A 57671-nucleotide genomic window follows, 5' to 3' on the forward strand; every position below is an offset into this window, starting at 1 on the left:
CACATCGCTGGTCTGGTAAACCACCCCATTACCCGCCAGATAGTCCGGGACCGCAATCTGTTCAACCCACAGCAGACGGTTACCCTGGTTAGCTGAGCTCTGTACGCCCCCTTGCGCGATAGGAAGCTGGTAATAGCTTTTATTTTCTCCGCTGGAGCTGCATGACGTCAGCCAGACCGCCATCATCGCCACTAGCCACTTTTTCATTGTTTCGCCCTCTTCGGCTCTGGATCTTTTTTGTCCTTCGCTTCAAATACCAGCGCATTGCTCTTATCGTTCAACGTTTTCAGTACCGGTTGCAGTTCTCGCAGCACCTGATCAAGACGCTGCATATCCGCCACCATCTTGTTGTAGGCGGCGGAACCCGGCTGGAAGCCCTGCATACTACGGTTCAGTTCGCGCAGCGTGTTCTGCATATCCGCCGGAAGATCCTGCATCGACTGACTGGACGTGATCTTATTCATGTTGTCCAGCGTGGTTTGCAGATGCTTCATCGTACGCTGGCTTTCCGACAACGTATTGGTCGCCTGCTCAATCATCGGGTTCAACGGCAGATTGTTAATCTTATCCAGCGCTTCCATCAGTCGCTGCTGGATCTGCGCCAGACCACCGCTCACGGTCGGAATAATTTGATAACCGTTAAATTCGCGCACACCGGTAATCGGCGGTTCTTTCGGGTAGAAGTCGAGATCGACATACAGAGCGCCAGTCACCAGGTTCCCGGTTTTCAGCGATGCCCGTAAGCCGCGTTTAAGCAATTCTGCCAGATGAGCGCCAACATCAGTATCTTCTCCCAGCTGTGCCTTCAGACGTTCTGGTTCGATACGTACCAGCACCGGAATGCGGTAATCATTGTTGAAGACCTGACGCATATTCGGTGAGAAGAAAGGTACTTTACTTACCGTACCCAAACGGATGCCACGGAATTCCAGTGGCGCGCCGGGCTGCAGGCCACGAATTGAATCTTTAAAGAACATCAGGTAATCAATATGATCGGTATACAGTGAATCCTGAATACTTTTTTGGTCGTCATAAAGATTAAACGCAGACTGCTGTGCGACCGGTTCGCCTTGTTCCAGCCCTTCTGGCACATCAAAACTTACGCCACCGCCAAACAGCGTGGAGAGAGAGCCCATTTCCACGCGCATACCTGCCGAAGTAAGATCCACGGCGATCCCACTGTCCTTCCAGAAACGCACATTGCTGGTCACCAGACGATCGTTAGGCGCATTGATAAATAGCTGGTAGCTAATCGTACGCTTTTGCGCATCAAATGTGCTGGTTTCAACCGAACCTACACGATAACCACGGAACAGAACCGGGTCGCCCGGGCTCAACTGACCGGCTTTTTTGCTGTCCAGAATCACACGGATCCCTTTCGCATCTGGCGGCGCCAGCGGCGGTGAATCCAGCAGTTGGTAATTTTCCAGCTTGCTGCCTTTATTGCCAGGCTGCAGTTCAATATAAGCCCCGGACAATAGCGTGCCGAGCCCACTGATACCTTCACGTCCAACCTGCGGCTTCACCACCCAAAAGACAGAATCTTTATGCAGCAGCTTTTCCATTCCGGAGTTAAGACGAGCTTTAATTTCCACATGGGTCAAATCATCAGTCAGGGTTGCGCTCTCGACGATACCGACATCCACGCTGCGGCTCTTAATCGTCGTTTTGCCCCCTTCAATACCTTCGGCATTGGTGGTAATCAGCGTGACTTGTGGCCCCTGATGACTGTAGTGATAAAACAGGACCCACGCGCCAATGAGGGCAGTGACTATAGGGAATATCCACACGGGCGACCAGTTTTTTACCTTTTGCACTTTGGCTTCCCCACTTTTAGATTCCATGCTGTCAGGACTCCTCATGATCTGGTTCACGGTCCCACGACAGACGGGGATCAAATGTCATCGCAGAAAACATTGTCATAATGACGACTAAAGCAAACATCAAAGCACCCATTGCAGGATAAATGTTCATTAACCCTCCCATGCGCACCAGCGCAGAGAGTACGGCAATTACAAAAACGTCGATCATTGACCAGCGACCGACAAATTCTACAACCTCGTAAATTAAATGCATTCGTTCACTGTCGCGTTTGCCGTGCCCTTTGGCATCCCAACACAGCCAGGCAATGGCGATCATTTTCAACGTCGGCACCATAATACTGGCGATAAAGATAACCGCAGCCACCGGGTAAGAGCCTTCGCTCCAGATTAAAACCACGCCCTCGAGTATCGTTGAAGGCAGCTTTGACCCGAGCAGATCGGTGATCATGATCGGCAGAATATTGGCAGGAAGATAAAGCATGATCGACGTAAACAGTAATGCCAATGTCCATTGCAGACTGTTTTTACGCCGCACATAACCTTTCGTCTGACAGCGTGGGCATACCAGCTCGTCTGCCGGAAGAATAGCGGTGCAGCAGGAACAGGAACGCAATCCTTGTCGGATGCCGGGCACACCAGGCTTTAATTCCTGCTTAATGGCTGGCATAGGGGCAATATCATCCCACAGCCAACGGCGATCCACACACTGAAAAGCCCGCAACTGGAGCATACAAAACATGCACCACGGGATGAAGCTGCTGCCCACACCGATATCGCCGTAGGCCATCAGCTTAACAAAGCTCACCAGCACGCCCGCGAGGAAAATTTCTGCCATTCCCCAGCTTTTTAACTGAAACAAAATACGCGCCAGCCATGTTTTAAGCCGCTCAGGCATATGAACCCGATTCACCAACAGCAAAATGGTCAACAAGCAAAAAGCGGGAACCAACTGAACGAATAAGATAAAGAAGGTACCGAGGCTGGCGTAATCTTCCGAAAAGAGAACGCTGGGAATTTGCAGCAGCGTCACTTCGCTGCTCACCCCCGCAACATTCATATTCACAAAGGGAAAGAGGTTTGACAAAAGCAGCATAAATAATGCTGCTAACACATAGGCGGTAGGACGCTGCCGTGGCGCGTCCCACTCAACCGTTAACGTAGTGCCACATCGTGGACATGCCGCTTTCTGACCATGCTCAAGGCGAGGTAACGCCACCAGCATGTCACACTGCGAGCACAGAATATGCTTCGCGGCATGGTGATGTTCGCACATATGTGCTCCTTTAAATTATGCGCCGTTCTTCAAAGACTCAAGATACTCCCAGCGCTCAAAGGCTTGCTCAAGTTCTTGTTCAGCTTCGTTCAGATTAGCTAATACCTGTTGCGTTTGCTCATGCGGCTGACTGAAAAAAGCGGCGTCAGCTACCTGAGCTTGTAATGCTTCCAGTTTAGCTTCCAGTTCTTCAAGCAGCGCGGGGAGCAGCTCCAGTTCGCGCTGCAGTTTATAGCTTAGTTTGCTCGTGCTGCGTTTGACAATTTCTGCTTTAGGAGCAACGGTTTCCTCTGTTTTTTTCGCAACTGGCTGTTTAAACGCCACATACTGCGATTGCTGGCTGCGGGCATCATGATAACCGCCGACATAACGACCAATTTTACCGCCGCCTTCGAAGATCCAGCATTCGGTTACGGTATTATCCACAAACTGACGGTCGTGGCTCACCAGCAGCACGGTGCCCTGGTAGCTATCAATCAGCTCTTCAAGCAGTTCCAGCGTTTCGACGTCCAGATCGTTCGTTGGTTCATCGAGAATCAAAAGATTACTGGGTTTGAGAAAAAGACGCGCCAGCAGTAGGCGATTGCGTTCCCCACCAGAGAGCGCACGTACTGGCGTCATCGCCCGTTTCGGATGGAACAGGAAATCCTGGAGGTAGCCCAGCACATGGCGAGGTTTACCGTTAACCAGCACCTCTTGCTTACCCTCAGCAAGGTTGTCCATCACAGTTTTATCCGGATCCAGTTCGGCGCGGTGCTGATCGAAATACGCCACTTCCAGCTTCGTGCCGACGTGAATGCGTCCGCTGTCAGCCTGAAGCTGACCTAACATCAGCTTCAGCAGCGTTGTTTTACCGCAGCCGTTAGGTCCAATTAGCGCAATCTTGTCGCTACGTTGCACCTGCGCGGAGAAATCTTTTACCAGTTGCTTTCCATCAACCTGGTAATCAACATCCTCCATTTCGAAGACAATCTTGCCAGAACGGCTCGCCTCTTCGACCTGCATCTTCGCCGTGCCCATCACTTCGCGACGTTCGCCACGCTCGCGACGCATGGCTTTCAGCGCCCGCACGCGGCCTTCATTACGGGTACGACGCGCTTTGATGCCCTGACGGATCCAGACTTCTTCCTGCGCCAGCTTGCGATCAAATTCCGCATTTTGGAGATCTTCCACCCGCAGCGCTTCTTCTTTATCCAGCAGATACTGATCGTAGTTCCCCGGATAGGTCACCAGCTTGCCGCGGTCGAGATCGACAATACGCGTCGCCATATTGCGAATAAATGAACGGTCGTGGGAAATGAAAATAATTGTCCCATTGAAGGATTTCAGGAACCCTTCCAGCCAGTCGATAGTTTCAATATCCAGGTGGTTAGTTGGTTCATCCAGCAGCAGTACGCGCGGGTTGCTCACTAACGCGCGGCCCAGCGCCGCCTTACGCAGCCAGCCGCCCGAAAGCGAAGAAAGCGCGGCGTTAGGATCCAGTCCCAGTTGCGCCAGCACTTCATTAATGCGGCTTTCGAGCTGCCACAGATTATGGTGATCGAGCATTTCCTGAACCCGCGCCATTTCATTCAGGTTTCTGTCGCTGGGATCGGTCATCACCAGGCGCGAAATATCGTGATAACGCTTCAGATATTCAGCCTGTTCCTCAATACCTTCGGCAACGAAGTCATAGACGCTGCCCTCAACATTACGCGGCGGATCCTGCTGCAGACGCGCCACAACCAGGTCCTGCTCATAAATAATACGCCCGTCGTCAAGACCCTGTTCACGGTTGAGGATCTTCATCAGCGTCGACTTACCTGCGCCATTACGGCCAACCAGACAGACGCGTTCGTTATCTTCGATATGCAGTTCTGCATTATCAAGAAGCGGCGCATCGCTGAACGACAGCCATGCACCATGCATACTGATCAATGACATTTATTTATCCTTTCAGGCTGCGGTAATCAGCCAGCAATTGTGGATCTGGCGGTTACGGGCAAAATCCTGGGAAAGCGTTTTTTGGGTGATTTCTTGTGCTTTTAATCCCAGTTCAGCCAGACCGTCGAGATCCATACGGAACCCACGCTTGTTGTTGGAGAACATGATCGTGCCGTCTTTACGCAGCAGACGTTTCAGATCTTTCATCAGCGCCAGATGATCGCGCTGTACATCAAAAGAGTCTTCCATACGTTTTGAGTTAGAGAACGTCGGCGGATCGATGAAAATCAGATCAAACTGTTCATTGGCATCGCGCAGCCAGCCCAGGCAATCAGCCTGAATTAAACGGTGAGCGCGACCACTCAGGCCGTTCAGGCGCAGGTTACGCTCAGCCCACTCCAGGTAGGTACGCGACATATCAACCGTCGTGGTGCTACGCGCACCGCCCAGTCCGGCATGAACGCTGGCACTGCCGGTGTAGGAGAACAGGTTAAGGAAATCCTTACCTTTACTCATCTGGCCCAGCATACGGCGCGCAATACGGTGATCGAGGAACAAACCGGTATCAAGATAGTCTGTCAGGTTGACCCACAGGCGCGCGTTGTACTCGCTTACCTCAATGAATTCACCCTTCTCATTCATCTTCTGATACTGGTTCTTCCCTTTCTGGCGCTCACGGGTTTTCAGCACCAGTTTATTTGGCGCGATTTCCAGGACCGACAGCGTTGCGGCAATGATATCGAACAGACGTTGACGTGCTTTTTGCGCATCGACCGTCTTCGGCGGAGCGTATTCCTGAACCACGACCCACTCACCGTAACGGTCCACTGCAACGTTGTATTCCGGCAGGTCAGCATCATACAGGCGATAGCATTCAATTCCTTCCTGACGCGCCCATTTTTCCAGCTTCTTGATATTCTTGCGCAGGCGGTTGGCATAATCTTCCGCGACCGTGGCTGGCTTGCTGTCCGCAGTGGTCTCTGCAACGTGATAGTTTTTCTGTACGCAATCCAGCGGACCGTTTTTCGCTTTGAACTGCTTGTCAGCACGCAATTGCAGGCTGCTGAGCAAATCCGGAGATGCGCTGAACAGCGACAAATTCCAGCCGCCAAATTGGTTTTTCATCGTACGGCCCAGCAAGCTATGCAGGGCAATCAGCGCCGGTTCGCTATCCAGACGTTCGCCGTAGGGCGGGTTACTGATCACCGTACCATACGGTCCCTTCGGCAGTGGATTACTCAGTTTGGCGACATCTTTAACGTCAAATGTCATCAGATCGGCAATACCTGCGCGGCGGGCGTTACTACGCGCTTTTTCAATCACCCGCGCATCGCTGTCGGAGCCATAGAAGTGCGAAGTATAGTCAGCAAGCCCCTTACGCGCACGCACCTGAGCTTCGGCTTTAACCTCTTGCCAGACGGCTTCATCGTGCTGTGCCCAACCGCTAAAGCCCCAGTACCCGCGATGCAGGCCCGGCGCGCGATCGGTTGCCCACATCGCCGCTTCAATCAGCAGCGTGCCGGAGCCGCACATCGGATCGAGTAACGGTGTGCCCGGCTGCCAGCCAGAACGCATAACAATAGCGGCGGCCAGCGTCTCTTTAATCGGCGCCTGACCCGCGCGATCGCGATAACCGCGCTGATGCAAACCGTCACCGCTCAGATCGAGCGCAATGCTGGCGGTATCTTTGTTCAACCAGACATTGATTCGCAGATCCGGAGATTCACGATCCACATTCGGACGCGGCAGATTTTTGCGGGTAAAGGCATCGACAATCGCATCCTTGACCTTCAGCGCGCCGTACTGGCTGTTACGAATGGTCTCGTTCAGGCCGCTAAAATGGACGGCAAACGTAGCACCAGGATTAAATATCTCTGTCCAGTCGATTGCCTGAACGCCGAGGTACAGATCAAGATCGCTGTAGACCTTGCACTCTCCCATCGGCAGGATAATGCGCGAGGCCAGGCGGCTCCACATCAGGCTCTGGTAAACAAGCCGCGTGTCGCCCTTAAAATGGACCCCACCCTGAACGACCTGACACTCCAGCGCGCCGAGGTTTTCCAGTTCAGTTTTTAACAGCTCTTCCAGCCCGCGGGCCGTACTGGCAAACAGAGAATTCATAATGTCACTTTTACTCCTAGAAAATTGCTGCGCATTATAGCTAATATGGGCTGTATGTCATAAAGTTGAAGGCTTATTTTCGTTCAAGGGGCTGTGCAGTGGTAACGTTGACCCGACTTTTTATTCATCCGGTTAAATCAATGCGTGGAATTGGACTCACGCACGCCCTGGCAGACGTGAGCGGTCTCGCCCTGGATCGTATATTTATGATTACCGAACCCGACGGGACGTTCATTACCGCCCGACAGTTCCCGCAAATGGTCCGCTTTACCCCTTCCCCTTTCCACGATGGACTTCATCTCACGGCTCCAGACGGCAGCAGCGCGCTCGTGCGATTCGCAGACTTCGCCACCCAGGATGCGCCGACTGAAGTGTGGGGAAACCATTTTACCGCGCGTATTGCGCCAGCGGCTATCAACCTGTGGCTGAGCGGCTTTTTCTCCCGTGACGTGCAGTTGCGCTGGGTGGGTCCGCAACTGACACGCCGGGTGAAGCGCCACGCTGATGTTCCTTTGTCCTTCGCCGATGGTTATCCCTACCTGCTGGCCAACGAAGCATCTCTGCGCGATGTGCAACAGCGCTGTCCGGCAAGCGTCAAAATGGAACAGTTTCGCCCCAATCTGGTAGTTTCGGGGGCTGACGCCTGGGCAGAAGACACCTGGAAAGTGATTCGCATTGGCGACGTCATTTTTGATGTGGCAAAACCCTGTAGCCGCTGCATTTTCACTACCGTTAGTCCAGAAAAAGGCCAGAAACATCCGTCTGGCGAGCCGCTCGCCACGCTGCAAACCTTCCGGACAGCGGTGGATAACGGCGACGTTGATTTCGGCCAGAATCTTATCGCACGCAACAGTGGCGTTATTCGCGTCGGCGATGAGGTAGAGATTTTGGCAACCGGTCCCGCCAGAGCTTACGGTGCGACGGAGTCAGACGATACAGCACTGGAACAACAGCCCGATGCCACGGTACTTATTGACTGGCAGGGACAGACCTTTCGCGGAAATAATCAGCAGGTATTGCTTGAACAGCTGGAAAACCAGGGTATCAGGGTGCCCTATTCATGCCGGGCAGGAATTTGCGGATGCTGTCGAATTCGACTGTTGGAAGGCGAAGTTAGTCCGCTGAAAAAATCAGCGATTGGGGATGACGGGACGATTCTGTGCTGCAGTTGCGTTCCCAAAACGACAATCAGGCTGGAGAGTTAAACCGCCTGTTCAAGGCTGAAACTGTCGGCAATAACCTGCGGTTTCAGTCGGTCATTCATTATTTTAATCGCGTCGCCAAGTTGCATTGTTCGCCCGGCAATAACCACACCAGGTTGTGCAAGCAGACAAAGCGCGGCATTTTCACCCGGTTCAACCACTAACAGGTTTACCTGTTCATCGGTATCGCTTAAATCCACACAAGCAGCATCCCCCACGACTGGCGACCAGTTAATACCGTGTGCGACAAAGTGCCAGCTTTTTGGCATTTGCGGTTTAAGGTAACGAATCGCTACCAGCGCATTAAGCACCAGTTCCGCCTTTTGCTCTTTGGCTAAATCCAGGTAGCGACATTTTTCTTCAAAGGAAAAATAAAGCGCGGCGTCATCAACACAAAAACCCGACGGAGAAAAAGCATCCGGAGTGAGCATTTTACGAGCAAAACGCGAACGGAATAACATGCCATTGGCTAAATCGAGCATCATACGATCGTGCTCTTCATCATAATACCAGCGCCAGTTATCGTCGGGTTTAATTCGCATCAGTTTCTCTCCTTTCCTTAATCATCACCATTACGACAGTATCCTTTTGCCGCTTCGTTTATTGCCTTAATAATAAAAGCTCAGAATGTTTAAATAAGCAACAGTAAAGGAATATAAAACAACCAGGGCCAGAAATAAAGCCCTGGATTGTGATTAAGGTAGCATTCAGATATTGGTGACGATTTCTTTAATCAACGGTGGGCCTTTAAAAATAAAGCCCGAATAAATCTGTACCAGGGAAGCACCGGCAGCTATTTTCTCACGCGCCGCGATTACTGAGTCGATACCACCAACCCCAATAATCGGCAACTGACCTTTTAATTCCTGAGACAACTGGCGAATAATTTCTGTACTTTTTAATTGTAACGGTCGACCGCTGAGGCCGCCCATTTGATCGCAATTTTTCATTCCCTGAACGAGAGAACGATCGAGAGTGGTGTTAGTCGCAATTACGCCATCAATATTATGACGAACTAAACTGTCAGCAACCTGGATCAGTTCTTCCACAGAAAGATCCGGGGCGATCTTAACCGCCACTGGAACATATTTATGGTGGATCGCTTGCAGATCATTTTGCTTATTTTTAATTGCCGTCAGAAGATCATCCAGCGCCTCACCATATTGCAGCGTACGTAATCCCGGCGTATTCGGTGAAGAGATATTAATCGCGATATAACCAGCATAAGCATAGACTTTTTCCATACAAATCAGATAGTCATCTTTGCCGTTCTCTACCGGAGTATCTTTATTCTTACCAATATTAATCCCCAGAATACCGTCAAAATGCGATTTTTTGACGTTCTCAACCAGGTTATCAACCCCCAGGTTATTAAACCCCATGCGGTTGATCAAACCTTCTGCATCGACCAGACGAAACAGACGTGGTTTATCATTACCCGGCTGAGGACGCGGCGTCACGGTACCAATCTCAATGGAACCAAATCCCATCGCGCCGAGCGCATCAATGCACTCCCCGTCTTTATCCAGTCCGGCAGCAAGCCCGAGTGGATTTTTAAACGTCAGCCCCATACAGGTAACCGGTTTTGCGGGTACTTTCTGGCGGACAAGCGCTTCGAGCGGCGTGCCGGTAATGCGACGTAATTGCTGGAATGTCAATTCATGAGCGCGCTCTGGATCGAGCTGGAAAAGGGCTTTACGAACGAAGGGGTAGTACATGAACTCTCCTGGATTCCCGGTGTGCAAACCGGGGGCGTATTATGTGCGATCGCGAGCAAAAAGGGAATTGACCTGCGGCAATAAATAGCAATCGTTTTCCTGCTTCCTCCTTTTTATTCATTTTTCAACTTTTCTATCCCGTATAAATCATTTCGATAAACAAAGTCTCTCTGCCAGACTGCACAAATTGTTATCAATGTTAATCAAAAGCAAACAATTGGTTATAAGGGGAGAATGAAATTATGCGCGTCATCACTCTGGCGGGAAGCCCACGCTTTCCCTCTCGCTCCAGCGCGTTACTGGAATATGCCCGAGAAAAATTGAACGGCCAGGATGTCGAAGTCTTTCACTGGAACCTGCACAACTTTGCCCCGGAAGACCTGATCTATGCCCGTTTTGACAGTCCGGCACTGAAAACATTTATCGAACAACTGCAGGATGCTGACGGGCTGATTGTCGCAACGCCGGTCTACAAAGCCGCTTACTCTGGCGCACTGAAAACGCTGCTCGATCTGCTCCCCGAGCGGGCGCTGGAAGGAAAAGTGGTTTTGCCGCTGGCGACCGGCGGCAGCGTGGCGCATTTACTGGCCGTCGATTACGCGCTGAAACCGGTGCTGAGCGCGTTAAAGGCTCAGGAGATCCTGCACGGCGTGTTTGCCGATGATTCGCAGGTCATCGATTATCAGCATAAACCGCAGTTTACGCCCAACCTGCAGCAGCGCCTGGACAGTGCGCTCGACACTTTCTGGCTGGCGTTGCATCGTCGCGATGTCCAACTCCCGCAACTGAACGCCCTGCGAGGTGCCGCCCATGCTTAATCTGCTCAAGCGTCACACCCCATGGCTGGCATTAACCGGGCTGCTGTCCCTGTCATCCTTGGCGCATGCCGCAGAATCGGCTCCGGATGCCCTGCGCATTGGCTACCAGAAAGGAAGCGTCAGCATGGTGCTGGCAAAAAGTCATCAGCTACTGGAGAAACGCTACCCACAGACCAAAATCTCGTGGATTGAGTTCCCGGCTGGACCGCAAATGCTGGAAGCCCTCAATATCGGCAGTATCGATCTCGGCAGTACCGGTGACATTCCGCCAATTTTCGCCCAGGCCGCCGGAGCCGATCTGGTTTATGTGGGCGTCGAACCCCCCAAACCGAAAGCCGAAGTGATTCTGGTGCCGAAAAATAGCCCGATCCAGAGCGTTGCGCAGCTCAAAGGACATAAAGTCGCCTTCCAGAAAGGTTCCAGCGCCCACAATTTACTGCTCCGGGCGCTGCAACAGGCAGGGTTGAAATTTACCGATATTCAACCGACTTATCTGACCCCCGCCGATGCGCGAGCGGCCTTCCAGCAAGGAAACGTCGATGCGTGGGCTATCTGGGATCCTTACTATTCGGCCGCATTACTGCAAGGTGATGTGCGCGTGCTGAAAGACGGCTCAGACCTCAAGCAGACCGGTTCGTTTTATCTCGCTGCACGTCCTTATGCCGAAAAAAATAGCGCTTTTGTTCTTGGCGTACTGGATACCTTTAGCCAGGCGGATGCGTTAACTCTCAGCCAACGCCAGCAAAGCATTACTCTGCTGGCTAAAACCATGGGCCTGCCCGAGCCGGTAATTGCGTCTTATCTGGATCACCGTCCGCCAACCACCATTACGCCCGTCAGCGCCTCTGTTGCCGCCCTACAACAACAAACCGCGGATCTGTTTTATGACAACCGTCTGGTGCCGAAAAAAATCGATATTCGCCAGCGTATCTGGCAACCCACTCAGCAGGCAGGAGAAAAATTATGAGTCTGAACATGTTCTGGTTTTTACCCACCCACGGTGACGGTCATTATCTGGGGACGGAAGAAGGTTCGCGCCCGGTCGATCACGGTTATTTGCAACAAATTGCGCAAACAGCCGATCGTCTGGGATTTACTGGCGTTCTGATCCCAACCGGTCGCTCCTGTGAAGATGCCTGGCTGGTCGCCGCGTCGATGATCCCAGTCACCCAGCGATTAAAGTTTCTGGTCGCGCTTCGTCCAAGCGTAACCTCGCCGACGGTCGCCGCCCGCCAGGCCGCGACGCTCGACAGACTCTCTAACGGCCGGGCGTTATTCAACCTGGTAACTGGCAGCGATCCACAGGAGCTGGCGGGTGACGGCGTGTTCCTTGATCACACCGAGCGCTATGAAGCCTCTGCTGAATTCACTCAGGTCTGGCGGCGTTTGCTGCAAGGTGAAACCGTGGATTTCAACGGCAAACACATTCATGTCCGGGGCGCGAAACTGTTTTTCCCTCCTGTACAACAACCCCGGCCACCGCTTTATTTCGGCGGTTCGTCTGATATTGCACAAGATCTTGCTGCCGAACAGGTTGATCTCTATCTGACCTGGGGCGAGCCGCCTGAACAGGTGAAAGAGAAGATTGAACAGGTGCGGGCCAAAGCGGCGGCGCTCGGGCGCAAGATCCGCTTTGGTATTCGTCTGCATGTGATCGTCCGGGAGACAACGCAAGAGGCGTGGCAGGCAGCGGATCGTCTGATAGCCCATCTGGATGACGACACCATTGCCAAAGCCCAGGCCGCCTTCTCAAGAACGGATTCGGTTGGTCAGCAGCGAATGGCTGCACTGCACAACGGTAAACGCGACAAACTAGAAATCAGCCCGAACTTGTGGGCAGGAGTAGGACTGGTGCGCGGTGGCGCGGGTACCGCGCTGGTCGGAGATGGTCCGACGGTCGCGGCGCGTATCAACGAGTATGCCGCACTGGGAATCGACAGTTTTGTGTTGTCCGGGTATCCACATCTGGAAGAGGCATACAAGGTTGGCGAGCTGCTGTTCCCACATCTGGATGTCGCTATACCAGAAATTCCACAGCCGCAGCGCCAGCATCAACAAGGTGAAGCGGTGGCAAACGAATTTATCCCACGCAAAATCGCGCAAAGCTAAGGAGCCTGCTGATGGCAACGCCGAAAAACAGGTGGTTACTGCGCCTCGCGCCCTGGTTTTTACCGGTTGGGTTGGTCGCGCTCTGGCAGCTCGCATCATCAATGGGCTGGTTGTCCACCCGCATCCTGCCCTCTCCGGAGGGCGTTGTCGAAGCCTTCTGGACGCTTTCCGCCAGCGGCGAGCTTTGGCAGCATCTGGCGATCAGCTCCTGGCGCGCGCTGGTAGGCTTCTCCATCGGCGGATCGATTGGCCTGACGCTGGGACTGATTAGCGGTCTTTCGCGGTGGGGAGAACGCCTGCTGGATACTTCGGTGCAGATGCTGCGTAACGTGCCGCATCTGGCACTGATCCCACTGGTGATTTTGTGGTTCGGCATTGATGAATCCGCCAAGATCTTTCTCGTCGCGCTGGGCACGCTTTTTCCGATTTACATCAACACCTGGCATGGGATCCGCAATATCGATCGCGCTCTGGTAGAGATGGCTCGCAGCTATGGGTTGTCTGGTTTTTCACTATTTATTCATGTGATCCTCCCCGGCGCCCTGCCCTCGATTATGGTTGGCGTGCGTTTTGCTCTCGGGCTGATGTGGTTAACGCTTATTGTCGCGGAAACCATTTCAGCCAATGCCGGCATTGGTTACCTGGCAATGAACGCCCGCGAATTTCTGCAAACCGATGTGGTCGTGGTGGCCATTATTCTCTACGCCCTGCTCGGCAAACTTGCCGACGTCAGCGCCCAATGGCTGGAGCGGATCTGGCTGCGCTGGAACCCGGCTTACCATGTGAAGGAGGCTACCGTATGAATACCGCTCGCCTGAACCAAGGCACGCCGCTTTTACTGAGTGCCGTGACGAAACAATACGCCGCCAATACGGTGCTCAATCAGTTAGATTTGCACATTCAGGCCGGACAGTTTGTTGCCGTGGTTGGCCGCAGCGGAGGAGGTAAAAGCACGTTGCTGCGTCTGCTGGCTGGGCTGGAGTCTCCCACCTCAGGTGCATTACTTGCCGGAACCACCCCGCTGGCAGAAATTCAGGAGGATACGCGAATGATGTTTCAGGATGCGCGTCTGCTGCCCTGGAAGACGGTTATCGATAATGTGGGTCTGGGTCTGAAAGGTCACTGGCGCGATGCGGCCCGGGACGCGCTGGCCGCAGTTGGGCTGGAGAATCGTGCTCAGGAATGGCCTGCTGCCCTGTCCGGTGGACAAAAACAGCGCGTGGCCCTGGCGCGGGCATTAATTCATCGTCCCGGTCTGCTGTTGCTGGATGAACCCCTCGGTGCGCTGGATGCCTTAACCCGCCTTGAAATGCAGGAGCTGATTGTCTCTTTATGGCAAGAGCACGGCTTTACCGTACTGCTGGTCACCCATGACGTCAGTGAAGCGGTGGCAATGGCCGATCGCGTGTTGCTTATTGAAGATGGAAAAATCGGACTGGATTTAACGGTGGATATTGCGCGACCACGCCGGATTGGTTCGGTGCGTCTGGCAGAGCTGGAAGCAGAAGTGTTGAACCGGGTAATGCAGCGTAGCGAAACGGAACAGCTGATCCGCCGGCATGGATAAGCATTCAGAAAAATCAGGCCCAGTAAGCGCAAGCGCCACCGGGCCTTTTGCCGGATAGCGGCGTTACCGCCTAATCCGGCTTACAAAACGACAGGTCAACGTTTCAGGCTAACGCTTTGGTTACCTTCTCGAACAGATCGCCGGAGAGATTCTCCAGACCTTTCAACTGCTCCAGCGCCGCGCGCATCTGCGTCTGACGTTTTGCATCATACCGTTTTAAGCGAATCAGCGGCTCAATCAGACGTGACGCCACCTGAGGGTTACGGCTATTGAGTTCAGTCAGCATGTCGACCAGGAACTGATAGCCGCTGCCATCTTCCGCATGGAATGCCGCCGGGTTGCTGCCCGCAAAGGCGCCAATCAGAGATCGGATTCGGTTCGGGTTACTCATACTGAAGGAACGGTGCTTCAGTAAGCCACGTACCGTTTCCAGCACGTTTCTCGCCGGGCTGGTGGATTGCAGGATAAACCATTTGTCCATCACCAGACCGTCATGATGCCACTTATCGTCATACTCCTGCATTAGCGTGTCGCGGCAAGGCAGTTGCGCCGCGACTGCCGCGGACAGCGCCGCCAGCGCATCGGTCATATTGTTTGCTTCACGGTACTGCTTGCTGACCAGCGTGTCGGCCAGATGGGTTTCGCCAAAGGCCAGGAAACGCAGGCAGGCATTACGTAGCGTACGCTTGCCAATATCGGCATGCTCAACGCGGTACTCATCAAGATGATTAGCGTTATAGATGGCGAGGAATTCATCCGCCAGTTCGGCCGCCAGCGTGCGAGTTAACGCTTCACGTACTTCCGTTATTGCCACCGGATCGATGATGTCGAACAGTTCAGCAATTTCATTCACCGAAGGCAGCGTCAGAATCTCTGCCGCCAGTGCCGGATCGATTTTTTCATCCAGCAAAATCGCCCGGAATGCATCGGCCACGTGTACCGGCAGCGACAGCGGCTGTCCCTGCTGATGGCGGGCTACGTTGAGCTTAATATAGGTCGCCAGCAAGCTTTGCGCCGCGTCCCAACGAGAGAAATCGTTACGCGCATGACGCATCAGGAAAGTCAGCTGCTGATCGCTCCATTTGTATTCCAGTTTTACCGGTGCGGAGAATTCGCACAGCAGTGCCGGAACCGGCTGGAAGTAGACGTTATCGAAGACAAACGTCTGCTCAGCCTGAGTGACATTGAGTACGGAATTCACCGGGTGCCCGCCTTTTTGCAGCGGGATCACTTTCCCTTGGTTGTCATACAACTCGAGGGCGAAAGGAATATGCAGCGGCTGTTTTTCGGCCTGATCCGGCGTGGCCGGCGTGCGCTGGCTGATAGTCAGCGTGTACTGCTCAGTGGATGGATTGTAGTCATCACGCACGGTCAGAATCGGCGTACCGGACTGACTGTACCAGCGGCGGAAATGCGAAAGATCGACGTTGGACGCATCTTCCATCGCCTGCACGAAATCATCACAGGTTGCAGCGCTGCCGTCATGACGCTCAAAGTACAACTGCATCCCTTTCTGGAAGTTAGCCTCACCGAGCAGGGTGTGGATCATACGAATAACTTCAGCGCCCTTTTCGTACACGGTCAGGGTATAGAAGTTGTTCATTTCAATGACCATATCCGGACGGATAGGATGCGCCATTGGGCTGGCATCTTCGGCAAACTGCAGGCCGCGCATGGTGCGTACATTGCTGATCCTGTTTACCGCGCGTGAGCCGAGATCGGAACTGAACTCCTGATCGCGGAACACGGTTAGCCCCTCTTTCAGGCTCAACTGGAACCAGTCGCGACAGGTCACGCGGTTGCCGGTCCAGTTGTGGAAATATTCGTGACCGATGACGCGCTCAATATCGAGGTAATCTTTGTCGGTGGCGGTATCGGTACGTGCCAGCACATATTTGGAGTTAAAGATGTTCAGACCTTTATTCTCCATCGCCCCCATGTTGAAGAAATCGACCGCGACAATCATATAAATGTCGAGGTCATATTCGAGGCCAAAGCGCTCTTCATCCCATTTCATGGAGTTTTTCAGCGAGGTCATCGCCCACGGCGCGCGGTCCAGGTTGCCGCGATCGACGTACAGTTCCAGCGCCACTTCACGCCCGGAACGGGTGGTAAAGGTGTCGCGCAAGACGTCGAAATCACCAGCTACCAGCGCAAACAGATAACACGGTTTCGGGAACGGATCCTGCCACTGTACCCAGTGACGACCATTTTCCAGTTCCCCCTGCGCCACACGGTTACCGTTGGAGAGCAGGAACGGATATTGGGTTTTATCGGCGATAATTTTGGTGGTAAAACGCGCCAGGACATCCGGCCTGTCGAGATACCAGGTAATATGGCGGAACCCTTCCGCTTCACACTGGGTGCACAGCGCGTCGCCGGACTTGTACAGTCCTTCCAGCGCGGTATTGGCCGCCGGGCTAATTTCATTCACGATACGCAGCGTAAAACGTTCCGGCAGTTGACTGATGACCAGAGCGCCCTCTTCTTCTTTATACTCTGCCCACGGCTCGTCGTTGACGTGGATCGACACCAGGGTCAGATCTTCACCATTCAGGCGCAGGGGCGCATCGGACGCGCCATGACGGACAGCCTGGCTCACGGCGGTGACCACGGTTTTTTCAGCATCCAGGTCAAAGGTCAAGTCAATATCAGTAATCTGGTAATCCGGCGCACGATAGTCGTGACGGTATTTGGCTTGTGGCTGTTGTGTCATAAAAAACCTTTAGCATCTTTGGTAGAGTCTCGGCTTCAGTCTATTCCTGTTGCGTAAATCGCGCTACGCAGAATGTTCATCTTTTCAGGCACAAACACCCTTTTTGCTACATTTTTATAACACGCGGCACGAATTGCCCTCGACCAGAAAGACAGCTTATGGTGTGATCGGGGTTCAATAAATCGCTAAACAAGGTATACTCCAGCGGTTTTCTTAGTTGTTTATTGTACTAAACGCTCCCGTGAGAGGATGCTACTGCGCACCTATGACACAATTCGCTTCTCCTGTTCTGCACTCGCTGCTGGATACAGACGCTTATAAGTTGCATATGCAGCAAGCCGTTTTTCACCACTACTATGATGTACAAGTAGCGGCTGAATTTCGTTGCCGTGGCGATGACCTGCTCGGTATTTATGCCGATTCTATTCGTGAGCAGGTGAATGCTATGCAACACCTGCGACTGCAGGAGGACGAGTACCAGTGGCTCTCCGGCCTGCCTTTCTTTAAAGCTGATTACCTCACCTGGTTACGTGATTTCCGCTATAACCCGGAACAGGTTTGCGTCACCAATGATAACGGTAAGCTGAACATCCGCTTAACCGGGCCGTGGCGTGAAGTGATCATGTGGGAAGTCCCGCTGCTAGCGGTCATCAGCGAGATGGTACACCGTTACCGTTCGCCCGAATCAGGCGTCCCGCAGGCACTCGATGAGCTGGAAAGCAAACTAGTAGAATTCTCTGCTTTAACGAAAGATGTCGATATGTCCCGCTTCCATCTGATGGATTTCGGTACGCGTCGTCGTTTTTCACGTGAAGTACAGCAGGCTATTGTTAAACGCCTGCAGCGAGAGCCCTGGTTTGTCGGCACCAGTAACTACGATCTGGCCCGCCGCCTGTCATTAACCCCAATGGGCACGCAGGCGCATGAGTGGTTCCAGGCTCATCAGCAAATCAGCCCTGAGCTTGCCACCAGCCAGCGCGTTGCCCTGGCCGCCTGGTTAAATGAATATCCTGACCAACTCGGCATTGCGCTGACCGATTGCATCACCATGGATGCGTTTTTACGCGACTTTGGCGTCGAGTTTGCGACCCGCTATCAGGGTTTACGCCATGACTCAGGCGACCCAGTGGAATGGGGTGAAAAAGCCATCGCCCATTATGAAAAACTGGGCATTGATCCGCTGAGCAAAACGCTGGTGTTTTCAGATAACCTCGATTTGAAAAAAGCGATTGAGCTCTACCGCCACTTCTCTTCTCGTGTGCAGTTGAGTTTTGGTATTGGCACACGTTTAACCTGTGATATTCCCCAGGTTAAGCCGCTCAATATTGTGATCAAGCTGGTGGAATGTAACGGCAAACCTGTGGCGAAGTTATCTGATAGCCCGGGTAAAACCATCTGCCACGATAAAGCGTTCGTGCGCGCGCTACGCAAAGCCTTCGATTTGCCGCATATTAAAAAAGCCAGTTAAACCTTCCAGGGAGCCAGTTTGGCTCCCTTTTCACGCTAATTTCCGAAATCTTTCACTCCAGCTACGAATTCTGCTTGTCTGATTGCAGATGCCAGGTAACATAGGTATCCCCCCATTACGGGTGGACATGTGTTTATATATCCGACTATTAACAGAGAGAATATTATGAGCGTTGTGCCTGTAGCCGACGTACTCCAGGGCCGCGTAGCCGTTGACAGCGAAGTCACCGTGCGCGGATGGGTGCGTACCCGCCGAGATTCAAAAGCTGGCATCTCCTTCCTCGCCGTTTATGACGGTTCCTGCTTTGATCCTGTACAGGCCGTCATCAATAATTCTCTGCCCAATTACAATCAGGACGTACTGCGCCTGACGACGGGTTGTTCAGTTATCGTAACGGGTAAAGTCGTTGCATCTCCTGGACAAGGACAGAGCTTTGAAATTCAGGCCACTGAGGTTGAAGTAGCCGGCTGGGTTGAAGATCCTGATACCTATCCAATGGCGGCTAAGCGTCACAGCATTGAGTATCTGCGTGAAGTGGCGCACATGCGCCCACGTACCAACATGATTGGTGCCGTCGCGCGTGTACGTCATACGCTGGCGCAAGCGCTACATCGCTTCTTCCACGAGCAGGGTTTCTTTTGGGTATCGACTCCGCTGATCACCGCTTCCGACACCGAAGGTGCCGGTGAAATGTTCCGCGTGTCTACGCTGGATCTGGAAAACCTGCCGCGTAACGATCAGGGCAAAGTCGATTTCGACAAAGACTTCTTTGGTAAAGAAGCTTTCCTGACCGTTTCCGGTCAGCTGAACGGCGAAACCTACGCCTGTGCTCTGTCCAAAATTTATACCTTTGGCCCGACGTTCCGTGCAGAAAACTCTAATACCAGTCGTCACCTGGCAGAGTTCTGGATGCTGGAACCGGAAGTGGCTTTCGCCGACCTGAACGATGTTGCAGGCCTGGCTGAAGCGATGCTGAAGTACGCGTTCAAAGCCGTACTGGCTGAGCGTGCGGATGATATGAAATTCTTCGCCGAACGTGTCGACAAAGACGCGATTTCACGCCTGGAACGTTTCATTGAGGCTGACTTCGCGCAGGTGGATTACACCGACGCGGTAAGCATTCTGGAAAAATGCGGCAAACAGTTCGAAAACCCGGTTTACTGGGGTGTGGATCTGTCTTCTGAGCACGAACGTTACCTTGCTGAAGAGCACTTTAAAGCGCCGGTCGTCGTTAAAAACTACCCGAAAGATATCAAAGCGTTTTATATGCGCCTTAACGAAGACGGTAAAACCGTTGCAGCAATGGACGTCCTGGCTCCAGGAATCGGTGAAATCATCGGTGGTTCTCAGCGTGAAGAGCGTCTGGACGTCCTGGATGCCCGTATGCTGGAAATGGGTCTGAACAAAGAAGATTACTGGTGGTATCGCGACCTGCGTCGCTACGGTACCGTTCCACATTCCGGCTTCGGTTTGGGCTTTGAGCGTTTGATCGCTTACGTTACCGGCGTGCAGAACGTCCGTGACGTTATTCCGTTCCCGCGTACCCCGCGTAACGCCACGTTCTAACCCTGCATTTTTGATACAAAAGCCAGCATTGCTGGCTTTTTTTGTCACCGCTTCACGTTTTGGGATCCCCCTCCCGCGTTTAACACAACCCTTCGCCTTCCCCCCTTCCTGTTACGTAATATTTCACTGCAACATATTTGAACAAAAAATAATCAGCATTTTTATTGTGGATTAGTATTTTCTGATTAAATAGTACATTTTCTGACCATTTGCGCGGCATTCCAGACGTCCAGAAATAGCCATCTGTAAAGCAGGAACTTTATGGCAGAACAGAGAAAAAAGGAGTTTATCTAAATTAAATATAAGAAAATCATATAAATAGAAATAGAAGCGGTGATTTTTAGCGTACGGACATCTGAAATTTGAAGTTGTTCACAAAGTTGCACAAAAATAACATTTTGTTACACACTTTTTCTTTTTGAAACCAAATCTTTATATTTGTAGCACTTTGACGGTAGCGAAACGATAGTTTGAATGGAAAGATGCCTGTCAGACACATAAAGACACCAAACTCTCATCAATAGTTCCGTAAATTTTTATTGACGGAAATTATTGGCGGCAGTGGCAGGTGTCATATAAAAACCGATGAGGGTAATAAATAATGATGAAGCGCAATATTCTGGCAGTGGTTATCCCTGCTCTGCTGGTAGCCGGGGCAGCTAACGCTGCAGAAATCTATAACAAAGATGGCAACAAAGTAGACCTGTACGGTAAAGCAGTAGGTCTGCACTATTTTTCCAAGCACAACGGTGACAATGCCTACGCACCTAATGGCGATCAGACTTACGCCCGTCTTGGTTTCAAAGGGGAAACTCAGATTAACGACCAACTGACCGGTTACGGCCAGTGGGAATACCAGTTCAGCGGCAATAACTCTGAAGGCGGTGATGATGCTCAGAATGGCAACAAAACCCGTCTGGCGTTTGCCGGTCTGAAATTCGGTGATGCAGGCTCCTTCGATTACGGTCGTAACTACGGCGTCGTTTACGATGCTCTGGGTTACACCGATATGCTGCCAGAATTCGGTGGTGATACTGCTGCTTCCGACCAGTTCTTCTCTCAGCGTAACGGCGGTCTCGCAACTTACCGTAACTCTAACTTCTTCGGTTTGGTTGAAGGCCTGAACTTCGCTGTTCAGTACCTGGGCAAAAACGAGCGTGATGACGTTCGTCGCTCTAACGGTGATGGCGTTGGCGGTTCTGTTAGCTACGAATTCGAAGGTTTTGGTATCGTAGGTGCGTATGGTGCAGCTGATCGTACCGATGCCCAGCAAAACCCACTTCTGCGCGGCCACGGCGACAAAGCTGAGCAGTGGGCGACCGGCTTGAAATACGATGCTAACAACATCTACCTGGCGGCGAACTACAGCGAAACCCGTAACGCAACCCGTATCGCTAACGGTTATGCTAACAAAACTGAAGACGTCCTGTTGGTTGCTCAGTACCAGTTCGACTTCGGCCTGCGTCCGTCCCTCGCCTATACCAAATCTAAAGGTAAGGACATCGAAGGAATCGGCGACGTAGATCTGGTGAACTACTTCGAAGTGGGTGCGACTTACTACTTCAACAAAAACATGTCCACCTATGTTGATTATATCATCAACCAGATCGATTCTGACAACAAACTGGGCGTAGGCTCTGACGACACCGTTGCAGTGGGTATCGTTTACCAGTTCTAATAGCAGACCTCTTTGTTAAATGCCTAAAAAACAGGACTTCGGTCCTGTTTTTTTATCTCTGCTAGCGGATTCTTGCGTCTTAAAAAAACACCTCGGCTTTTCGTCAGTAACGGTTGGCATTTTGTAAATCTACCGTTAACCTGATAGCGGACTTCCCTTCTGTAATCACTATGGAACCTCGTCATGTTTGAGAACATTACTGCCGCTCCTGCCGACCCCATTTTGGGTCTGGCTGATTTGTTTCGTGCCGATGACCGCCCAGGAAAAATAAACCTTGGGATCGGTGTATATAAAGATGAGACAGGCAAAACGCCGGTACTGACCAGCGTTAAAAAAGCCGAGCAATATATTCTGGAAAATGAAACCACCAAAAATTACCTTGGCATCGACGGTATTCCAGAGTTTGGTCGCTGCACTCAGGAATTACTGTTTGGTAAAGAAAGTTCGCTTATCAACGACAAACGTGCGCGTACAGCACAGACCCCTGGCGGCACTGGCGCACTGCGTGTGGCCGCTGATTTCCTGGCAAAAAACACCTCAGCTAAACGCGTATGGGTGAGCAATCCAAGCTGGCCAAACCATAAGAGCGTCTTTAACTCTGCCGGTCTGGAAGTTCGTGAATACAACTATTACGATGCCGCGAATCACTCATTAGACTTTGATGCGCTGCTGGCAAGCCTCAGCGAAGCGCAGGCTGGCGACGTGGTGTTATTCCACGGCTGCTGCCATAACCCAACCGGTATCGATCCTACGCTGGAGCAGTGGCAAACGCTGGCTCAGCTTTCTGTCGAAAAAGGTTGGTTGCCGCTGTTTGACTTCGCATACCAGGGCTTTGCCCGCGGTCTGGAAGAAGATGCAGAAGGTCTGCGCGCATTCGCTGCGCTGCACAAAGAGCTGATCGTCGCCAGCTCCTACTCCAAGAACTTTGGTCTGTACAATGAGCGCGTAGGCGCCTGTACTCTGGTTGCAGCCGATGCTGAAACCGTCGACCGCGCATTTAGCCAGATGAAATCCGTCATTCGTGCCAACTATTCCAACCCACCAGCACACGGTGCGTCGGTTGTGGCAACCATCCTGAGCAACGATGCCCTGCGCGCTATCTGGGAGCAGGAACTGACTGATATGCGTCAACGCATCCAACGCATGCGTTTGCTGTTTGTGAATACGCTGCAGGAGAAAGGTGCGAACCGAGACTTCAGCTTTATCATCAAACAGAACGGCATGTTCTCATTCAGCGGCCTGACCAAAGAGCAGGTTCTGCGTCTGCGTGAAGAGTTTGGTGTCTATGCCGTCGCTTCCGGACGTGTGAACGTAGCAGGAATGACGCCAGATAACATGGCGCCGCTGTGCGAAGCGATTGTCGCAGTACTGTAATCTATCGCGTACTAAAAAGGCCGCAATAGCGGCCTTTTTCATTTATCTGCGGTGTTACCAGACTGGCATTTCATCCTGCAGGAACGGATTATGTAGCCGTTCGTTGCCCAACGTCGAAAGTGGGCCGTGACCCGGAATAAACGTCACGTCATCGCCCAACGGCAACAGTTTACGTTTAATCGAATCAATCAATTGACTATGATCTCCGCGAGGAAAATCGCTGCGCCCTACGCCGCCTTTGAAAATCACGTCACCAGAAATCAGTAGCTTTGATTGTTCATCAAAGAAGACCACATGTCCCGGCGTGTGACCCGGGCAATGCAGTACCTGCAACGTCACGTTACCCACGCTTACCCGGTCGCCTTCATTCAACCAGCGATCGGGCGTCAGCGGCTCACAATCGCCCAGGCCAAACATGCGACTCTGAGCAGGAAGTCCTTGTAACCAGAACTCATCTTCTTTTTCCGGACCAATAACCGGTACACCATAATGCTGTGCCAGTTCAGCCGCCGCACCTACGTGATCAAGATGACCATGGGTGAGCAGGATCTGCATTAGCGTCAGGCCACTGGCATCGACTTCCTGTTTGATTTTCTCAGCATCGCCGCCGGGATCGACCAGCGCAGCCAGACGGGTTTGCTCACACCAGATTAACGAGCAGTTCTGGGCGAATGCAGTGACCGGAATAATACGATAGTTCATACGGCTCCTGTTTCATTAAGCTTATGGATCACCAATGACGCGCCGGTCCGGTGTCAATATGCACAAAGTTACTGCGTGGGTAGTATCCTACACCACCTGCGCGCATAGATAACGCAGCTTTGCGAATATTACTTAATGCGATGCCTTCAATATGGAAATCCATGGCCTGCCCTTTCGTGTGGTAGCTTTTCTTTGCCACACCGCGGCTGTGCGCACGTAATTCATTATTGGTATCAATAGAGCGGTAACCAGAAATAAGCTGTACGGGTTTACGCGTGCCCAGCAGGCCCTGCAGACGGAAGAGTTGATCGAACAATCCCGGATCGATGGATTTCACTTTATTCGCACGAAAATCACGGAAAAAGTGATTAAGTTTAGCTAATTCGTCCTGAATATAGCCCCTGCCATCAAAAAACTCTGCTTTTATTGACTCACCGGTATGCAGGTTATTCAGAGTCAAAATGCGCGGACGTGGGGTGGAGAGTGTAGCAAACGCAGGCGTAGGCAGGATGGCAGCGCCGAGGGCAATGCCACCAAGCGCCAGCAGTTTGCGGCGATTAGCGTCAAATTTGTCCATGGTTTTAAGGTCTACAAGGTCAATGTTATCGTATGTATGCTCTAGCGCACGCGGGAAACCTTATCTGGCTAAGTAGTCCACGTCAAGGCTCCCAACCCCAGGAAATACGGGGCTTGCAGCCATTCCGCCCCGTTTCCAGCATAACTTACGACAATTATTTTCCTCGAACTGCTTCATTTATCTGATTAATTGTTCAGCTTTTGACACAATTTGTGCACTGGATCGCGCTGTCTGATCGTAATTGTAAATATCTGTACGATACTGCGTGCGACCATCCGGGCCAACAAATGCGGTCAGATAGTAGAGGTTAACGGGGATATTCTGGCGAATATTCACGTACCTTGTATCCCCTTGCTTCAGGGCATCCGAGATGCGCGTATCATTCCACCCCGCATCCTGTAGCAGCATATTCGCCAGCTCAGATGCCTTGTTCACGCGCACGCAGCCGGAGCTTAACGCCCGCGAATCCTTCTGAAACAGAGTGTGGTTCGGCGTATCGTGCAGATAAATAGCATCCGAACTCGGCATATTGAATTTATAGCGTCCGAGCGAGTTACGCGCTCCCGGAGCCTGCTGGAAGCGGAACGGCAGATTGGAGGCGGTGATGGTGGCCCAGTCAACCTGCCACGGATCTATCGTCTCTTTGCTGTTCCAGCCGCGCATTACGGTATAGCCGTGACGCTCAAGATACCCTGGGTCATTCCAAACCTTAGGCAGAATATCCTTCCGGGCCAGCGTCGGCGGCACGTTCCACGGCGGGTTAACGACCACGTTATTCAGCGCACTGCTCATCATCGGCGTTTTACGATCGGGACGTCCGACGATAACGCGCGAGGCCAGCACCTGATTGCCGTTCTGATAATACACCAGCGAGTAGGCAGGAATATTCACCATAATACCGGTAGACAGCGTACCCGGCAGCAGGCGCAAGCGCTGAATATTTAACGCCAGCACGCCCGCACGTTGAGCGGGCGTCACGTTCAGCCAGTCACGCGTGGCAGGGCCAATCGCGCCATCGGCCCCAAGCCCCTGCCACGTCTGAAAACGCTTAACCGCGTCAACAAGTTCACGATCGTAAGCGCTACGGCCTTCTTTGGCAGCCGTACTGACAACAGATTCCAGCATCCCGGTGCGGCGCAAAATTTCACGCAGCGCAGGGATATCCTTACTCCACTCCCCCGGACGCAGCGTCGCGATACTGGTCAGTTGCGGCCAGGGCCGCGTATCGCCCACCAGCTTGAGCAGCGATTCATGCATGGCTGCGTACTGCGGATGTTGCGGTGCCAGGCTGGCGACAAACGAAGTCAGTTGACCGTTATCCAGCGCGACTTGCCATTGGTTGATCACGGAAATCGGCGGCGTCGTCAGCGCATAGGGCTTATCGCTATAGAGCCAGCGATTACCTTTGACGGGGATGTTGGCAATAAAGTGCAGATACCCCATCATCGCATCTGAGAGCACGATATCTCGCGCCTGACCGGTTACTGCCGGGTCAGTCAGTAGAGCAACCCAGGTGGTGAACTGCGGCTGAAAGCCGGCAATCGCCACTTCAGCTAACTGTTGCTGAAAGGCTTTTACCGCATCACGATTTTCCCACATCGGTTTCATTTCGCGTGCGGCATACAGCAGTTCCAGTTGGCTCATATAAACCGGTGTGAAGCCCGCTGGAAGTTGAGATTGTAATTCGGCGCGGGCTTTATCAACTGACACGCCCTCGGGCAGTGGTTGGATACCTGCCATGATAGCCGTCGCGGAAGATTGAGCCTGCGGCTGTGATAACGCTGTTGGCTGTTCACTGACGGTCGCTGAGCTATCGCCAGGGATCATTTCAGGCTCATCGGCCTGCGCATTGAACAGTGGAGCGAATGTTACGGCCAGGCACAAACTAATTGCCGACAGCCGACGACCACACATTTTATTAAGCAACATCCCTTGCCCCCTGTTTTTTTATCATACTTTGAGTAGCCAGGCCGTATGTCTTCCCCTTATTTTGGCGGGGCCGAACCTGTAAAACGCCAATACAAGCTGAAGTATGACGAGCAAGCCTGTGACGCGTTAGGCTTACCTTTAGTATATAAACATGAAAAAAATTTTGCCTAACCTAATGTAAAGAAGTTTAAAGAAATTACACCAGTTATTGAGAATTTCCAGAAAAAAGAAGGCGGCCATTTAGCCGCCTTTTATTTAGCTTGCCTGCGAGGAGGCATCTTCGGTGCCAGGCAGCGGCTCAGGTAGCTGAGGCGCAAACCCGCGCAGACCTACCACGTGAACGTGTTCGGTGTTCTGGAAGACTTTACGCACCAGTTTGTAAGTGGTGCCTTTCTCCGGGCTAATGTTTTCTGGGGCTGCGATAATCAGCTGCATTTGCAGACGCTCGCACAGTTCAAACAGAGTCGCGATAGAGCGTGCATCAAGTCGCGCAGCTTCATCCAGGAACAGCAGACGGCAAGGAGAAATATCTTTCCCGCGCAGTCTACGCCCTTCGTCTTCCCAGCTTTGCACAACCATCACCAGAATAGACATCCCGGTCCCGATCGCTTCACCGGTTGACAGCGCACCAGATTCAGCACGCAGCCAGCCGTCAGAGCCACGGTTAACCTCAACTTCCATTTCCAGATAGTTACGGTAATCCAGCAGCTCTTCACCAATGGTTTGCGGCGTACGTTGCCCCATATCAATCTGCGGATTCAGACGCTGATACAACTTCGCCAGCGCTTCAGAGAAGGTCAGACGATTGCTGTTAAACAGATCCTGGTGCTGCTCATGCTGTTCGGAAAGTACGTCCAGCAAGGTAGCATGCGTCTCGCGTACGTTGACGTTCAGACGAACGCTGTTTACCTGGCCAAACGACACGCTTTGCAGCCCCTGGTTCAGCATGCGAATACGGTTCTGTTCGCGCTGAATGGTCTTACGAATGATATTCGCCACGCTGCGAGAGCTGATCGCCAGTTTCTGTTCGCGGGACGTTAATTCTTCCGTCAGACGGCTCAGCTCAATCTCCATCTGTTCGATCGCTTCAACCGGATCGTCGGTACGGATGATATCCTGACGAATACGTTCACGCAGATGCTGATAAACCGCGACAAAGAACTGAATTTTACGCTCTGGGCGTTTTGGATCTTCAGACATGCGCAGTACATCGCGCAGGTGTTCGTTATCCGCAACCGCCAGGCGCAGCGCACCGAGCGCCTTATCCGACATCGAGCGCAGTTCATCACCGGAAAGATACGCCAGCTCCCGACGGTGCAGGCGGCGTTCAACGCCGTTATCTTTCACCATCCGCATCACTGCACACCATCCGGCTTTCGCGGTAACCACCTGCTCGCGCATCTCAAAATAATCACGTTCCAGCTTGCGCAGCCTGCGGGTCAGGTTTTCCATCTCCGCTTCGCAGAAGGTCAGCGCTTTTTCCAGTTGGTTACGGCGGGCACGGTTATTGCTGAGCTGCGCATGCAGTTCATCACGACGAATACGCGCGCGCTCTTCGGCACCGCTGTCCGCACGAACGCCAATATCCTGCAGTTCACGTTGTAAATCGTTAAGCAGCTCTTTTTTGGTGTCATAGGAGCTTTTCAGCGACGCCATGACCTGGTTGTACTGGCTTAACTGTGCAGCGTGACTGCGTAGCGCTTCACGGGCGTGGGTACGTTCAGCTTCCGCCTGTTCCAGGCGCTCACGCAGTTTTTCGTTCAGATCGCTGTTGCCGCTAAGCATTTCAGCAGAGTCGGAATAGCTAAAGTGCGCCCGGCGCTGCACTACTTCGGTCAAGGCAAAAGCTTGCTGACGCGCATCGCGCTGCATCTGCTGGGAATACGCGTAGTCTTCCTTCAGTTGTTCAAACTGCTCAGGGTCATTTTGCAGGACCGAAACAATCGGTTCCAGTTTGGCTAACTGGTTGCCATGTTGCTGTACAAAACGCGCTGCTTCCTGGGCTTCATCCAGGCGCTCACGAATTTCGTCCACGCGATCGGCCAGCGTGTCATCCGCCAGCAGATTCAAACGCGGGAGAAGGCGGTTAAGAGCAGAGACCCCCTCTTTCGCCTGCTCAAACTGCATACGGCTTTGCTGATTATCATTTTCATGATTGCTCAGCGCACGTTCCAGTTCAACGCGACGGCCATTCAGTTGGCGAATTTCCGCTTCCGGATCGGCTTCAAACGCCACCGACAAATGACTGCCAATGAAACGACTGAACGCCTGATGCAGACGCTGGGTTTTCTGGACGTCAAAGGAGAGCGTTGCGAAACGTTCAGACAGCCCTTCACGCTCGGCATGCAGGGTTTCGATACGGCTTTCGCGCGCTGCACGGCCAAAAATCGGCACCGTCGGGAAGCGGGAATAACGCCACTGACGCTCGGCGGTTTTCACCACTACCGCTTTTTCCAGCTCATCAACGCTGAAAACGCTGTCATCAAACGACTGCGGATCCCCTTCGATGAAATAGAGATCTTCCGGACAATCCGTCAGCCCTTCAAGCTGCTCGGTAATCAGCGACAGATCCGGCACCACGATGGCATGACGCGAAGGACCGTACAGCGCAGAGAAGTACGGCGCATCTTCAAGGCTAACGTCGTCATAGATTTCTGACAGCAGAACGCCGCCGAAGCGCTCCGCCAGCGCGTTCAGACGCTGATCTTCCGCCCCGCCCGGCTGACTTAAACGTTCAATTTCTTCATCAACTGCATTTTTGCGCGCACCGACTTCATCACGCTCAACAATGGCTTCACGCTCGCGCTCCAGCAGTTGTTGCAGATACTCGGTCACGTCCTGGCTTGAGGTAAACTCTTCGCCACACTGCTCGCTAAGCTGATTCAGGCTATTCTGCGCGGCCAGCCAGACAGGCGCACGTTTCATTAAGTGCTGGATACGAGACTGCAGTTGTTCCTGCTCTTGACGCAACGTCATACGCTGTTCGCTGGCAGAAGAGACGCTATCCGACAAGGCGGCGATGCGTGCTTCCAGCTCCTGGTGCAGCGCTTCCAGCTCATCGATATCGAACTGTTTACCCTGACGCTTGCAGAATTCAGCCAGCAGACGTTCGGCGTCTTGCTGTTCGCGCAGACGCTGCTCCAGTTCGCTGAGTCGCATACGCAACGGCTGAACCTGTTCCGCCAGGTGGCGCTGTTCAACGCCTTCCCGCAGCAGTTCACGCGCCACGCTCCAGGCTTCACCACGCGCCAGCGGGCCATTGATAGCCGCCACCAGTTGATAAGCCTGTTCGAACTGGCTGTGCGCGGTTTGCGCCACGCTCATTTTTTGTTCCAGCGTCAGCAGTTTTTCAGTGGCTTCCTGCTCTTTAGCCTGGAAGGTTTCCAGCCATTCAGCAGCGCTGTCGGCGGTCAGATCCGGTAAGTGGCAGAGCTCTTTCGCCCGATTCAGCGCTTGGATCGCCTGGGTATATTGGATGGCTCGCGTTTGCTGGACGTCCAGCGCTTGCTGATAATCGGCAAGCTGGCTTTTCAGCTCATCCACTTCCAGTTCCGCGGCTTCTGCGCGGGCTTCGTTTTCATCCTGGCGGTCAACGGCTTCCGCGACCACCTCATTTTGTTCTTCGAGACGGACCTGCAGTTCTTCGAGATCTGCTTCGTAGCGTTCAATTTTTTCCTGCTGACGCAGCGCGGTTTGCACCAGATTCAGGTGATCGCTCGCGGCCTGGTAATCAGCTTCCAGATCGCCTTCCGCGCCGTTATGCTCGCCCAGTTCGCGCGCCATATCCACGTGCTTATACTGCTCCGCGGCCAGCTGCTTACGTGAGGTATGCAGCTCACGACGATATTCCAGCGCTTTATCAAGATGGATACGACGTTCGTTGGCGTGACGCATATAATCCGCGGCCACATAGTTAGTCGCTTCGCTGATCAAATGCTTAAACAGATCGCGGTCAGACTGAGTTACGCGAATCGCTTCCAGCGTCATGCGGTTTTCACGCAGCGCAGCTTCCATATCCTGGAAGGCTTTACGTACGCCGCTGTTTTCCGGCAGCAGGTAGTCACGCAGTGAACGGGTAATGGCACTGGAGATCCCGCCGTACAGCGAGGCTTCAATCAGACGATAGAATTTACTACGGTCAGACGCGGAACGCAGACGACGGGCGATGATGCCCAGATCGAACATCAGTGAGTGATAATCGGTGATTGAGTTGAACTGTTTAAACTGCACACCTTCCATCTCATCAAGCTTCTCTTTCAGCTCAGAGAGGGACAGCACGCGCGCCTGGCGTTCATTCAGCGTTTCCGTCACCAGTTGGGTTGGCTGCACCGACATCGGCAGTCCCTGAATGGCAAACGGTTTGATATCCACTTTACGATCGCGACCGGCAACCTGTTGCAGACGCACCCCCACGACCACGCGCTGATGCCGCGAGTTGAGGACGTCGAGCATTGAGTAACAGACGCCCGCTTTCAACTTACCGTGCAGGCCCTTATCACGTGAACCACTGGTTGCACCGGCTTCGGTGGTGTTACGGAAATGCAGCAGGGTTAAGTCCGGGATGAGCGCTGTAACAAATGCCGCCATGGTGGTGGACTTACCCGCACCGTTACCGCCGGACAGCGTGGTAACCAGTTCATCAAGGTCGAATGTACGGGCAAAAAAACCATTCCAGTTAATCAGCGTAAGTGAGCGAAATTTACCGCGTTCAATCATTATTCTTCTTCTCCACTGTCCGGCTGATTCTCTTCGGGCTCATCGTTGAGCTGCAGGCGGTTCTCGACCGGCATCGCTTCGCCATCACGAATTAAGCGACGCTGCGCTTCGCGCGGATCGTCACCGCTTCGCACGTCCGCGCCAAAGCGGAAGACTGATTCCGTAATACGGAATTTGCTGCTGTCGTGACCCATAAACCACACCATGCCTAAACGGCGCAGACGGTTTAGTGAAGAACGAACTTTTTCCTGTAGTTTCTGGCGATCAACATCCGAACCGGTTGAACGGTTGTTCACCAGTTTCAGCAGCTTCGCTTCATCAGCCAGCGTTAGCAGCTCGTCGTACAACTCTTGCTGGGTAAAAATCCCTTCGTTCGCCAGGCGTTCCGGGCTGAGATAGAGATAGCAAAGAATTTTACCGACCATCATGTCCAGTTCAGACAGGACCGAACGGGGAATGAGCGTCGTTGAACGCGGGCGAAGGTAGAAGAACCCTTCCGGCGCACGGATCAATTCCACGTTATAGCGGCTGTAAAACTCTTCAAAATATTCCTGAAAATCCATCAGGAAGGCATGATTATCCAGTTCATCCAGACCGATATGGCGGCCCGAACGTAAGGCGCTGTCCAGCGCCGGAAATAACGGATTCGCCAGCGCCTGCGCCAGCTTTACCGGCATCACTTGTTCAATATTTGTCAATGACATGCGCCTGTACCTTGGCTCCGTAATCATTAATCGGCTGCCATTTGGCTGGCAGTCCGGTGAAGTCTGCTTGCGCTACGCCAAGGCGTACCGCCTGATCGATAACTATGCGCGCGACGTCGAAATGACGCGCACGTGGGTATTGCGCCAGATACTCGCGCACGACCAAACCGAGATCCAGTGGTGTTTGTCTGGATTTGTAGATAGCCAGCTGTTCTTCGATGATCGCCGCCAGCTGTTCACGGATCTCGTTAAATTCTTCATATTCCAGATCTTCCGGAAGCTCGCCGGTGACCTCTTCGTCACGCAGCACCATCTCTTCGTCACGCATATCCAGCAGACGATCGGCGTTGGCATAGGTTAGCGCCCACGGATCGTCAAAGTATGTCTGCACGGACTGGCGCAAACGCTGGGCAAAGACGCGGTTTTTATCCATATCGATCGCGGTACGGATAAACTTATGCACGTGACGATCGTAGCCGATCCATAAATCAATGGACTGCTGACCCCAACTGATAATGCGGTCGAGCTTACTTTGTAAGTCAAACACCAGCCGATCGACGAAATGCAAATCGTCATGCGTCATCGTGGCGTCCTGGATGTGTAACAGGTGAGCCTGCAGCTTATCCCCCGCCGCTTCCAGCGTATCCTGCAGTTCACGCAGCGTACCAGACGTTTCAGAGAGCAGCAGTTCACAGCTGGAGATCGCCGCCCGCCAGTCTTTATTAAGCAACTGTGCGATGTCGTCTTTTACCTGCTGTTGTTGTTCATCCATGATGCGCTGAGTCAGATCGATACTGTCGAAAATCTCCGCCACCGAGTATTTCAATGGCGCGTAGACGTTGCGATGCCAGTGGAACTCATCGCCACCTTCCGCTGCCGCATCCGCCGCGCGCTTTAGTTCACCTGCAACAATCGACAGCTGCATTGAAAGACGCAGCGTAGAGAATTCGCGCTGACGAATGTAGTAATCCGTGATGCCAATTCCCAATGGCGTTAAACGATATATAGCGTTGCCTTCCGCCTGCTCGCTGGTAAAGCGGTTCAGCAGACGTTGACGCACCATATCGTTGATCGCGTTGTTGGCGCGTACGCCGATGGTTTCGCTGGTTTGCTCAAACGCATCACTCACATGGCGGAACGCATCCACCAGCTCACCTTCACTCATCTCGCCGTCAAGTCGCTCACCGTTCAGGGTCGCGACCGCCAGCAGGAACGAAAGTCTGTCTACCGGCAGAGAGATGGAGAAGTCATTTTTTCTGGCCCAGGCAACCAGTTCGGGGACTGTCTGGGAAAATTCACTCATAAATTATCCTTGCATCTGCGGCTCGGGCCGAACTTTTAATCGCGGTGACATGAATATAGCGCCCAAGGCTGATATACGGTTCCTGGCGGCAATAGCGCGTTTCTAACTCAAGTAACATTTCAAAGTCGTCATGCTGTTTATGTTTATCTCGCAGATAATCATGAAACACGCGGACGCCCGTTTTACCGGTTATCTGCCAACCGATCTCGTCCAGCCACTGGTAGACCTGCCCCGGATCGCGCGGGTAGTCCGGTGAAAGCGTGCGTTTTTTACGTTTCGGCATCCCCACCTGCACATAGTCAAAGTTCCCTGCGACCATGTTATGCATCAACAGACCGTTAGCATTGTAGAACATTAACGACAGCGCGCCGCCAGGACGCAATACTGACCACAGAGTCTGCAACACGTTGACCGGATCTGTCACCCACTCCAGCACAGCATGAAACAATATCAGATCAACCGGGCTTTCCAAATGCGAAGCAACATCCTGAGCGGCGCATTGTATAAAATGCATGTTCCCGCTCACACCTTTTGCCTCTGCCGCCTGTTGCGCTCGGGCGATCATCTCGCCAGACAGATCGCATAATGTGACGAAATGTCCTCGTTCCGCCATTTTGATGGCCGTTTGCCCTTCACCACCACCGGCATCCAGAATGTGCAGTTTTTGCTCACCGAACGTTTCCAGTAATCGATCCAGATCCTGCCAAAGGATAGCCTGTCTTAATTGACCTTTGGTGGTGCCGTAAATGTTACGGGAAAACTTCTCTGCAATGTCATCAAAATTGCGATCCCGCATCGGGCTCTCCGCATACTGGCTTTAGGGTGACTAAGTAAAACCGCTATTTTGTCACACCCACGCCGAGAATGAACCTTCCTGGTGTAATATCCCTGCAGATCCCCTGCTGTATGGTTAAAAAAGGAACCAAAAAGGATGCTTTTTACGCTGAAGAAAGTGATTGGCGGTATGATGCTGCCGCTGCCACTGATGCTAATTATGATGGGTATTGGCCTGGCGCTGGTCTGGTTCAGTCGCTTTCAAAAAACAGGGAAAGTGTGTATTAGCCTGAGTTGGCTGGCACTGTTACTCCTTAGTTTACAGCCCGTCGCCGACAGACTGTTGAAACCGATTGAGGACAGTTATCCAACGTGGCAAGGTTCGCAAAAAGTGGAATATATTGTGGTGCTGGGCGGAGGGTATACCTGGAATCCGCAGTGGGCGCCGAGTTCAAATCTGATCAGCAACAGCCTTCCACGTCTGAATGAAGGTATTCGCCTATGGCGCGCAAACCCGGGATCGAAGCTCATCTTTACCGGCGCTGCCGCAAAGACGAATAACGTCAGTACCGCAGAAGCTGGCGCCCGCGTAGCGCAGTCGCTGGGGGTGCCAGCCGATGAAATCATCACCCTGGATCACCCCAAAGATACCGAAGAAGAAGCCGCAGCGGTAAAGAAGGCCATCGGCAATGCGCCGTTCCTGCTGGTAACCTCTGCCTCCCACTTACCGCGGGCGATGACCTTCTTCCAGCAGGCCGGCTTGCATCCGCTGCCAGCGCCAGCCAATCAGTTAGCAATTGATTCACCGCTTAATCCGTGGGAGCGCGCTATACCCTCCCCCGTTTGGTTGATGCACAGCGATCGCGTTGGTTACGAAACCCTGGGACGCATCTGGCAGTGGCTGAAAGGATCGGAACATTGACAGGAATGTTGCCTGATAAGATGTTCACATGTTTATCATGCGAGCCACGGCAGCAATGATTTCGTTGCCAGGTCAAAGTTGGAACGATTAAAGCGTCCGGTGTTGACCAATTGCGTCACTTCATCCCATAACACATACAACCAGCGCCGCCAGATGAATGACTCCGCCACTGGCGCGCGCTGCAGGTATTGCCAAAGCAGGCTTTCCGCCAGCGCATTATCCATCAGGCGGAACAGTTCATATTCCCTTGGCGCCCACAGCATCAACCCCGGTCCCACCATAGCCAGAAGCTGATCGCTACGGGCGTCTTTGAGCATGCTACGTAAACTGAAATTACCGTGGATCAGCACGCAGTTATCATTGAATCCTTCAAATAAGGCAGGCAAACACTCACGGGTGCGAAACAGGATCCGCTTGTCCTGCATCGTTAGCCCGGTATTGTTGAACTGATTTAACGTGGTCCACAGCACCTCAACCCGCTGACGATACCAGGATGGCCAGATATTCTCTTGCGTGTTATCCACCATTCCCACGCAGCCAGCACTATCCTGTCGATGCCATGACAGCAGACCTTCTACGATCTGATCTTTTAAATGTTCCCAGCGTTCGGGCGTTCGGGCAGGCGCTTCCACCGGCACTCCACGTAAACGCTCAAGCAGTAGCACATCAGGACCGGGATGTTCCTCGTGGGTTAAGACCCCATAAATGACGGGCATACGCACCGTACCACTGCGCGCCAGCATGGAGGTTTTCCATGCCAACTGCTGCGCCATACCCGGCGTGGTGAAACTTCTCGCCATCAGTGGCATCGGATTTCCCTGGCTGTCGTACAGTGACCACAGGGCCGTATCCACTTTTTCATTCACGCATTCTATACGACTGAGTTTTTCACCCAACAGATGACTGAGTTCGGCACGCAACTGTTCCATTTCGGATTGCCCTCATAAATGCTACTGCTTTCATAATGAGCGTCGTGCAGACAGATGTCACCCGGATGAGATCAATTGATGAAAAGAAAAATGGCGGGAAAGCGTAACGATACGACACTCCTCCCAAAAATTGGCGTCCTCAGGGGAGTGTCGTGAGAAAAACTAACGCATTTCGGCGCGAACGCGCTCAAGATCTTCGGCAGTGTCTACGCCGGTGCCGGGTACTTCTTTTGCGACGGCAACATGAATTTTTTCGCCGTACCACAGCACACGTAGCTGCTCCAGCATTTCAATATGCTCAAGCGGGCTGGGCTGCCAGTTAACATAACGGCGGATAAAACCGGCGCGATAGCCGTAAATACCCAGATGTCGCAGGAAGGTGTCACCCACCGTTTCCAGGCTTTTAGCGAAACGGTCGCGATCCCACGGAATGGTCGCGCGTGAAAAATAGAGCGCATAACCTTCGGCGTCCAGAACGACTTTCACCGCATTCGGATTAAATGCCTCTTCCGCACTGTGAATCGGTGCAGCAAGGGTCGCCATACCGACCTGGCGCTGTGCCAGATTCTCAGCGACCTGGCGAATAATGACCGCCGGGATCATCGGCTCATCACCCTGTACGTTCACAATAACGGTATCATCGCTAAAGCCACATTTCTCGACGACTTCCGCCAGACGCTCCGTACCGGACTGGTGATCGGCGCGGGTCATGCATACTTCACCACCCACCGCTTCTACCGCGCGAGCGACATCTTCGTGATCGGTCGCAACAATAATACGTTCAGCGCCAGATTCACGCGCACGTTCCAGCACATGCACGATCATCGGCTTGCCATTGATATCCAGTAGCGGCTTGCCCGGCAAACGTGTGGACGCATAACGCGCAGGAATAATGACCACAAAACTCATGATTTACTCTCATCAGCAGTCAGAACGCGAGCTTCGGTTTCCAGTAACACGGGAATGCCATCACGCAGTGGGAAAGCAAGGTTATCCAGTTTACAAATCAGTTCCTGTTTTTCCTGGTTAAACCAGAGTTTGCCATTGCATACCGGGCAGGCAATGATTTCAAGCAGACGATGATCCATAGTTCCTCCAGATGGACCGGATTGTGAATCCGTAAATATTAACATAATCGCTTACCGTGCTGGGTCTATTTCCCAACCATGGCGTGCATCAGCAAATAAACCTTCAGGATAGCGTCCCAGCGTCACACGTGTTGCCTGCTGCCAGCGGGCAAAATCATCAATCGCCTGAAACAATCCTTTTTGCAGAGTAACCCCAGGTTTGACGCCATCCTGTAACCACAGCGAAATCACTTCCAGTACGCCCGTTTTGCGGTGCATTTTGGCATCCATCCGCCCAACTAACTGCCCGCGATGCAGTAGTGGCAAGACGAAATAACCATACTGACGTTTCGGTGCTGGCGTGTAACATTCCAGCCGATAGCTAAAATCGAATAGCTGCTCTGCCCGTTTACGATCCCAGACCACCGGATCAAAGGGTGATAATACTGCGCTATGCGTCGCCGTTAATTTACCCGTCAATGCCTGCTCCAGCAGCGGCTGAAGGTGGCTATGCAGCCACAGGGTTCCTAACCCTTCGACATCAACAGGAATAATCTGTTGCTGCTGTGCACGTACGTTGCACCAGTTTTTTAGCGCCGGGCGCTTCAGGCGATAGTAGTCTGCCAGCCATTGTTCGCGAAAAATCCCCAAACTGCGGGCACTGTTATCCAGCATGAGGTTTTCAGCTTCTTCCTGTGAAAGCCGGTCGCGTTCATCATCCCAATGCGGCATGACGCGATGGGTTAAATCATACACTCGCTGGAAATTACGCCGTTCCACCACCATCACTTTCCCGGCGGTGAACAGGCCTTCAAGATGACGCTTATGCGGTTTCCATGCCCACCAGCCGCTGGCCCCCTTGCGCAGATGCTCAAAATCGGCAGAGCGTACTGGTCCGTTATGCTGAATGTGCTGGAGCAGTTGCTCAATCTCATGCGCATGTTCTTTCATCCACTCCGCTTTATATTTCCAGCCCATTTTCTCCGGGGCCAGCATGCGGTGACGTATCAGCATAAAGTCGCTACGCGGCAAAAAGCAGGCTTCGTGCGCCCAGTATTCCATCAGTTCGCCCCGCTGCAATGCGTCATCCAGCCACTGGGGCGAATAATCACCCAACCGACTAAACAGCACCAGGTAAGGGCTGCGCGACACAATATTGATGGTATCGATTTGCAATAACGACATGCGCGAAATGGTAGCAAGAATATCTGCTGGGGTTGCCCGACGGCGTGTTTTTTTCAGCAGCCCTTGAGCGGCAAGGTGAAGATGACGGGCATCCGTCAAAGAAAGACGCGGCAACGACATTTATGGCCTCATAAATGATTCGCTGCCGCAGCGTGAATCAGTTAGCGAGTCAGCGAGATTAAGCTATCCAGCAACATATCAGGCCGATCGCCTGACAAATGAGCGTCAACAGGTAAATACCACCAGTTTTCATCGGCAAATGCACGGCACTTAACCGCATCTTTTTCCGTCATCACCAGCGTTTGCCCGGCGTCTGCAAACGCACTGACGTCACTGTAGGTCAGAGACTGATGGTCTGCCAGCGCAATACTTTTTTGCACGCTGGCACCGCATGCTTCCAGCGTGGCAAAAAAACGCGGTGGATGGCCAATGCCCGCCATGGCGACAATATTGGACAGCTGCGACACATCGCGGCGTTCACCCGTACGTAAATTAACGGCCAGCCCCGGTTCAAGTCGCATAGGGATTTCCCCTGGCTGCGCAACGCCACCGTTAACGATAGTCGCATCCACCGATTTAAGCCGACCTGCGCGTTCCCGCATGGGACCCGCGGGAAGCCACCAGCCATTGCCAAACCGACGTTCTCCGTCAATAACCACGATTTCAACATCTCGCGCCAGACGGTAGTGCTGTAGCCCATCGTCCGTCACAATCATCTGCACATCGTGTTGGGCTAAAATGGCTTTGACCGCATCCGATCTTACCGGGGATACCGCTACGGGCACACCGGTACGTTGGGCGATCAGTACAGGTTCATCACCCGCTTCTGCCGTAGTGGTATCTGCGGTCAGTAACAGCGGGTAAGCAGCCGCTTTCCCGCCATAACCACGCGACACCACGCCCACGCGAATCCCACGTTGACGCAGTTGTTCAACCAGCCAAATCACCACGGGTGTTTTGCCATTGCCACCCGCGGTCAGGTTTCCGACCACCACAACCGGGACTGGTGCACGCCACGCGCGTTTAATCCCAAGCTTGTAACATAAGCGGATCCCCCCGCTCACGAGGCCATACAGCCAGGAGAACGGGAGTAACAGTCGCCACAGCGGCGACTCACCAGACCAGATTCGAGCGATCATTGACCGAATTGCATTTTATGTAATTGTGCATACACCCCACGCTGCTCAATCAGCTCGCTATGGGTTCCGCGCTCAACAATAATACCGTCTTCCACCACGATGATTTCATCCGCCTGTTCAATGGTAGAAAGGCGGTGAGCAATCACCAGGGAGGTACGGTTTTTCTGAAGCTCATCCAGAGCAGCCTGAATCGCGCGTTCAGACTCGGTATCGAGTGCCGACGTTGCTTCATCAAGGATCAGAATCGGACTGTCACGCAACAAGGCGCGGGCAATAGCGATACGCTGGCGCTGACCACCAGATAGCAGGACGCCGTTTTCGCCAATCACCGTATCCAGGCCATTGTCCATCTTATTGATGAAATCCATGGCGTAAGCCATTTTCGCCGCTTTTTCGATCTGCTCACGGCTGTACAAATCGGTACGCGCGTAGGCGATGTTGTTGGCAACCGTATCGTTAAACAGGTGCACATTCTGCGAAACCAACGCGACCTGATCGCGCAAGGATGCCAGGGTATATTCACGTAGATCGTGTCCGTCCATTAGAATCTGCCCTTCATCAATATCATAGAAGCGCGTGATCAAGCTGGCGATGGTGGATTTCCCTGAACCCGAACGGCCAACCAGGGCAACGGTTTTCCCCGCTGGAATATTCATGTTGATGTTGCGCAGCGCAGGTACTTCACGTCCCGGATAGGTGAATGTCACGTTGCGGAACTCGAGATTGCCGGTAGCGCGTTCGATTTCGCGCGTACCTTCATCTTTTTCCTGCTCGCTATCCAGAATCGTAAATAAGGTCTGGCAGGCCGCCATACCGCGCTGGAACTGTGCGTTGACGTTGGTCAGCGATTTCAACGGACGCATCAGCGCGATCATTGAGGAGAAGACAACCGTAATTGTCCCTGCAGTCAGGTTTTCCATTACGCTTGGGAAGCTGGCTGCATACAACACGAAGGCCAGAGCCAGAGACGCAATCAGCTGGATGATAGGATCGGAGATAGAAGAGGCGGAAACCATCTTCATGCCCTGCAAACGCATCTTATTGCTGACTTTATCAAAGCGCTTAGTTTCGACTTCCTGACCACCAAAAATCAGAACTTCTTTGTGGCCTTTCAGCATCTGCTCTGCACTGGTCGTAACCTGCCCCATGGTGTTTTGCATATTTTTACTGATGCTACGAAAACGCTTGGAAACTATACGAATCGCCACTGACACAATTGGCGCCAGTACAATCAGAATCAATGACAGCTGCCAGCTGTAATAGAACATCATGATAAACAGGCCAATAATTGAAGCCCCTTCACGTACCACGGTGATCAGCGCGCCGGAGGACGATGACGCGACCTGCTCTGAATCATAGGTAATACGTGACAACAGCGTACCTGTAGACTGCTTATCAAAATAGGAGACCGGCATGCCCATCATATGGCCAAACAGGCGGCGACGCATGGTCATGACCACTTTGCCTGATACCCATGAGATGCAGTAGCTGGAGACATAGCTGGTGAATCCGCGAAGAACCATTAGTCCAATGACCACCAGCGGCATCCACTGCAGCACCGAGCGATCCGTTTTACCAAAACCATCATCCAGTAATGGCTTAAGGAGCGATAGCATGAAGGTATCGCTGGCCGCGTTCAGGATTAACGCTATACCCGCCACGATCAGACCCGATTTAAAAGGCGCTATGGTTGGCCATAGTCGGCGAAACGTCTGCCACGTAGAGAGATCTTTATCGTTATGCATTCAAAAAACCAGCATTTGTTAGAATAGCCGCATATTCTACCCGTTATCCTCCGACACGCCAAACCACTGATGATACCAACGAGGTAAAATCTGATCCCGCAAGCTGTTTATTCGCCAGTTTTTTTGATAAAAATCCAGCGTAATCTGCCCCTGGTGGGGTGTATCCAGCCATTGATAATTTTGTTGCCGATAACGTTGCTTCACTTTCCTGGACGGGAGACGCCAGGCATTGTAACGGGATGCGGAGGCTAACGCGGCCTGCCCGCCGACCCGCTGAATCAGCGCCTGCGATGATGAGGTATTGCTACCATGATGTGGAACCTGTATCACCGTAGACTGCAGATGCTGCCAGTAGTGACTGAGCATTTTTTGTTCAGCGGGAGACTCAATATCTCCGGTCAGCAGAATACTCTGATGCCCGTCATCGACCTTAACCACGCAGGAGTGGTTATTTCCCAGATCTTTATTTCCACGCACGGGCCAATGCGCACTAAAGGTTAACCCTTGCCATTGCCAGCGCTCCCCGCGTAAACACGGGAGATGCCCTTCCCAACCTAATGGGCTTCTTATCCATAGCGACGGCCAGGTTTGCTGCAGCGAGCGCAACCCGCCCCGGTGATCCATATGCTCGTGGCTTAAAATAACGCCTTCTGGCTCCAGGTTGTGCCAGCGTAACCAGGGAATAATCAGCTGTTGCGCGCTATCGCCTTCAGGCCATGCCAGACCGGTATCGTAAAGAATCGCTTTCCCATTGCGCGCAATTACCATCGCCAGCCCCTGCCCGACGTCCAGCATATGCACTTGCCAGACATCAGTACGTGACGTTCGCCAGAACGGGGCGCTCAGTAAAAGGAGCACAGTGACGCAAACTACCGGTATAGTTCGCCACGCGTTCAGCCGATATGCGATGAACAGGAGTCCGGGTAAAAATGCAAGCCATTGCCAACGTGCATCAATATTGATCCACCCTTCAGGCAGGCTCCTGAGCCCCCAAAATAGTAGCGCGAGGGAGCGATCCGCTAAATACCATAGGTTCGACTCAACCATCGCCAGTCCGGTTAAATGCACGATCATGCCTGCTAATATCAACGGTACGGAAATAAACGTAACCAGCGGTACGGCAAACAAATTCGCCAGAAATGAGGTCAGGCTAAAACCGTGAAACATCGCGATTTGCACAGGCAGAAGCAGGAGTGTAATTCCCAATTGCAAATGAGCAAGCGCCAGAAATTGGCGTCCAACGCGCGACAGCGGCCAATCCGGCATCGGAACCCATTGATACCAGAACAGCAGCGCCGCAACGGCAAAAGCAGACAACCACAGACTTTGTGAAAGAACGGCGACAGGATCCACCACCAGAATGGCTGCCAGACAGCAGATCCACACCGACCATCCACTCCACTGCCTGCCGCTGAGTTTTAGCCCTCCCCAGACCAGTAGCGCAACAACCGTACGTAATGCCGGGGGCTGTAGCCCCGTTAACCAGGCATAGAATGTTGCGCAGACGATCCCGCCAACTAACGGAACCTGCCAGCAAATCCATCTGGTTGGCATAAAATATTGCCCCGCGCGAATTAATCCTGCTGCCAGAAGTGCGGCAAATGCAATATGCAGTCCGGAGATAGCCATCAAATGGGCCGTACCGGTATCACGCATAATGGTTTTCACCGCTTGTGACACGGACAAGCGCTCCCCCATTCCCAGGCCCAGTATAACCTGCTGCCAGGGATAGTCAGCGAGCGCGCTTTTCAACGAGGAGAGATACCGCGAACGCAAACTGCATTGTTGTGTGATAACCGAAGCCTGCAAAAATCTTCCCGTCAGCAGCTGGTGCTGCGCCAATGCGTAACGCTGGCTATCAAACCCGCCCTCGTTCAATTGACCGTGTATGGCACGAACCTTCAACGTCATCGCCCATGTCTGGCCCGCACAAACGTTGCCGGGTAGGTACTGCCCATACAGAGTAATTCCGATAGCAGGAAATACCCGCTTCCCCTGCAGATGCGTGATCTGGCCGTAGTGCGTTGTCATATTATCGGTTCCGGTTATCCGCACGATGGCCTGCTGGCTTTTTGCAGGCAGCGTATTACCGGCCCACAGCGCATCTTTCGCAGCCAGAACTCCCCAAAGAAAAAATAGCAGGGTTAATCCGGCGAAACGTACAGGGCTGTGAGAAATAAGGCAGAGCAGAATTGCCAGACCAAATATAACGCCGATGCACAGCGTGTCAGGTAACGCAGGTAATAGCATAAGCGGGAGAATGCCGAATAATGCACTCGTACTAACCGTTGTTATTTTCATCAGTCACCTCCCTGTAGCAGGAAGTGTGCAGTAATGTTCGACGGTTGTCTGGTGCCAATTTAGCGTTATACGGTATGCATTCCGCTAACATTTAGCGGCGCTTGTAACGTGCAAATTAACTGGGATGGAGATTCCAGGATGGGCTGGCAGAAATGAAAAAAGCACCCATGCGGGTGCTTTTTTCGGCGTTAAGTCTCGCTAAAAACTTAACCGTAAATATTGGCGCGATCGCGCAGTTCTTTACCTGGTTTAAAGTGCGGAACGTATTTTCCTTCCAGGTCCACTTTATCGCCGGTCTTCGGATTACGTCCGGTGCGCGGTGCGCGGTAATGCAAAGAGAAACTGCCGAAACCGCGGATTTCAATACGCTCGCCCTGCGCAAGAGTCGAGGCCATATGTTCCAGCATCTCTTTAACTGCATCTTCAACCGCTTTCGCGGGAATATGAGGTTGCTGGGTTGCAAGTCTTTCAATCAATTCTGACTTGGTCATGATTCCTCCGGTTCCTTAAAGGCATAATTAGCTGCTGCATTGATTAAGGGCGGCCTTAGCCGCCCTTTGTCATTGATTACAGGACGAATCCTGTAATCTGTCAAGCTACTCGTCACCCTTTGTGCTGTTAACAGCACAAAGGATTTAGGAGCACTCGATATTACTCGCCTTTAGCTGCTTTGAAAGCTTCAGCCATTGCGTTGTTAGAGAAGTTAGCATCTTCCTGTTTGTTAACAGTTGCGATTGCATCTTTCTCATCAGCTTCGTCTTTAGCACGAACAGACAGGCTGATTGCGCGGTTCTTACGATCAACGCCGGTGAATTTAGCTTCAACGTCGTCGCCTACGCTCAGAACCAGAGTTGCATCTTCAACGCGGTCGCGGGAAGCTTCAGAAGCGCGCAGGTAACCTTCAACGCCGTCAGCCAGTTCTACGGTTGCGCCTTTAGCATCAACTGCAGTGACTTTACCGTTTACGATTGCGCCTTTCTTGTTCAGTGCAACCCAGTTGTTGAACGGATCTTCTGCGAGCTGTTTAACGCCCAGAGAGATACGCTCACGTTCTGCGTCAACCTGCAGAACAACAGCTGCGATTTCGTCGCCTTTTTTGTATTCACGAACTGCTTCTTCGCCTGCAACGTTCCAGGAGATGTCAGACAGGTGAACCAGGCCGTCGATGCCGCCGTCCAGGCCGATGAAGATACCGAAGTCAGTGATAGACTTGATTTTACCTTCAACACGGTCGCCCTTGTTGTGGGTTTCCGCGAACTGCTGCCATGGGTTGTTTTTGCACTGCTTCAGACCCAGGGAGATACGACGACGTTCTTCGTCGATATCCAGAACCATAACTTCCACTACATCGCCAACGTTAACAACTTTGGACGGGTGGATGTTTTTGTTGGTCCAATCCATTTCGGAAACGTGAACCAGGCCTTCAACGCCTTCTTCGATTTCAACGAAGCAGCCGTAGTCGGTCAGGTTGGTCACGCGACCAGTCAGTTTGGTACCTTCCGGATAACGCTTAGCGATAGCTACCCATGGATCTTCGCCCAGCTGTTTCAGGCCCAGAGATACACGAGTACGCTCGCGGTCGAACTTCAGCACTTTAACAGTGATTTCGTCGCCAACGTTTACGATTTCGCTCGGATGCTTAACGCGTTTCCATGCCATGTCGGTGATGTGCAGCAGGCCGTCAACGCCACCCAGATCAACGAATGCACCGTAGTCAGTAAGGTTCTTAACGATACCTTTAACTTCCATGCCTTCCTGCAGGTTTTCCAGCAGCTGATCGCGTTCTGCGCTGTTTTCGGATTCGATAACGGCACGACGGGAAACAACAACGTTGTTACGCTTCTGATCCAGCTTGATTACTTTGAATTCAAGCTCTTTGCCTTCCAGGTGCAGCGTGTCGCGGACCGGACGAACGTCTACCAGGGAACCCGGCAGGAACGCGCGAATACCATTCAGCTCAACAGTGAAGCCACCCTTTACTTTGCCATTGATAACACCAGTAACGGTTGCAGCTTCTTCGTAAGCTTTTTCCAGCGTGATCCAAGCTTCGTGACGTTTAGCTTTTTCACGGGACAGCAGGGTTTCACCGAAGCCGTCTTCTACTGCATCCAGAGCAACGTCAACTTCGTCACCAACCTGGATTTCCAACTCACCCTGGGCGTTTTTGAACTGCTCTGCCGGAATGGCGGACTCAGATTTCAGACCAGCGTCAACCAGTACTACGTCTTTGTCGATAGCAACAACAACACCACGAACGATGGAACCCGGACGGGTTTCGATTTCTTTTAAGGATTCTTCAAACAGTTGAGCAAAAGATTCAGTCATGTTTAATCTTCAGGTTTCATATTTAACGTCCACCTGGCTCCATGCCGGATGGGGTTGTTTAACATACCCGCTGTCAATCCATTGCAACGGGGGTACTGCAAATTCGGTCGCACTTAAGCGAGTGCCAGTTTTTGGCGCGCGTATTGTAACGCTTTTTCAATCACTTGCTCAATGCTTAATCGGGTTGAATCCAAAACTAAAGCATCAGCAGCGGGAACCAGCGGCGCTACAGCACGATTACGATCGCGGAAATCGCGTTCTTCGATCTCGGCCAAAAGGCGTTCAAAGTTAACACTAAAGCCCTTTTCCTGCAACTGTAGCATACGTCTATGCGCACGTTCTTGCGAGGAGGCGTCCAGGAAAATTTTCACTGGTGCATCCGGGAACACCACGGTCCCCATGTCTCGTCCGTCGGCAATCAGGCCGGGCGCTTCACGAAACGCGCGTTGGCGGCGTAACAGCGCTTCGCGTACGCGAGGAAACGCAGCGACCTGAGATGCGGCATTCGCTACTTCCTGGGTGCGGATTTCGCCGCTGACATCTTCACCTTCCAGAATGACTTCCAGGTTGCCGTCCGTTGAGATAAAACGCACATCCAGGTGTGAGGCAAGCGGTACCAGAGCATCTTCAGATGTGACATCAACATGGTGATGCAACGCTGCGAGCGCCAGTACGCGGTAGATCGCGCCTGAATCTAACAGATGCCATTGCAATGCTTCCGCCATTGCCTTGCACAAGGTGCCTTTTCCTGCACCACTTGGGCCATCAATGGTAATAACCGGGGCAATTGCCGTCATCTTTTTCTCCTTAAACGGGCATACGTTAACGTGAACGCCGCGCATTATACGCGCCAACGCTAATAATCGTTAACACAGAGTGTAAAAACCCGATTAGTCTGTAACGATGTGAGGAAGAATTGCGCAATTATAGCGGGCTGGCGAGAAACCAGCCCGGAAGATGACACTGATTTACTGTTTATCTGCAGCGATGCGCTCACGAATATGCTGAGCGCGATCGTCAGATGTGAGGATCAGGCAGGTATACTAATACGCGCCAGCTGTTCGAAATAATCCGGGAAGGTTTTGGCGGTACATTTAGGGTCCAGAATGGTCACCGGCGTGTCAGACAACGCCACCAGCGAGAAACACATCGCCATGCGGTGATCGTTGTAGGTCGCGATCTCCGCAAACTGTAACGTCGCCGGTGGTGTGACACGAATATAGTCTTCGCCCTCTTCAACGATCGCGCCCACTTTACGCAACTCAGTCGCCATCGCGAACAGGCGGTCGGTCTCTTTGACGCGCCAGTTGTAGATGTTACGTAAGGTCGTGGTGCCTTTAGCGAACAGCGCTGCCGTGGCAATGGTCATCGCCGCATCGGGAATATGGTTCATATCCATGTCTACCGCGTTCAGCTCACCGTGAGTACAGGCAATAAAGTCATCGCCCCAGGTAATGGTCGCCCCCATTTTTTCCAGCACATCAGCAAAGCGGATATCACCCTGCATACTGTTGCGGCCAATCCCGGTGACTTTTACCGTACCGCCTTTAATGGCTCCTGCTGCGAGAAAATAGGAAGCGGAAGAAGCATCACCTTCAACCAGATATGCACCCGGTGACTGATACTGCTGCTGACCCTGCACAATAAAGCGCTGGTAGTTCTGATTCTCAATTTCAACACCAAACGTTTTCATCAGGTTCAGTGTGATATCAATGTAAGGTTTGGATACCAGCTCGCCTTTAATGGCGATCGTCGTATCCTGCGGCGCCAGTGGCGCAGTCATCAGCAGCGCAGTCAAGAACTGGCTGGATACGCTGCCGTCTACCTCAACCTGTCCTCCGGTAAAGCCACCGCGCAGACGTAAAGGCGGATAGTTTTCCTGCTCCAGGTATTCAATGTTGGCTCCGCCCTGGCGTAACGCATCAACCAGATGGCCAATCGGGCGCTCTTTCATGCGCGGCTCGCCCGTCAACACGATGTCATTGCTGCCCAGACACAGCGCAGCGGCCAGCGGGCGCATTGCGGTTCCGGCATTGCCAAGGAACAGTTCCACTGCGCCTTCGGCATGCAGCGCACCGCCATTGCCGATAATCTCGCAACGCGTACGGTCGGCAGAAAGGGTATAGCTAATTCCTAACGCATTCAGAGCATTAAGCATATGGCGGACATCATCGCTGTCCAGCAGGTTGGTCAGGACAGTGGTGCCATTTGCTAATGCAGCCAGCAGCAAAGCGCGGTTAGAAACACTTTTGGATCCAGGCAGATTGATGGTGCCATCCACCCGCGCAATGGGTTGTAACGTCAGGGATTCCATGAAACTCGACTCTCAAAAACAGACATAAAAACCCCACAGACTGGCTGTGGGGATGAAAATACAGCAGATTAACCGCGGCGGCGCTCGAAATCGACCATGAAATCGGTCAGCGCTTTTACACCTTCTAGCGGCATTGCATTGTAGATGGACGCGCGCATACCGCCGACCACACGGTGCCCTTTCAACGCGTGCAGACCCGCAGCGAAAGACTCTTCCAGGAAGAGTTTATCCAGGGCGCTGTCAGCAAGCTGGAACGGTACGTTCATGCGTGAACGGTTCGATTTTGCCACGTCGTTACGGTAGAAATCGCTGTTATCGATTACGCCGTACAGCAGTTCCGCTTTTTGCTGGTTAATTTTATCCATCGCGTTAACACCGCCCTGCTCTTTCAGCCATTTAAAGACCAGGCCAGACAGATACCAGGCAAAGGTTGGCGGTGTGTTGAACATGGAGTCGTTGTCATTCAGCACGGTATAGTCGAGGATTGACGGGCATGACACATGAGCCTTACCCAGCAAATCTTCACGTACGATGACAATGGTCAGCCCGGCCGGGCCGATGTTTTTCTGCGCCCCGGCATAAATTACGCCATAACGGCTCACGTCAAGCGGTGCGGAAAGAATGGTAGAGGACAGATCCGCCGTAACCACCACATTGCTGGCAAAATTCGGCGTTTCATCGATCGCAATGCCATCAATGGTTTCATTCGGGCAATAGTGCAAATACGCCGCGTTGTCAGAAAGCTGCCATTCGCTCATTGGCTTAACAGCACGCAGTCCGTCAACGGTGACTTTGGCGTCGATAACGTTTGGCGTACAGTATTTTTTCGCTTCTTTAATTGCGCTGGCGGCCCAATAACCGGCATCAACGTAATCCGCCGTGGTTTTGTCACCCAGAATATTTAACGGGATACCCGCAAACTGCCCGCGCCCACCGCCATGGCAGAACAACACTTTATAGTTGGAGGGGATGCTGAGAAGATCGCGAAAATCCTGCTCCGCTTCCTCTGCGACCTGGATGAATTCTTTGCCACGGTGGCTAATTTCCATCACCGACGTGCCAAGACCGTTCCAGTCGCGAAGATCCTGTTGAGCCAGTTTAAGTACTTCTGCCGGTAACATTGCCGGACCTGAACTAAAATTGAAGACCTGAGCCATTTCCCCTCACCACGTTGTGTTGTTGTCCAATCAACATCCTGTCATTGGCGATAATCCGGTGACAGACATTGGTATAAGTTATTCCTGTGGATATCGGTTTTATCATTCAGTGACACGCGCCGCAATGGGTAAAACTGGCCAGGGTAAAAATGTGTCATTGGTCACACAACAGAATCTATCGGATTGACGGGTAAAAACCGAGATTTTCGCTGTCAGGTGACCCGTTTTGCCCGACTGGCCTTCGACCATTCTGGATTTGCACAGCGTGGACATAATTGATGATCTCCGGCGTTCATTTGCACCACTTCACTACACCGTATACAGGCATAGTCCCCAGCTTCAGGTATCACTTTAAATCGCTGTGTACAGCGTTTAGGCAAAATACTGAGCCCCGGCTTTACGTCTTCATCGGCAAAGAAATAGACGCTGATTTGCCCATTAGTCTCCAGGATGGCCAGTCTCACCTGTCCCAATTGCTCCACGCCGTTCAAACGCAATTCCATAAAGAATTCGAATTCCGTCATATTGGCGCTATTGAGCTTCGACCATGCCAGCTCGCCGTCCTCAATGATCACAACGGGCTTGCCCTCCAGCAAATCCTCCATTTTCTCGCTATGCGCCATCAGCCACATAACCAGCCGATACAGCACGGCAAGCGTAATAAAGACCACCAGCACCGGCAGCATCGGGACATCATCATAAAATGCCACGTCTCCCGCCGCGGACCCCAGCGTAAGGATAATCAGCACTTCAAAAAGCGACATCTGGCGTACGCCGCGACGTCCGGTGATTTTTAAAAACAGAAAAACCAATATAAAGGTATAGAGGCTGCGCAGAGCAACTTCTCCCAGAAAATCCATGGGCACCTTATCCAGTACCATTCGGTGTAAATCAAAAGCTTTCATTATTATGCTCTAAACGTGGTTGGCTGTAGGAAAGCATAGCTAATACTTTTATTTACGTCTGAACTCCGGCGACGATAGCGCCATTCATTTAAAACCCGTATCATTGCGCGCTTTCCGTACGACAAAAGTGATTTTCATGACGCAAACATTTATCCCCGGCAAAGATGCCGCTCTGGAAGACTCCATCGCTCGCTTCCAGCAAAAATTGCTCGACCTTGGTTTTCAAATTGAAGAAGCCTCGTGGTTGAATCCCGTCCCTAACGTCTGGTCTGTACATATTCGCGACAAAGAATGCGCGCTGTGCTTCACCAACGGTAAAGGCGCGACGAAAAAAGCGGCGCTGGCTTCCGCGCTGGGCGAATATTTTGAGCGTCTGTCGACTAACTATTTCTTTGCGGATTTCTGGCTGGGTGAAACCATCGCCAACGGCCCATTCGTGCATTATCCGAACGAAAAATGGTTCCCGTTGACTGAAGAAGACGACGTACCAGAAGGTCTGCTGGATGCTCGTCTGCGTGCGTTTTACGATCCAGACAACGAACTGACTGGCAGCATGCTTATCGATCTGCAATCCGGTAATGAAGAACGTGGGGTCTGCGGCCTACCGTTTACCCGTCAGTCGGATAACCAGACCGTCTATATTCCGATGAACATTATTGGCAACCTGTACGTTTCTAACGGCATGTCTGCGGGTAACACCCGAAACGAAGCGCGCGTTCAGGGCCTGTCTGAAGTCTTTGAGCGCCATGTGAAGAACCGTATTATTGCGGAAAGCATCAGCCTGCCGGAAATCCCGGCCGAAGTCATGGCGCGCTACCCGGCAGTGGTGGAGTCCATCGCCAAACTGGAAGCGGAAGGTTTCCCAATTTTCGCCTACGATGGCTCGCTGGGCGGCAAGTATCCGGTGATTTGCGTTGTCCTGTTCAACCCGGCCAATGGTACCTGCTTTGCCTCCTTCGGTGCGCACCCGGATTTCGGCGTTGCGCTGGAGCGTACTGTCACTGAACTGCTGCAGGGCCGTGGTCTGAAAGATCTTGATGTCTTCACCCCACCAACCTTTGACGACGAAGAAGTGGCTGAACACACTAACCTTGAAACCCACTTCATCGATTCCAGCGGCCTGATCTCCTGGGATCTGTTCAAGCAGGATGCTGACTATCCGTTCGTTGACTGGAATTTCTCCGGCACCACGGAAGAAGAGTTCGCCACCCTGATGGCCATCTTCAATGCTGAAGATAAAGAAGTGTATATCGCCGACTACGAGCACCTGAGCGTTTATGCGTGCCGCATTATTGTTCCGGGAATGTCTGACATCTATCCGGCTGAAGATCTGTGGTTAGCCAACAACGCCATGGGCGCCCATCTGCGTGACACTATTCTCTCGCTCCCGGGCAGTGAATGGGATAAAGAAGACTATCTCAATCTGATCGAACAACTGGATGAGGAAGGCTTTGACGACTTCACCCGCGTACGCGAGCTGCTCGGTCTGGCAACCGGTGCGGATAACGGTTGGTACACCCTGCGCATTGGCGAGCTTAAAGTGATGCTGGCGCTGGCCGGCGGCGACCTGGAGCAGGCGCTGGTCTGGACAGAATGGACGATGGAATTCAACGCCTCTGTCTTTAGCGCTGAACGTGCCAACTACTACCGCTGTCTGCAAACGCTGCTGTTGCTATCTCAGGAAGAAGATCGTCAGCCGCTACAATATCTGAACGCGTTTGTGCGCATGTACGGTGCCGAGGCGGTTGAAGCCGCAAGTGCAGCATTAAGTGGCGAAGCGCCGTTCTACGGACTTCAAACTGTTGATAGCGATCTGCAGGCTTTCCCGGCGCATCAGTCTCTGCTGAAAGCCTACGAAAAACTGCAGCGCGCGAAAGCAGCACATTGGTCAAAATAGTGACAATCAGCCTGCGCTGAGTAGGCTAAAGGTATTGTCTGGGCTATATTACGGGGCGCTTAATGCGCCCTGTTTTTTATTTTGGTCAAATCAAAAAATAAATGTAAAAACAAGGTTAAATATTAGTAGTTGATATTAAGAAAATTAGCTTATTAATGTGGTTTTTTATCTCAATTACTCCATTTTAATTAACCGCCCCAGAGGAGACAGAAAGAAAAAATTCAACTCACTTTATAATTTTTAAAATTTATTTTTATTTGGATAATCAACAAGTTACATCGTAATCGCATAAAAACCATGCGCCTTACGGGCCTATAAGCCAGGCGAGATATGATCTATATCAAATTCTCATCTATAATGCTTTGTTAGTATCTCGTCGCCGACTTAATAAAGAGAGAGTTAGTGTGAAAGCTGACAACCCTTTTGATCTTATTCTTCCTGCTGCAATGGCCAAAGTTGCCGAAGAAGCAGGCGTCTATAAAGCAACGAAACATCCGCTTAAGACGTTCTATCTGGCAATTACTGCCGGTGTATTCATTTCAATTGCCTTTGTTTTCTATATCACCGCCACAACCGGTACCGGCACAATGCCTTTCGGCATGGCGAAGCTAGTAGGTGGTATCTGCTTTTCCCTGGGGCTGATTCTCTGCGTTGTCTGCGGTGCAGACCTCTTCACCTCAACCGTACTGATTGTCGTAGCGAAAGCCAGTGGTCGCATCACCTGGGGCCAATTGGCTAAAAACTGGCTTAACGTTTATGTCGGCAACCTGATTGGCGCCCTGATCTTCGTGTTACTCATGTGGCTTTCTGGCGAGTATATGACCGCTAACGGCGCGTGGGGTCTCAACGTCCTGCAAACAGCCGACCACAAAGTGCACCATACTTTTGTTGAGGCGGTAAGTCTTGGCATCCTGGCGAACCTGATGGTGTGTCTGGCAGTATGGATGAGCTATTCGGGTCGCAGCCTGATGGACAAAGCGTTTATCATGGTATTACCGGTCGCAATGTTTGTTGCCAGCGGTTTTGAGCACAGTATCGCAAACATGTTTATGATCCCTATGGGTATTGTAATTCGCGATTTCGCCACCCCGGAATTCTGGACCGCTGTTGGGTCTTCTCCGGAGAATTTTTCTCACCTGACCGTGATGAATTTCATCACCGATAACCTGATTCCGGTTACGATCGGCAACATTATCGGCGGCGGTTTGTTGGTCGGGTTGACATACTGGGTCATTTATCTGCGTGGTAACGATCATCATTAATCTGATGATGCCCATTACACGCAGTAAATAAAAAATCCACTTAAGAAGGTAGGTGTTACATGTCCGAGCTTAATGAAAAGTTAGCCACAGCCTGGGAAGGTTTTACCAAAGGTAATTGGCAGAATGAAGTAAACGTCCGTGACTTCATTCAGAAAAACTACACTCCGTATGAGGGTGACGAGTCCTTCCTGGCTGGCGCAACTGATGCGACCACTGCACTGTGGGACAGCGTGATGGAAGGCGTTAAACAGGAAAACCGCACTCACGCGCCTGTTGACTTTGACACCTCCGTTGCTTCTACCATCACTTCTCACGACGCTGGCTACATCAACAAAGCGCTCGAGAAAATTGTTGGTCTGCAGACTGAAGCTCCGCTGAAACGTGCGATCATTCCGTTTGGCGGCATCAAAATGGTTGAAGGTTCCTGCAAAGCGTACAATCGCGAACTGGACCCGATGCTGAAAAAAATCTTCACCGAATACCGCAAAACCCACAACCAGGGCGTATTCGATGTTTACACCAAAGACATTCTGAACTGCCGTAAATCCGGTGTTCTGACTGGTCTACCAGATGCCTATGGCCGTGGCCGTATCATCGGTGACTACCGTCGCGTTGCGCTGTACGGTATCGACTACCTGATGAAAGACAAATACGCTCAGTTCGTCTCTCTGCAGTCCGATCTGGAAAACGGCGTAAACCTGGAAGCCACTATCCGTCTGCGTGAAGAAATTGCTGAACAGCACCGCGCACTGGGTCAGATCAAAGAAATGGCTGCTAAATATGGCTGCGATATCTCTGGTCCGGCAACCAACGCTCAGGAAGCTATCCAGTGGACTTACTTCGGCTACCTGGCCGCGGTTAAATCTCAGAACGGCGCAGCAATGTCCTTCGGTCGCGTATCCACCTTCCTGGATGCCTACATCGAACGTGATATCAAAGCAGGCAAAATCACCGAGCAAGACGCTCAGGAAATGATTGACCACCTGGTCATGAAACTGCGTATGGTTCGTTTCCTGCGTACCCCTGAATATGATGAACTGTTCTCCGGTGACCCGATTTGGGCAACTGAATCTATCGGTGGTATGGGCGTTGATGGCCGTACTCTGGTTACCAAAAACAGCTTCCGCTTCCTGAACACCCTGTACACCATGGGTCCTTCTCCGGAGCCGAACATCACCGTTCTGTGGTCTGAAAAACTGCCTCTGAACTTCAAGAAATTCGCCGCTAAAGTGTCCATCGACACATCTTCTCTGCAGTACGAGAACGATGACCTGATGCGTCCGGACTTCAACAACGACGACTACGCTATCGCTTGCTGCGTAAGCCCGATGGTTGTTGGTAAACAAATGCAGTTCTTCGGTGCGCGTGCAAACCTGGCGAAAACCATGCTGTACGCAATCAACGGCGGCGTTGATGAAAAACTGAAAATGCAGGTTGGTCCTAAATCTGAACCGATCAAAGGCGACGTTCTGAACTTCGACGAAGTTATGGAGCGCATGGATCACTTCATGGACTGGCTGGCTAAACAGTACGTCACTGCACTGAACGTTATCCACTACATGCACGACAAGTACAGCTACGAAGCCTCTCTGATGGCGCTGCACGACCGTGACGTTATCCGCACCATGGCGTGTGGTATCGCTGGTCTGTCCGTTGCTGCTGACTCCCTGTCTGCAATCAAATATGCGAAAGTTAAACCGATTCGTGACGAAGACGGTCTGGCTGTCGACTTCGAAATCGAAGGCGAATACCCGCAGTTTGGTAACAACGACTCTCGCGTTGATGACATGGCGGTTGACCTGGTAGAACGTTTCATGAAGAAAATTCAGAAACTGACTACTTATCGTAACGCTATCCCGACTCAGTCTGTTCTGACCATCACCTCTAACGTGGTTTATGGTAAGAAAACCGGTAACACCCCAGATGGTCGTCGTGCTGGCGCGCCGTTTGGACCGGGTGCTAACCCAATGCACGGTCGTGACCAGAAAGGTGCTGTTGCCTCTCTGACCTCCGTTGCTAAACTGCCGTTTGCTTACGCTAAAGATGGTATCTCTTACACCTTCTCTATCGTTCCGAACGCACTGGGTAAAGATGACGAAGTTCGTAAGACCAACCTGGCTGGTCTGATGGATGGTTACTTCCACCACGAAGCGTCCATCGAAGGTGGTCAGCACCTGAACGTGAACGTCATGAACCGTGAAATGCTGCTGGATGCGATGGAACATCCGGAAAAATATCCGCAGCTGACCATCCGTGTTTCTGGCTACGCAGTACGTTTTAACTCCCTGACTAAAGAACAGCAGCAGGACGTTATTACTCGTACCTTCACTCAGACCATGTAATTGGTTTTGACTGAAATCGTACTTTAAAAAGCGTACAATAAAGGCTCCACGTAAGTGGGGCCTTTTTAATAGCCTGCTTTGTCAGCTATCTATACTTATGGATAGCAGCCAAAACAGACTCGACACAGTTAATAACTGTGCACTAACACTGGCCCCGGATGGGCCACACCTGGAGAAACACCGCAATGTCAGTTATTGGTCGCATTCACTCCTTTGAATCCTGTGGCACTGTTGATGGCCCGGGCATCCGTTTTATTACCTTCTTCCAGGGCTGCCTGATGCGCTGCCTGTATTGTCATAACCGTGACACATGGGATACGCACGGCGGCAAAGAAGTCACCGTCGACGAGTTAATGAAAGAGGTCGTGACCTACCGCCACTTTATGAACGCCTCCGGTGGCGGTGTGACAGCGTCCGGTGGCGAAGCTATCCTGCAAGCTGAATTTGTACGCGACTGGTTTCGTGCCTGTAAAAAAGAAGGTATTCATACCTGTCTGGATACCAACGGTTTTGTTCGCCGCTACGATCCGGTGATCGATGAATTGCTGGAAGTCACTGACCTGGTGATGCTCGATCTCAAACAGATGAATGATGAAATCCATCAGAATCTGGTGGGCGTATCTAACCATCGTACGCTTGAGTTCGCACGTTACCTGTCCAATAAAGACATCAAGGTGTGGATCCGCTACGTCGTTGTGCCTGGCTGGTCTGACGATGACGACTCCGCGCACCGCCTGGGCGAGTTTACCCGCGATATGGGCAACGTAGAGAAAATCGAACTGCTGCCATACCATGAGCTGGGCAAACACAAATGGGTGGCAATGGGTGAAGAGTACAAACTTGACGGTGTTAAGCCACCGAAGAAAGAGACCATGGAGCGCGTGAAAGGCATTCTTGAGCAGTATGGTCATAAAGTGATGTACTAATGACGACCACGGCGTCGCAGTGCTCTGCTTGAGTAGCGCGACGCCAACGTTCGATGCCTACGACATAAAATATTCTGAAAGTTTATTGGTCACGCTTTCAATAGAGAAAATACGTTTCTGGTGTGCTTTACGACACTGCACGTAACGCTCATCCTGCTCTTCCAGAGCACTGAGTATGCGATCCGCCACCATCATCGCACCAGCAATTTCAGCAAAACCAGACTCACCTTCCCCCTGTAACGCAACCGCCGCCTGTAAATTCCAGTCAGAAAGCCGATTTAATGGAGCAAACGATCCGCGAGTTAACGAGAGAATTTTTATGCCTTGTTCCTTCGCTAGCGTCAGCGACTGCATCATATCGGTAGAGATTTGTTCTGTATGAATAACAATAATCCCTGTTTTTTGGCTGTCCGCCAACGGAGAGATAGCCGCCGGATAAAATCGGTCGATATAACTGGCTATTTTCCCCATCTGCACCAGATTGATTTGCAGGAATAACGCCACCGGCACCGCAGTACCTACCGCATAAATTGCAATATTACTGAGCTGATTTAACCATGTCGCAACCGCCTGCAACTCTTTGCTGTCGATGATGGCATTGCTGTCACAAACGCTTGCCAGTACCGCCGCCGTCTCCTCACTTCCTCCATCATTCGGCCGTGCAGCTCCTTGCTCCAGAGCAAGAGCCGTTCTGAAATCAGAAAACCCCTTAAAACCAAAGGCACGGCAAAAACGAGTGATGCTCCCCTCGCTGGTATCAATAGAATCGGCCAGCTCGGTTATCGTATGCCGCATCACAAAATCAGGATTTTCAGTGATAAAACGCCCTACCTTTTCCAGGATTGGACTCAGCTCTGAAGCCCCATTTCTTATGTTAATCAATAAATTAGTATCTATTTGACTCATTTTTCGCCTTTTTGCACAAAATGCAAATGCTGTCACATACTTTGCCCGGCTTTGCGATAATAATTTTTATCGCACCAATGATAATTAAAAATAATTATTTTTACAAACAGGAGAACGTCTAATGAAAGGTCTGATCGTCTGTCGTACCGGTATGGGCAGTTCGCTAATGCTGAAAATCAAAGCCCAAAAAGTCATCGATAAACATGGCTGGGATATCGATCTTGAACACGATGTCCTGTCAGGGCTACGAACCTGGCAAAACATCGACTTCGTGATCACCATGAGCGA

The 57671-nt window shown here is 52.1% G+C and carries 45 protein-coding genes (2 of these 45 cut by a window edge); 16 read left to right on the top strand and 29 right to left on the bottom strand.

The window, feature by feature from the left end; all coding sequences use genetic code 11:
* The 5 genes in view from pqiC to rlmKL are tightly spaced (at most 15 nt apart) and all read right to left on the bottom strand, a layout consistent with a single transcriptional unit that may run on beyond the window.
* A protein-coding gene (gene pqiC, locus OGV93_RS04780) for a membrane integrity-associated transporter subunit PqiC (RefSeq protein WP_075847055.1) crosses the window boundary here: on the bottom strand, positions 1 to 207 show its 5' portion. 357 nt of this gene lie to the left of the window's left edge; only the first 207 of its 564 coding nucleotides appear in the window; its start codon is at positions 205 to 207; its stop codon lies beyond the left edge, outside the window.
* A complete protein-coding gene (gene pqiB / locus OGV93_RS04785) occupies positions 204 to 1844 on the bottom strand; it encodes an intermembrane transport protein PqiB (RefSeq protein ID WP_003836843.1) in 1641 nt (546 codons plus the stop codon). Before pqiB ends, pqiC begins: the two co-directional genes overlap by 4 nt.
* Positions 1845 to 1848: 4 nt before the next feature.
* A complete protein-coding gene (gene pqiA, locus OGV93_RS04790; protein ID WP_016152477.1) occupies positions 1849 to 3096 on the bottom strand; it encodes a membrane integrity-associated transporter subunit PqiA in 1248 nt (415 codons plus the stop codon).
* Positions 3097 to 3111: 15 nt separating this feature from the next.
* A complete protein-coding gene (locus tag OGV93_RS04795; RefSeq protein WP_287088937.1) occupies positions 3112 to 5019 on the bottom strand; it encodes an ABC transporter ATP-binding protein in 1908 nt (635 codons plus the stop codon).
* Between the two features lie 12 nt (positions 5020 to 5031).
* Positions 5032 to 7140: a bifunctional 23S rRNA (guanine(2069)-N(7))-methyltransferase RlmK/23S rRNA (guanine(2445)-N(2))-methyltransferase RlmL gene (gene rlmKL, locus OGV93_RS04800; protein ID WP_016152475.1), complete on the bottom strand. Its 2109-nt coding sequence runs from the start codon at positions 7138 to 7140 to the stop codon at positions 5032 to 5034.
* A gap of 98 nt (positions 7141 to 7238) precedes the next feature.
* Between rlmKL and OGV93_RS04805 the strand changes: the two genes are divergently transcribed.
* Positions 7239 to 8345 (top strand): YcbX family protein, encoded by a 1107-nt coding sequence (locus OGV93_RS04805; RefSeq protein ID WP_131405776.1) that lies wholly within the window; start codon positions 7239 to 7241, stop codon positions 8343 to 8345.
* On the opposite strand, the gene zapC is transcribed toward OGV93_RS04805, so the two are convergent.
* Together zapC and pyrD are read right to left on the bottom strand one after the other, a co-directional pair.
* Positions 8342 to 8884, bottom strand: a complete 543-nt coding sequence (gene zapC / locus OGV93_RS04810; RefSeq protein ID WP_016152473.1) for a cell division protein ZapC — start codon at positions 8882 to 8884, stop codon at positions 8342 to 8344. The two genes, OGV93_RS04805 and zapC, sit on opposite strands and share 4 nt — an antisense overlap.
* Before the next feature lie 165 nt (positions 8885 to 9049).
* The gene (gene pyrD, locus OGV93_RS04815) at positions 9050 to 10060 is read right to left on the bottom strand and encodes a quinone-dependent dihydroorotate dehydrogenase (RefSeq protein ID WP_016152472.1); all 1011 of its coding nucleotides are present in this window, start codon (positions 10058 to 10060) and stop codon (positions 9050 to 9052) included.
* 242 nt (positions 10061 to 10302) lie between these two features.
* On the opposite strand from pyrD, the gene ssuE reads away from it, so the two are divergent.
* Genes ssuE through ssuB form a run of 5 tightly spaced genes read left to right on the top strand, consistent with a single transcriptional unit; the run spans position 10303 to position 14554 of the window.
* Positions 10303 to 10878, top strand: coding sequence for an NADPH-dependent FMN reductase (ssuE, locus tag OGV93_RS04820; protein ID WP_016156133.1), 576 nt, complete (start codon positions 10303 to 10305; stop codon positions 10876 to 10878).
* Positions 10871 to 11845, top strand: a complete 975-nt coding sequence (locus tag OGV93_RS04825) for a sulfonate ABC transporter substrate-binding protein (protein ID WP_016156132.1) — start codon at positions 10871 to 10873, stop codon at positions 11843 to 11845. The genes ssuE and OGV93_RS04825 overlap by 8 nt, the downstream gene beginning before the upstream one ends.
* Positions 11842 to 12987, top strand: a complete 1146-nt coding sequence (gene ssuD, locus OGV93_RS04830) for an FMNH2-dependent alkanesulfonate monooxygenase (RefSeq protein WP_094169071.1) — start codon at positions 11842 to 11844, stop codon at positions 12985 to 12987. Before OGV93_RS04825 ends, ssuD begins: the two co-directional genes overlap by 4 nt.
* A gap of 11 nt (positions 12988 to 12998) precedes the next feature.
* Positions 12999 to 13790 (top strand): aliphatic sulfonate ABC transporter permease SsuC, encoded by a 792-nt coding sequence (gene ssuC / locus OGV93_RS04835; protein ID WP_101699887.1) that lies wholly within the window; start codon positions 12999 to 13001, stop codon positions 13788 to 13790.
* Positions 13787 to 14554, top strand: coding sequence for an aliphatic sulfonates ABC transporter ATP-binding protein (gene ssuB, locus OGV93_RS04840; protein WP_200010056.1), 768 nt, complete (start codon positions 13787 to 13789; stop codon positions 14552 to 14554). Before ssuC ends, ssuB begins: the two co-directional genes overlap by 4 nt.
* A 103-nt stretch (positions 14555 to 14657) precedes the next feature.
* Here the strand turns inward: ssuB and pepN are convergent, their stop codons facing one another.
* Entirely contained in the window at positions 14658 to 17270 is a 2613-nt protein-coding gene (pepN, locus tag OGV93_RS04845) for an aminopeptidase N (RefSeq protein ID WP_019076406.1), read from the bottom strand.
* A 265-nt stretch (positions 17271 to 17535) separates the two neighbouring features.
* Here pepN and pncB point away from each other — a divergent pair, with 265 nt between their 5' ends.
* The 4 genes from pncB to aspC all read left to right on the top strand — a co-directional run bounded on the left by pncB (position 17536) and on the right by aspC (position 23356).
* Entirely contained in the window at positions 17536 to 18738 is a 1203-nt protein-coding gene (pncB, locus tag OGV93_RS04850; protein WP_016152465.1) for a nicotinate phosphoribosyltransferase, read from the top strand.
* 165 nt (positions 18739 to 18903) lie between these two features.
* On the top strand, positions 18904 to 20304 hold the full coding sequence (gene asnS / locus OGV93_RS04855; RefSeq protein WP_016152464.1) for an asparagine--tRNA ligase: 1401 nt from the start codon (positions 18904 to 18906) through the stop codon (positions 20302 to 20304).
* 601 nt (positions 20305 to 20905) lie between these two features.
* Positions 20906 to 21982 carry a porin OmpF gene (gene ompF, locus OGV93_RS04860; RefSeq protein WP_016156126.1) on the top strand — a complete coding sequence of 359 codons (1077 nt, stop codon included), beginning with the start codon at positions 20906 to 20908 and terminating at the stop codon, positions 21980 to 21982.
* A gap of 183 nt (positions 21983 to 22165) precedes the next feature.
* Positions 22166 to 23356 carry an aspartate transaminase gene (gene aspC / locus OGV93_RS04865; RefSeq protein WP_016152462.1) on the top strand — a complete coding sequence of 397 codons (1191 nt, stop codon included), beginning with the start codon at positions 22166 to 22168 and terminating at the stop codon, positions 23354 to 23356.
* A 54-nt stretch (positions 23357 to 23410) separates the two neighbouring features.
* On the opposite strand, the gene OGV93_RS04870 is transcribed toward aspC, so the two are convergent.
* The 7 genes from OGV93_RS04870 to cmoM form a co-directional block, all read right to left on the bottom strand.
* A complete protein-coding gene (locus OGV93_RS04870; RefSeq protein WP_003035823.1) occupies positions 23411 to 24058 on the bottom strand; it encodes an MBL fold metallo-hydrolase in 648 nt (215 codons plus the stop codon).
* 28 nt (positions 24059 to 24086) lie between these two features.
* A complete protein-coding gene (mepK, locus tag OGV93_RS04875) occupies positions 24087 to 24635 on the bottom strand; it encodes a peptidoglycan L,D-endopeptidase MepK (RefSeq protein ID WP_016152461.1) in 549 nt (182 codons plus the stop codon).
* A 177-nt stretch (positions 24636 to 24812) separates the two neighbouring features.
* Entirely contained in the window at positions 24813 to 26564 is a 1752-nt protein-coding gene (gene ldtD / locus OGV93_RS04880; protein ID WP_131381021.1) for a L,D-transpeptidase, read from the bottom strand.
* Between the two features lie 255 nt (positions 26565 to 26819).
* Positions 26820 to 31280, bottom strand: coding sequence for a chromosome partition protein MukB (mukB, locus tag OGV93_RS04885; RefSeq protein ID WP_287109416.1), 4461 nt, complete (start codon positions 31278 to 31280; stop codon positions 26820 to 26822).
* Positions 31280 to 31984 (bottom strand): chromosome partition protein MukE, encoded by a 705-nt coding sequence (gene mukE, locus OGV93_RS04890; protein WP_016152457.1) that lies wholly within the window; start codon positions 31982 to 31984, stop codon positions 31280 to 31282. The genes mukB and mukE overlap by 1 nt, the downstream gene beginning before the upstream one ends.
* Entirely contained in the window at positions 31965 to 33287 is a 1323-nt protein-coding gene (gene mukF, locus OGV93_RS04895; RefSeq protein WP_016156123.1) for a chromosome partition protein MukF, read from the bottom strand. Before mukF ends, mukE begins: the two co-directional genes overlap by 20 nt.
* On the bottom strand, positions 33280 to 34083 hold the full coding sequence (gene cmoM, locus OGV93_RS04900) for a tRNA uridine 5-oxyacetic acid(34) methyltransferase CmoM (RefSeq protein ID WP_016156122.1): 804 nt from the start codon (positions 34081 to 34083) through the stop codon (positions 33280 to 33282). The genes mukF and cmoM overlap by 8 nt, the downstream gene beginning before the upstream one ends.
* A gap of 135 nt (positions 34084 to 34218) precedes the next feature.
* Here cmoM and elyC point away from each other — a divergent pair, with 135 nt between their 5' ends.
* A complete protein-coding gene (gene elyC / locus OGV93_RS04905; protein WP_200083707.1) occupies positions 34219 to 34983 on the top strand; it encodes an envelope biogenesis factor ElyC in 765 nt (254 codons plus the stop codon).
* Between the two features lie 35 nt (positions 34984 to 35018).
* On the opposite strand, the gene OGV93_RS04910 is transcribed toward elyC, so the two are convergent.
* From OGV93_RS04910 to OGV93_RS04970, 13 genes are all read right to left on the bottom strand, one after another.
* The gene (locus tag OGV93_RS04910; RefSeq protein WP_016156120.1) at positions 35019 to 35912 is read right to left on the bottom strand and encodes a YcbJ family phosphotransferase; all 894 of its coding nucleotides are present in this window, start codon (positions 35910 to 35912) and stop codon (positions 35019 to 35021) included.
* Between the two features lie 162 nt (positions 35913 to 36074).
* Positions 36075 to 36821 (bottom strand): 3-deoxy-manno-octulosonate cytidylyltransferase, encoded by a 747-nt coding sequence (gene kdsB / locus OGV93_RS04915; protein WP_016152452.1) that lies wholly within the window; start codon positions 36819 to 36821, stop codon positions 36075 to 36077.
* The gene (gene ycaR / locus OGV93_RS04920; protein ID WP_003035793.1) at positions 36818 to 37000 is read right to left on the bottom strand and encodes a protein YcaR; all 183 of its coding nucleotides are present in this window, start codon (positions 36998 to 37000) and stop codon (positions 36818 to 36820) included. Before ycaR ends, kdsB begins: the two co-directional genes overlap by 4 nt.
* Before the next feature lie 51 nt (positions 37001 to 37051).
* Positions 37052 to 38284, bottom strand: coding sequence for a winged helix-turn-helix domain-containing protein (locus tag OGV93_RS04925; protein ID WP_049259787.1), 1233 nt, complete (start codon positions 38282 to 38284; stop codon positions 37052 to 37054).
* Between the two features lie 41 nt (positions 38285 to 38325).
* Positions 38326 to 39303 (bottom strand): tetraacyldisaccharide 4'-kinase, encoded by a 978-nt coding sequence (gene lpxK, locus OGV93_RS04930; protein WP_137381066.1) that lies wholly within the window; start codon positions 39301 to 39303, stop codon positions 38326 to 38328.
* Positions 39300 to 41048: a lipid A ABC transporter ATP-binding protein/permease MsbA gene (msbA, locus tag OGV93_RS04935; RefSeq protein ID WP_049042995.1), complete on the bottom strand. Its 1749-nt coding sequence runs from the start codon at positions 41046 to 41048 to the stop codon at positions 39300 to 39302. The genes lpxK and msbA overlap by 4 nt, the downstream gene beginning before the upstream one ends.
* A gap of 36 nt (positions 41049 to 41084) precedes the next feature.
* Complete coding sequence (locus tag OGV93_RS04940) at positions 41085 to 43349, bottom strand: ComEC family protein (RefSeq protein WP_287109417.1); 2265 nt, start codon at positions 43347 to 43349, stop codon at positions 41085 to 41087.
* Positions 43350 to 43555: 206 nt separating this feature from the next.
* Positions 43556 to 43840, bottom strand: coding sequence for an integration host factor subunit beta (gene ihfB / locus OGV93_RS04945; protein ID WP_003035780.1), 285 nt, complete (start codon positions 43838 to 43840; stop codon positions 43556 to 43558).
* A gap of 160 nt (positions 43841 to 44000) precedes the next feature.
* Entirely contained in the window at positions 44001 to 45674 is a 1674-nt protein-coding gene (gene rpsA / locus OGV93_RS04950; protein WP_003035776.1) for a 30S ribosomal protein S1, read from the bottom strand.
* A 113-nt stretch (positions 45675 to 45787) separates the two neighbouring features.
* Positions 45788 to 46471 carry a (d)CMP kinase gene (gene cmk / locus OGV93_RS04955; protein ID WP_016152447.1) on the bottom strand — a complete coding sequence of 228 codons (684 nt, stop codon included), beginning with the start codon at positions 46469 to 46471 and terminating at the stop codon, positions 45788 to 45790.
* Positions 46472 to 46704: 233 nt separating this feature from the next.
* A complete protein-coding gene (gene aroA, locus OGV93_RS04960; RefSeq protein WP_049042999.1) occupies positions 46705 to 47988 on the bottom strand; it encodes a 3-phosphoshikimate 1-carboxyvinyltransferase in 1284 nt (427 codons plus the stop codon).
* Positions 47989 to 48056: 68 nt separating this feature from the next.
* A complete protein-coding gene (gene serC, locus OGV93_RS04965) occupies positions 48057 to 49145 on the bottom strand; it encodes a 3-phosphoserine/phosphohydroxythreonine transaminase (RefSeq protein WP_016152445.1) in 1089 nt (362 codons plus the stop codon).
* A 212-nt stretch (positions 49146 to 49357) separates the two neighbouring features.
* Positions 49358 to 50050 (bottom strand): DUF421 domain-containing protein, encoded by a 693-nt coding sequence (locus tag OGV93_RS04970; RefSeq protein WP_016156114.1) that lies wholly within the window; start codon positions 50048 to 50050, stop codon positions 49358 to 49360.
* A 136-nt stretch (positions 50051 to 50186) separates the two neighbouring features.
* On the opposite strand from OGV93_RS04970, the gene ycaO reads away from it, so the two are divergent.
* The 4 genes from ycaO to pflA all read left to right on the top strand — a co-directional run bounded on the left by ycaO (position 50187) and on the right by pflA (position 56477).
* Positions 50187 to 51947 carry a 30S ribosomal protein S12 methylthiotransferase accessory factor YcaO gene (gene ycaO / locus OGV93_RS04975; RefSeq protein WP_047414124.1) on the top strand — a complete coding sequence of 587 codons (1761 nt, stop codon included), beginning with the start codon at positions 50187 to 50189 and terminating at the stop codon, positions 51945 to 51947.
* A 404-nt stretch (positions 51948 to 52351) separates the two neighbouring features.
* Positions 52352 to 53209, top strand: coding sequence for a formate transporter FocA (focA, locus tag OGV93_RS04980; protein ID WP_003831909.1), 858 nt, complete (start codon positions 52352 to 52354; stop codon positions 53207 to 53209).
* Positions 53210 to 53268: 59 nt separating this feature from the next.
* Complete coding sequence (pflB, locus tag OGV93_RS04985) at positions 53269 to 55551, top strand: formate C-acetyltransferase (RefSeq protein WP_287109418.1); 2283 nt, start codon at positions 53269 to 53271, stop codon at positions 55549 to 55551.
* 185 nt (positions 55552 to 55736) lie between these two features.
* A complete protein-coding gene (pflA, locus tag OGV93_RS04990) occupies positions 55737 to 56477 on the top strand; it encodes a pyruvate formate lyase 1-activating protein (RefSeq protein WP_003035751.1) in 741 nt (246 codons plus the stop codon).
* Positions 56478 to 56534: 57 nt separating this feature from the next.
* Here the strand turns inward: pflA and OGV93_RS04995 are convergent, their stop codons facing one another.
* Complete coding sequence (locus OGV93_RS04995; RefSeq protein ID WP_047359385.1) at positions 56535 to 57383, bottom strand: MurR/RpiR family transcriptional regulator; 849 nt, start codon at positions 57381 to 57383, stop codon at positions 56535 to 56537.
* Between the two features lie 121 nt (positions 57384 to 57504).
* Between OGV93_RS04995 and OGV93_RS05000 the strand changes: the two genes are divergently transcribed.
* A protein-coding gene (locus tag OGV93_RS05000) for a PTS sugar transporter subunit IIB (RefSeq protein WP_016152439.1) crosses the window boundary here: on the top strand, positions 57505 to 57671 show its 5' portion. The gene runs 109 nt beyond the window's last position; the window shows 167 of its 276 coding nt (coding positions 1-167); it begins with the start codon at positions 57505 to 57507; its stop codon lies off the right edge, out of view.

Origin of the sequence: Citrobacter sp. Cb031 (genome assembly GCF_030336725.1) — a bacterium.
GTDB lineage: Bacteria > Pseudomonadota > Gammaproteobacteria > Enterobacterales > Enterobacteriaceae > Citrobacter > Citrobacter braakii.

What these genes read in the sequence shown, in the direction of transcription:
- pflB (WP_287109418.1), top strand. Translation starts at nt 53,269, where the DNA reads ATGTCCGAGCTTAATGAAAAGTTAGCCACAGCCTGGGAAGGTTTTACC.
- mukF (WP_016156123.1), bottom strand. Translation starts at nt 33,287, where the DNA reads ATGAGTGAATTTTCCCAGACAGTCCCCGAACTGGTTGCCTGGGCCAGA.
- pflA (WP_003035751.1), top strand. Translation starts at nt 55,737, where the DNA reads ATGTCAGTTATTGGTCGCATTCACTCCTTTGAATCCTGTGGCACTGTT.
- mukB (WP_287109416.1), bottom strand. Translation starts at nt 31,280, where the DNA reads ATGATTGAACGCGGTAAATTTCGCTCACTTACGCTGATTAACTGGAAT.
- ssuC (WP_101699887.1), top strand. Translation starts at nt 12,999, where the DNA reads ATGGCAACGCCGAAAAACAGGTGGTTACTGCGCCTCGCGCCCTGGTTT.
- ssuB (WP_200010056.1), top strand. Translation starts at nt 13,787, where the DNA reads ATGAATACCGCTCGCCTGAACCAAGGCACGCCGCTTTTACTGAGTGCC.
- elyC (WP_200083707.1), top strand. Translation starts at nt 34,219, where the DNA reads ATGCTTTTTACGCTGAAGAAAGTGATTGGCGGTATGATGCTGCCGCTG.
- pqiB (WP_003836843.1), bottom strand. Translation starts at nt 1,844, where the DNA reads ATGGAATCTAAAAGTGGGGAAGCCAAAGTGCAAAAGGTAAAAAACTGG.
- OGV93_RS04925 (WP_049259787.1), bottom strand. Translation starts at nt 38,284, where the DNA reads ATGTCGTTGCCGCGTCTTTCTTTGACGGATGCCCGTCATCTTCACCTT.
- ssuD (WP_094169071.1), top strand. Translation starts at nt 11,842, where the DNA reads ATGAGTCTGAACATGTTCTGGTTTTTACCCACCCACGGTGACGGTCAT.
- serC (WP_016152445.1), bottom strand. Translation starts at nt 49,145, where the DNA reads ATGGCTCAGGTCTTCAATTTTAGTTCAGGTCCGGCAATGTTACCGGCA.
- msbA (WP_049042995.1), bottom strand. Translation starts at nt 41,048, where the DNA reads ATGCATAACGATAAAGATCTCTCTACGTGGCAGACGTTTCGCCGACTA.
- OGV93_RS04825 (WP_016156132.1), top strand. Translation starts at nt 10,871, where the DNA reads ATGCTTAATCTGCTCAAGCGTCACACCCCATGGCTGGCATTAACCGGG.
- OGV93_RS04940 (WP_287109417.1), bottom strand. Translation starts at nt 43,349, where the DNA reads ATGAAAATAACAACGGTTAGTACGAGTGCATTATTCGGCATTCTCCCG.
- OGV93_RS04970 (WP_016156114.1), bottom strand. Translation starts at nt 50,050, where the DNA reads ATGAAAGCTTTTGATTTACACCGAATGGTACTGGATAAGGTGCCCATG.
- OGV93_RS04910 (WP_016156120.1), bottom strand. Translation starts at nt 35,912, where the DNA reads ATGGAACAGTTGCGTGCCGAACTCAGTCATCTGTTGGGTGAAAAACTC.
- aspC (WP_016152462.1), top strand. Translation starts at nt 22,166, where the DNA reads ATGTTTGAGAACATTACTGCCGCTCCTGCCGACCCCATTTTGGGTCTG.
- ompF (WP_016156126.1), top strand. Translation starts at nt 20,906, where the DNA reads ATGATGAAGCGCAATATTCTGGCAGTGGTTATCCCTGCTCTGCTGGTA.
- OGV93_RS04995 (WP_047359385.1), bottom strand. Translation starts at nt 57,383, where the DNA reads ATGAGTCAAATAGATACTAATTTATTGATTAACATAAGAAATGGGGCT.
- cmk (WP_016152447.1), bottom strand. Translation starts at nt 46,471, where the DNA reads ATGACGGCAATTGCCCCGGTTATTACCATTGATGGCCCAAGTGGTGCA.
- rlmKL (WP_016152475.1), bottom strand. Translation starts at nt 7,140, where the DNA reads ATGAATTCTCTGTTTGCCAGTACGGCCCGCGGGCTGGAAGAGCTGTTA.
- OGV93_RS04795 (WP_287088937.1), bottom strand. Translation starts at nt 5,019, where the DNA reads ATGTCATTGATCAGTATGCATGGTGCATGGCTGTCGTTCAGCGATGCG.
- ycaR (WP_003035793.1), bottom strand. Translation starts at nt 37,000, where the DNA reads ATGGATCATCGTCTGCTTGAAATCATTGCCTGCCCGGTATGCAATGGC.
- mukE (WP_016152457.1), bottom strand. Translation starts at nt 31,984, where the DNA reads ATGTCATTGACAAATATTGAACAAGTGATGCCGGTAAAGCTGGCGCAG.
- zapC (WP_016152473.1), bottom strand. Translation starts at nt 8,884, where the DNA reads ATGCGAATTAAACCCGACGATAACTGGCGCTGGTATTATGATGAAGAG.
- ssuE (WP_016156133.1), top strand. Translation starts at nt 10,303, where the DNA reads ATGCGCGTCATCACTCTGGCGGGAAGCCCACGCTTTCCCTCTCGCTCC.
- mepK (WP_016152461.1), bottom strand. Translation starts at nt 24,635, where the DNA reads ATGGACAAATTTGACGCTAATCGCCGCAAACTGCTGGCGCTTGGTGGC.
- cmoM (WP_016156122.1), bottom strand. Translation starts at nt 34,083, where the DNA reads ATGCGGGATCGCAATTTTGATGACATTGCAGAGAAGTTTTCCCGTAAC.
- ihfB (WP_003035780.1), bottom strand. Translation starts at nt 43,840, where the DNA reads ATGACCAAGTCAGAATTGATTGAAAGACTTGCAACCCAGCAACCTCAT.
- ycaO (WP_047414124.1), top strand. Translation starts at nt 50,187, where the DNA reads ATGACGCAAACATTTATCCCCGGCAAAGATGCCGCTCTGGAAGACTCC.
- asnS (WP_016152464.1), top strand. Translation starts at nt 18,904, where the DNA reads ATGAGCGTTGTGCCTGTAGCCGACGTACTCCAGGGCCGCGTAGCCGTT.
- ldtD (WP_131381021.1), bottom strand. Translation starts at nt 26,564, where the DNA reads ATGTTGCTTAATAAAATGTGTGGTCGTCGGCTGTCGGCAATTAGTTTG.
- rpsA (WP_003035776.1), bottom strand. Translation starts at nt 45,674, where the DNA reads ATGACTGAATCTTTTGCTCAACTGTTTGAAGAATCCTTAAAAGAAATC.
- pncB (WP_016152465.1), top strand. Translation starts at nt 17,536, where the DNA reads ATGACACAATTCGCTTCTCCTGTTCTGCACTCGCTGCTGGATACAGAC.
- lpxK (WP_137381066.1), bottom strand. Translation starts at nt 39,303, where the DNA reads ATGATCGCTCGAATCTGGTCTGGTGAGTCGCCGCTGTGGCGACTGTTA.
- pyrD (WP_016152472.1), bottom strand. Translation starts at nt 10,060, where the DNA reads ATGTACTACCCCTTCGTTCGTAAAGCCCTTTTCCAGCTCGATCCAGAG.
- pepN (WP_019076406.1), bottom strand. Translation starts at nt 17,270, where the DNA reads ATGACACAACAGCCACAAGCCAAATACCGTCACGACTATCGTGCGCCG.
- aroA (WP_049042999.1), bottom strand. Translation starts at nt 47,988, where the DNA reads ATGGAATCCCTGACGTTACAACCCATTGCGCGGGTGGATGGCACCATC.
- pqiA (WP_016152477.1), bottom strand. Translation starts at nt 3,096, where the DNA reads ATGTGCGAACATCACCATGCCGCGAAGCATATTCTGTGCTCGCAGTGT.
- kdsB (WP_016152452.1), bottom strand. Translation starts at nt 36,821, where the DNA reads ATGAGTTTTGTGGTCATTATTCCTGCGCGTTATGCGTCCACACGTTTG.
- OGV93_RS04870 (WP_003035823.1), bottom strand. Translation starts at nt 24,058, where the DNA reads ATGAACTATCGTATTATTCCGGTCACTGCATTCGCCCAGAACTGCTCG.